The organism is Calidithermus terrae, from assembly GCF_003574345.1.
Taxonomy (GTDB): Bacteria; Deinococcota; Deinococci; order Deinococcales; family Thermaceae; genus Calidithermus; species Calidithermus chliarophilus.
Genome location: NZ_QXDL01000009.1, coordinates 1 through 40671, shown reverse-complemented (window position 1 = coordinate 40671; position 40671 = coordinate 1). Strand labels below are relative to the sequence as shown.

At 66.0% G+C, this 40671-nt stretch carries 42 protein-coding genes, 1 tRNA gene and 3 pseudogenes; 17 read left to right on the top strand and 29 right to left on the bottom strand.

Annotation, left to right across the window (positions count from 1 at the left end; translation table 11 throughout):
- The 6 genes from Mterra_RS02290 to Mterra_RS02265 form a co-directional block, all read right to left on the bottom strand.
- Positions 1-1041, bottom strand: a 1041-nt coding sequence (locus tag Mterra_RS02290) for a CCA tRNA nucleotidyltransferase (RefSeq protein WP_147372509.1), incomplete at its 3' end; no start/stop codon positions are given.
- A 324-nt stretch (positions 1042-1365) separates the two neighbouring features.
- Positions 1366-3195, bottom strand: coding sequence for an amylo-alpha-1,6-glucosidase (locus tag Mterra_RS02285; RefSeq protein WP_119313686.1), 1830 nt, complete (start codon positions 3193-3195; stop codon positions 1366-1368).
- Between the two features lie 91 nt (positions 3196-3286).
- Entirely contained in the window at positions 3287-4660 is a 1374-nt protein-coding gene (locus tag Mterra_RS02280) for a carbohydrate ABC transporter permease (protein ID WP_119313685.1), read from the bottom strand.
- A 25-nt stretch (positions 4661-4685) separates the two neighbouring features.
- Positions 4686-5777, bottom strand: a complete 1092-nt coding sequence (locus Mterra_RS02275; protein WP_119313684.1) for a carbohydrate ABC transporter permease — start codon at positions 5775-5777, stop codon at positions 4686-4688.
- A 62-nt stretch (positions 5778-5839) separates the two neighbouring features.
- Positions 5840-7075, bottom strand: coding sequence for an extracellular solute-binding protein (locus tag Mterra_RS02270; RefSeq protein WP_119313683.1), 1236 nt, complete (start codon positions 7073-7075; stop codon positions 5840-5842).
- Between the two features lie 24 nt (positions 7076-7099).
- On the bottom strand, positions 7100-8065 hold the full coding sequence (locus Mterra_RS02265) for a LacI family DNA-binding transcriptional regulator (protein WP_119313682.1): 966 nt from the start codon (positions 8063-8065) through the stop codon (positions 7100-7102).
- A gap of 205 nt (positions 8066-8270) precedes the next feature.
- Between Mterra_RS02265 and Mterra_RS02260 the strand changes: the two genes are divergently transcribed.
- On the top strand, positions 8271-9338 hold the full coding sequence (locus tag Mterra_RS02260; protein WP_119313681.1) for a glucose-1-phosphate thymidylyltransferase: 1068 nt from the start codon (positions 8271-8273) through the stop codon (positions 9336-9338).
- Positions 9339-9565: 227 nt separating this feature from the next.
- On the opposite strand, the gene Mterra_RS02255 is transcribed toward Mterra_RS02260, so the two are convergent.
- A complete protein-coding gene (locus Mterra_RS02255) occupies positions 9566-9946 on the bottom strand; it encodes a metallopeptidase family protein (protein WP_119313680.1) in 381 nt (126 codons plus the stop codon).
- Positions 9947-10074: 128 nt separating this feature from the next.
- On the opposite strand from Mterra_RS02255, the gene Mterra_RS02250 reads away from it, so the two are divergent.
- Together Mterra_RS02250 and Mterra_RS22130 are read left to right on the top strand one after the other, a co-directional pair.
- A complete protein-coding gene (locus Mterra_RS02250) occupies positions 10075-10323 on the top strand; it encodes a dodecin family protein (protein WP_027891173.1) in 249 nt (82 codons plus the stop codon).
- A gap of 37 nt (positions 10324-10360) precedes the next feature.
- Entirely contained in the window at positions 10361-10534 is a 174-nt protein-coding gene (locus Mterra_RS22130; protein ID WP_169730620.1) for a hypothetical protein, read from the top strand.
- A 5-nt stretch (positions 10535-10539) separates the two neighbouring features.
- Here the strand turns inward: Mterra_RS22130 and Mterra_RS22985 are convergent.
- Both Mterra_RS22985 and Mterra_RS02240 read right to left on the bottom strand, forming a co-directional pair.
- Positions 10540-10877 (bottom strand): annotated as a pseudogene (locus tag Mterra_RS22985) (magnesium chelatase subunit ChlI family protein); the annotation flags it as partial.
- Positions 10878-11154: 277 nt separating this feature from the next.
- Complete coding sequence (locus Mterra_RS02240; protein WP_119313679.1) at positions 11155-11307, bottom strand: type II toxin-antitoxin system VapB family antitoxin; 153 nt, start codon at positions 11305-11307, stop codon at positions 11155-11157.
- A 297-nt stretch (positions 11308-11604) separates the two neighbouring features.
- Here Mterra_RS02240 and Mterra_RS02235 point away from each other — a divergent pair, with 297 nt between their 5' ends.
- From Mterra_RS02235 to Mterra_RS02210, 6 genes are all read left to right on the top strand, one after another.
- Positions 11605-13143 carry a hypothetical protein gene (locus Mterra_RS02235; protein WP_147372508.1) on the top strand — a complete coding sequence of 513 codons (1539 nt, stop codon included), beginning with the start codon at positions 11605-11607 and terminating at the stop codon, positions 13141-13143.
- 9 nt (positions 13144-13152) lie between these two features.
- A complete protein-coding gene (locus tag Mterra_RS02230) occupies positions 13153-13596 on the top strand; it encodes a hypothetical protein (protein ID WP_119313677.1) in 444 nt (147 codons plus the stop codon).
- A 25-nt stretch (positions 13597-13621) separates the two neighbouring features.
- A complete protein-coding gene (locus Mterra_RS02225; protein ID WP_147372507.1) occupies positions 13622-14236 on the top strand; it encodes a hypothetical protein in 615 nt (204 codons plus the stop codon).
- Entirely contained in the window at positions 14233-14760 is a 528-nt protein-coding gene (locus Mterra_RS02220) for a hypothetical protein (RefSeq protein ID WP_147372506.1), read from the top strand. The genes Mterra_RS02225 and Mterra_RS02220 overlap by 4 nt, the downstream gene beginning before the upstream one ends.
- A 123-nt stretch (positions 14761-14883) precedes the next feature.
- On the top strand, positions 14884-15720 hold the full coding sequence (locus Mterra_RS02215; protein WP_147372505.1) for a hypothetical protein: 837 nt from the start codon (positions 14884-14886) through the stop codon (positions 15718-15720).
- Between the two features lie 26 nt (positions 15721-15746).
- Positions 15747-17186, top strand: a complete 1440-nt coding sequence (locus tag Mterra_RS02210) for a nitrilase-related carbon-nitrogen hydrolase (protein ID WP_119313673.1) — start codon at positions 15747-15749, stop codon at positions 17184-17186.
- Positions 17187-17376: 190 nt separating this feature from the next.
- Here the strand turns inward: Mterra_RS02210 and Mterra_RS02205 are convergent.
- From Mterra_RS02205 to Mterra_RS21720, 11 genes and pseudogenes are all read right to left on the bottom strand, one after another.
- Positions 17377-17835 (bottom strand): annotated as a pseudogene (locus tag Mterra_RS02205) (magnesium chelatase subunit ChlI family protein); the annotation flags it as partial.
- A gap of 534 nt (positions 17836-18369) precedes the next feature.
- Entirely contained in the window at positions 18370-19164 is a 795-nt protein-coding gene (locus Mterra_RS02200) for an ABC transporter permease (RefSeq protein WP_119313672.1), read from the bottom strand.
- Positions 19148-20104 carry an ABC transporter ATP-binding protein gene (locus Mterra_RS02195; RefSeq protein ID WP_119313671.1) on the bottom strand — a complete coding sequence of 319 codons (957 nt, stop codon included), beginning with the start codon at positions 20102-20104 and terminating at the stop codon, positions 19148-19150. The genes Mterra_RS02200 and Mterra_RS02195 overlap by 17 nt, the downstream gene beginning before the upstream one ends.
- Before the next feature lie 123 nt (positions 20105-20227).
- Positions 20228-20737 (bottom strand): GNAT family N-acetyltransferase, encoded by a 510-nt coding sequence (locus tag Mterra_RS22980; RefSeq protein ID WP_338025070.1) that lies wholly within the window; start codon positions 20735-20737, stop codon positions 20228-20230.
- A 2-nt stretch (positions 20738-20739) separates the two neighbouring features.
- Positions 20740-21426: an MFS transporter gene (locus Mterra_RS02185; RefSeq protein WP_119313670.1), complete on the bottom strand. Its 687-nt coding sequence runs from the start codon at positions 21424-21426 to the stop codon at positions 20740-20742.
- A gap of 33 nt (positions 21427-21459) precedes the next feature.
- Positions 21460-21633 carry an MFS transporter gene (locus Mterra_RS02180; protein ID WP_338025071.1) on the bottom strand — a complete coding sequence of 58 codons (174 nt, stop codon included), beginning with the start codon at positions 21631-21633 and terminating at the stop codon, positions 21460-21462.
- 12 nt (positions 21634-21645) lie between these two features.
- Positions 21646-22601: pseudogene (locus tag Mterra_RS02175) on the bottom strand (transposase).
- 15 nt (positions 22602-22616) lie between these two features.
- Entirely contained in the window at positions 22617-22868 is a 252-nt protein-coding gene (locus tag Mterra_RS22125; RefSeq protein ID WP_338025069.1) for a hypothetical protein, read from the bottom strand.
- A 185-nt stretch (positions 22869-23053) separates the two neighbouring features.
- Complete coding sequence (locus Mterra_RS22120; RefSeq protein WP_170159522.1) at positions 23054-23824, bottom strand: ABC transporter permease; 771 nt, start codon at positions 23822-23824, stop codon at positions 23054-23056.
- On the bottom strand, positions 23812-24762 hold the full coding sequence (locus Mterra_RS02165; protein WP_119313667.1) for an ABC transporter ATP-binding protein: 951 nt from the start codon (positions 24760-24762) through the stop codon (positions 23812-23814). Before Mterra_RS02165 ends, Mterra_RS22120 begins: the two co-directional genes overlap by 13 nt.
- A gap of 7 nt (positions 24763-24769) precedes the next feature.
- Complete coding sequence (locus Mterra_RS21720; RefSeq protein ID WP_147372503.1) at positions 24770-25750, bottom strand: CgnE/CgnB domain-containing protein; 981 nt, start codon at positions 25748-25750, stop codon at positions 24770-24772.
- A gap of 487 nt (positions 25751-26237) precedes the next feature.
- Here Mterra_RS21720 and Mterra_RS22115 point away from each other — a divergent pair, with 487 nt between their 5' ends.
- Entirely contained in the window at positions 26238-26378 is a 141-nt protein-coding gene (locus tag Mterra_RS22115; protein WP_170159521.1) for a hypothetical protein, read from the top strand.
- Here Mterra_RS22115 and Mterra_RS02155 read toward each other — a convergent pair.
- From Mterra_RS02155 to Mterra_RS02140, 4 genes are read right to left on the bottom strand one after another with little or no spacing between them, the layout of a single operon-like run.
- Positions 26359-27975 carry a hypothetical protein gene (locus Mterra_RS02155; protein WP_119313665.1) on the bottom strand — a complete coding sequence of 539 codons (1617 nt, stop codon included), beginning with the start codon at positions 27973-27975 and terminating at the stop codon, positions 26359-26361. The genes Mterra_RS22115 and Mterra_RS02155 overlap by 20 nt on opposite strands.
- A gap of 23 nt (positions 27976-27998) precedes the next feature.
- Complete coding sequence (locus Mterra_RS02150) at positions 27999-28433, bottom strand: PIN domain-containing protein (RefSeq protein ID WP_119313664.1); 435 nt, start codon at positions 28431-28433, stop codon at positions 27999-28001.
- Complete coding sequence (locus tag Mterra_RS02145; RefSeq protein WP_119313663.1) at positions 28433-28678, bottom strand: AbrB/MazE/SpoVT family DNA-binding domain-containing protein; 246 nt, start codon at positions 28676-28678, stop codon at positions 28433-28435. Before Mterra_RS02145 ends, Mterra_RS02150 begins: the two co-directional genes overlap by 1 nt.
- Positions 28679-28721: 43 nt before the next feature.
- Positions 28722-30215, bottom strand: a complete 1494-nt coding sequence (locus Mterra_RS02140) for a YifB family Mg chelatase-like AAA ATPase (protein WP_119313662.1) — start codon at positions 30213-30215, stop codon at positions 28722-28724.
- A gap of 102 nt (positions 30216-30317) precedes the next feature.
- Between Mterra_RS02140 and Mterra_RS02135 the strand changes: the two genes are divergently transcribed.
- The 5 genes from Mterra_RS02135 to Mterra_RS02115 all read left to right on the top strand — a co-directional run bounded on the left by Mterra_RS02135 (position 30318) and on the right by Mterra_RS02115 (position 34451).
- Positions 30318-30689 carry a helix-turn-helix domain-containing protein gene (locus tag Mterra_RS02135; RefSeq protein ID WP_119313661.1) on the top strand — a complete coding sequence of 124 codons (372 nt, stop codon included), beginning with the start codon at positions 30318-30320 and terminating at the stop codon, positions 30687-30689.
- Between the two features lie 43 nt (positions 30690-30732).
- Positions 30733-31800 (top strand): MFS transporter, encoded by a 1068-nt coding sequence (locus tag Mterra_RS02130; protein ID WP_119313660.1) that lies wholly within the window; start codon positions 30733-30735, stop codon positions 31798-31800.
- On the top strand, positions 31781-32443 hold the full coding sequence (locus Mterra_RS02125) for an HAD family hydrolase (protein ID WP_119313659.1): 663 nt from the start codon (positions 31781-31783) through the stop codon (positions 32441-32443). The genes Mterra_RS02130 and Mterra_RS02125 overlap by 20 nt, the downstream gene beginning before the upstream one ends.
- A gap of 150 nt (positions 32444-32593) precedes the next feature.
- Positions 32594-34009, top strand: a complete 1416-nt coding sequence (locus Mterra_RS02120) for an alpha/beta hydrolase (protein WP_170159520.1) — start codon at positions 32594-32596, stop codon at positions 34007-34009.
- A gap of 88 nt (positions 34010-34097) precedes the next feature.
- Positions 34098-34451 (top strand): phage holin family protein, encoded by a 354-nt coding sequence (locus Mterra_RS02115; protein ID WP_027891053.1) that lies wholly within the window; start codon positions 34098-34100, stop codon positions 34449-34451.
- A 421-nt stretch (positions 34452-34872) separates the two neighbouring features.
- On the opposite strand, the gene Mterra_RS02110 is transcribed toward Mterra_RS02115, so the two are convergent.
- From Mterra_RS02110 to Mterra_RS02095, 4 genes are all read right to left on the bottom strand, one after another.
- Complete coding sequence (locus Mterra_RS02110; RefSeq protein WP_119313657.1) at positions 34873-35310, bottom strand: CBS domain-containing protein; 438 nt, start codon at positions 35308-35310, stop codon at positions 34873-34875.
- Between the two features lie 117 nt (positions 35311-35427).
- Positions 35428-35946 (bottom strand): GNAT family N-acetyltransferase, encoded by a 519-nt coding sequence (locus Mterra_RS02105; protein WP_119313656.1) that lies wholly within the window; start codon positions 35944-35946, stop codon positions 35428-35430.
- Positions 35946-37103, bottom strand: a complete 1158-nt coding sequence (locus tag Mterra_RS02100; RefSeq protein ID WP_119313655.1) for an MFS transporter — start codon at positions 37101-37103, stop codon at positions 35946-35948. Before Mterra_RS02100 ends, Mterra_RS02105 begins: the two co-directional genes overlap by 1 nt.
- A gap of 238 nt (positions 37104-37341) precedes the next feature.
- Positions 37342-37418 (bottom strand) — tRNA-Arg (locus Mterra_RS02095).
- Between the two features lie 41 nt (positions 37419-37459).
- Between Mterra_RS02095 and Mterra_RS02090 the strand changes: the two genes are divergently transcribed.
- Together Mterra_RS02090 and Mterra_RS02085 are read left to right on the top strand one after the other, a co-directional pair.
- Positions 37460-39325, top strand: coding sequence for a peptidylprolyl isomerase (locus Mterra_RS02090; protein ID WP_119313654.1), 1866 nt, complete (start codon positions 37460-37462; stop codon positions 39323-39325).
- 106 nt (positions 39326-39431) lie between these two features.
- Entirely contained in the window at positions 39432-40118 is a 687-nt protein-coding gene (locus Mterra_RS02085) for a hypothetical protein (protein ID WP_119313653.1), read from the top strand.
- Between the two features lie 3 nt (positions 40119-40121).
- Here Mterra_RS02085 and Mterra_RS02080 read toward each other — a convergent pair whose 3' ends face one another.
- The gene (locus Mterra_RS02080; protein WP_119313652.1) at positions 40122-40520 is read right to left on the bottom strand and encodes a thiol-disulfide oxidoreductase DCC family protein; all 399 of its coding nucleotides are present in this window, start codon (positions 40518-40520) and stop codon (positions 40122-40124) included.
- Positions 40521-40671: the final 151 nt, after the last annotated feature.

Sequence of the window (40671 nt, the reverse complement as noted above, 5' to 3'; positions counted from 1 at the left end):
CTCGAGGGCGGTGAGGTGGGGGCCGGCTTTGGCCTGGAAGGCCCGGACTGCCTGGGGGGTGGGCTTGGTGAAGGCGGGGACCATGTGGAGCGCGGTGGTGACGACCAGCTCCTCGCGCAGGGCGCTGGGGAGCCGCAGGTCGCGGGCGATGCGGGGGATGAGCCTCGAGCCCACCTCCTCGTGGCGGTGGAAGCTGTACCAGCCCTCCTCCTTCCACTTCGCGGTGTCCTTCTTGCCGATGTCGTGCAGCAGGGCGTGCCAGCGGTAGGGGGGCGGGGCGCGGTCCACCACCTCCAGGACGTGGGTGAACACGTCGCCCTCGGGGTGCCAGCGGGGGTTTTGCAGCAGCAGGTGGGTGTCCTCGAACTCGGGGATGAGGCGCTGGAGGATCTCGAGGTCGTAGAGGTAGCGCAGGAAGCGGCTGGGGGTGGGGTCCTTGAAGGCCTTGTCGAGCTCGGCCGTCACGCGCTCGACCGCGACGTGGCTGAGCACCGCGGGCGCGGCCTCGCGGGCGGCCTCGAGGGTCTGGGCCTCGATGCTGAAGCCGTAGCGCGCGGCGAAGCGCCCGGCGCGGATCACCCGCAGGTAGTCCTCGCGGAAGCGCTGGCGTGGGTCGCCCACGGCCCGGATCAGCCCGGCCTCGTAGTCGCGCTGCCCGTCGAAGGGGTCCACCACCTCCCCCTTAGCGCTCATGGCGATGGCCCCGATGGTGAAGTCGCGCCGCGCCAGGTCCTCGTGGATGTCCCGGCCCCAGGCCACCTTGGCCCGGCGCCCGTAGGCCTCCACGTCGCGGCGGAAGGTGGTCACCTCGAAGGGGTGGTGCTCGATGAGCACCGTGACGGTGCCGTGCTCGAGGCCCGTGGGGACGGCCTCGAGGCCGTGCGCCTTCGCCAGCCGCAGCGTCTCCTCGGGCGGGGCCGAGGTGGCGAAGTCGAGGTCTTCGGGCTCGCGGCCGAACAGGATGTCGCGCACCGCGCCCCCGACGAGGTACAGGTCGGGCAGGAAGGAGAGCTGTTGCATCACTTCGCGGTAGTCCTTCATCGCCGGCGTCAACGGCTACAGAGTACCTGTCGGTGGTGGGTGGCCGGTAGCCGGGCGCGGGTCGCACGTCGCACGTCCTACGTCGTACGTCGTACGCAAGACGCAAGACGCAAAACGCAAGACGCAAAACGCGAGACGCGGGTCGTACGTCGTACGTCTTACGCCGAATGCAAGATGCGAAACGTGAGACGACTTGTTCCCCCCTTGGCAAGGGGGGCTGGGGGGGATATGCCCTCCCCGCACTCGGGGAGGGGTTCCTTTCACCACGAGCTACAAGCCATGAGCCTTTCGCTGGTGGCTGATAGCTGACGGCTTCCTGCTTCCTTACCGCGTGATCTCGAGCAGCCCCTGTACCGGGCGCTTGTCGCCGATCTCGAGCGCCAGGCGCAGCATGTAGACCACGGCGGCGGCGTCCCAGGCTTGGGGGCGGCAGGCGGCGGGGTAGGGGACGGGGGGTTCGCCCTCGTGCTTGGGGTAGCCGCCCACGAGTTCGGGCAGGCGCAGGTCGTGCTGGGTCATCGCCAGGCGGAAGAGGGCTTCGGAGACCTTGAGGGCTTCGTCGTAGAAGCCGTAGCGGGCCAGGCCCCCGGCGAAGAGGGCGGTGTCGTGGGGCCAGACCGAGCCGTTGTGGTAGGAGAGGGGGTTGTAGCGGGCCTCGCCGGCGCCCAGCGTGCGCAGGCCCCAGCCGCTCCACAGGGGCTCGGAGAAGAGCGTGCGCACGAGCCGGGGGGCGGTCTCCTCGGGCACGATGCCGCTCCACAGCAGGTGGCCGGGGTTGGAGGAGAGCACCTCGAGCGGCTTCTTGTCCCCGTCGAGGGCCATGGCGTAGGTGCCCAGCTCGGGCAGCCAGAACTTCTCGTGGAACACGCCCCTGAGCTCGGCCGCCCGGGCCTTCCAGCGCTCGGCCTCGGCCTCCTCGCCCAGCACCCCGTAGAACTGCGCGGCGGCGCGGTAGGCGGCGTAGGCGTAGCCCTGCACCTCGCTCACGCCGATGGGGCCCTGGGCCAGCCTGCCGTCGCGGTGGCTCTGCGAGTCGCCCGAGTCCTTCCACGACTGCACCGTGAGGCCCCGCTCGTTGGGGGAGAACTCGAGCAGCCCGTCGCCGTCAGGGTCGGCGTAGGTGGTCATCCACCGCAGGGCGGCCTCCCAGTTGGGCCGCAGCGTGCGCACCAGGTCGAAGTCGCCGCAGGTCAGCCAGTACTCGTGCAGCAGCATCACGAACAGCGGGGTGGCATCGACGGTGCCGTAGTAGCGGATGAAGGGCACCTTGCCGGTGCGCGAGAGCTCGCCCTGGCGCACCTCGTGCAGGATCTTGCCCGGCTCCTCGTCGCGGAAGGGGTCCACCACCTGCCCCTGGTGCTTGGCGAGGTAGGTCAGCACGCCGCGGGCCACGTCGGCGCCCCAGGGCAGCAGCATGTAGGCGGTGAGGAGGGCGTCGCGGCCGAAGGGGCAGACGAACCAGGGGATGCCGGCGGCCGGGTAGTAGCCCTCGGGCAGCGAGAACAGCAAAGCCCGCAGGTCGGAGATGGCCTGCTCGAGCACCCGCTGGCTGCGGCCGCTCTCGAGGTGCAGCGGGAAGCGGCGGGCCCACTCCTCGTAGCTCGGCAGCTCGACCCCGTGGGCGTGGAAGGGGCTGTCGAAGGCGCCCCGCACCTCCACGCGGGCCTGCTCCTTGGGCCCCAGGGCGAAGCGCCAGTTGCGGCCGGGGGAGTCGGGGGTGATGTCGAGGCGCGTGGCGACCTCCAGCCCGTCCTCGGCGGTGTAGGAGAAGCCGGTCACGGCGCGCTGCACGGTGTACCAGCCCCGCGCCTCGAAGAGGTCCATGAAGTCGGCGGCGGCCTCGAGGGCGATCTCGACGTCCTGGGGCTGCAGCGAGGTGTTCTCCAGCTCGAGGCGCTCGCGGAACCCCCCGCGCTCCAGCACCAGCTCGCGGCGCAGCCCCACCACCTGCGAGGGCCCCTCGATGCGGCTCCAGTGCTGCACCAGCCGGTCGGGGCGGGGGGTCTCGGAGACCAGCAGGCTGAACCCCGGCAGCTTCCACACGTAGCGCGAGAGGTAGCGGGTGTCGTGGCGGTAGAACCCCCGCTCCTCCCCGTCGGCCATGCCCTGCTCGGACAGTACGGCGTAGGTGTCGTCTTCTTTCAGTGGCAGCATGAAAAGACCTCATTCGTGGCGGATAGCCGGCAGCCCCTTGGCTTTACCGTTGACCATCGGCTATCCGTTACCGGCTATCGACCATCGCCCCTTAGCCCTTCAACGCGCTCGTCGAGACGCCCTCGACGAAGTAGCGCTGGAACACGACGAAGAGGATGATGATGGGGATCATCGAGAGGAAGGCGCTCGCCAGCATCATGCCCCAGTCGCCGGCCACGCCGTAGGCGCTGCGGAAGAAGGACAGGCCCAGCGGCAGGGTGTAGCTGCCCTGCTGCCCCGAAAGCACCACGGCGGCCTTGAAGAACTCGTTCCAGATGCCCTGGAAGGTCATGATGGTCAGGGCCCCAAGCGCGGGCGTGGCCATGGGCAGGATGATGCGGAAGAAGGTGGTGATGGGGTTGGCCCCGTCGATGAGCGCCGCCTCCTCGATCTCGCGCGGGACGGCCTCGAAGAACTGCTTCATCAGGAAGACCTTAGCCATGTCGATGCCGATCCACACGATCATGCCCCACAGGCTGCCCAGCAGGCTCAGGTCGCGCAGCACCAGGTAGTTGGAGATGAACATCGCCTGCTGCGGCACCGCCATCAGCAGGATGATCAGCGCGAAGAGCAGCCCCTTGCCGGGCAGGTACATGCGGGCGAGGGCGTAGCCGGCCAGCGAGGCGAAGAGCAGGTTGATCAGCACCGCCATCAGGCTGACGAAGAAGCTGTTGGCGGTCCAGCGCAGAAAGAAGCTCGAGCCCGTGTTGGGGTCGCGGGCCTCGCGGAAGACCCGCACGTAGTTCTTGAAGGTGTAGCCCAAAAAGCCCGGCGCGGCGGAGTCCCAGCTCGCCACCCGCCCGCGGCGCTCGAGGCGGTTGGGGTCGAGGGTGGCGGTGAGGAAGACCTGGCCGCGCGGGGCCTCCACGTCCAGCGGCAGGCGCGGCGCGGTGGGCCGCTCCTCCGAGGCGGTGGGGTCGCCCCGGGGGTAGCTGATGGTGAAGCGGTAGGTGACCACTTGCCCCTCCTGCTCCCCGACGCGGGCCGGGCGGCGGCTCACCTCCTCCACCGGCGAGACCTGCGCGTAATCGCTGGCCTGCACCTCGTCGAAGATGGCCCCCAGGCCCGCCCCGGCCCGGCGCTCGGGCACGGTCACGGTGGGGGTGGCGGGCTCGGTGCCCGCCGGCACGAAGTACGTCACCTCGAAGGGGATGAGCGCCCCGGGCGCGAAGCCGCCCAGCAGGGGGTTGCCCGCGCCCTGCTGGCCCAGCTTCCAGGCCGCGGCCCAGTTCTTGGGCAGGACCTGGGCGAAGGTGGCGCGGAAGGGCCACTCGAGGGGGTTGTCCTTGAGGCTGCCTAAAAAGGCCACGTAGAAGGGCCCGATGAAGAAGACCCCCAGCGCCAGCATGGTGCCGTAGACCCAGCCGGCGCGGGCCCAGCGCTGCCGCGCGAGGTAGCGTTCGTCGAACTTGCGCCGGGGTTCCATCGCTTGCGTCGCCACGGTGCACCCCCTAGTGGGCCTTCTCCGAGACCCCGAAAGTCCGCTGCAGGAAGACCACGACGAAGGTCAGGCCCGCCAGGATCAGCGCCGCCGCCGAGGCCTCGCCGATGCGCCCCTCGCCGCTGAAGACGCTGTTGTAGACGTAGTAGGCCATGACGATGATCGAGTTGAGGGGGGCCGAGTCGCCCATCAGGGCCACCTGGTCGAACATCTGCAAGGTGCCGATGAGCGAGAGGGTGATGACCAGGAAGGTCACCGGGCGCAGCATGGGCACCGTGACCCGGAAGAACTGCTGCAGCGGCGTCGCCCCGTCGATGGCCGCGGCCTCGTAGACGCTCTTGGGGATGTCCTGCAGCCCGGCCAGGAAGATGAGCATGAGGCTGGGGATGGTGGTGAAGATGTTGAGGATGACGATGCTCCACAGCGGGATGGGCAGGCCCAAGAAGGAGTCGGCGTTGGTGAGCCAGGTGAACTCCGGGGGCTGCTGCTCGCGCGGCACCACCAGCCCCATGGCGTTGAGCACCCAGGTCAGGCCGACGGCCACCACCAGCGAGATGGCGGCGAGGGCGGGGTCGGTGGGGGCGACGGGGAGGCCTCGAGCGCGCTCGAGGGCCACCTGCACCGCCTGGGCCAGCAGGAAGACGCCGGCCAGCGCCAGGATCACCGGCGCGTGGGCCGTCACCCAGCCGATGAAGGTGTTGAGGAAGCCGGTCTTCTGGAAGAACCAGATGGCGATGACGGTCACGGCGGCCGAGGAGAGCACGCTGGGGACGTAGTAGACCGTGCGGAAGAAGGCGATCCCGCGCAGGCGCTGGTTGAGCACCGCCGCCAGCGCCAGCGCCAGGAAGGTCTGGATGGTCGTCACGACCAGCATGAAGCCGATGGAGTGTTGCAGCGCCAGCAAAAACCGCTCTTCTCCGAAAAGTTTGACGAAGTTCTGTAGCCCGACGAAGTTGTAGCTCTCGTTGAGGGTGGTTTTATCGGTGAAGCTGAACCAGATGGTGCGGACGAAAGCGAAGATGAAAAAGATCAGCAGGTGCAGCAAAAACGGGGAAAGAAAAAGCAGCGCGTACAGCGCCTCACTCCGCTTGGAACTCTGCATGGCTCACCCCGCTTTGGCGCGAGGAGCAGGGCAGCACCCCTGCTCCTCGCGCCGGGCATGGCTTACTTCACCAATTTGTTGATCTCGGCCTGGGCGTCGGCGATGGCCTGGTCCACCGACTTCTTGCCGGTGATCACGGCCTGCAGCGCCTCGTTGATCGGCCGCATCCAGTCGCCGCCGTCGTAGGCGCCGAACTTGAAGGGCAGCACGTTCCCGCCCTGCTTGGTCGAGCCGTTGAAGACCACGCGGTTGAGCTCGCCGGTCTTGTCGGCGCGCTGGAAAATCGGGCTGCTGGCGAGGGCGCTGCGGCTGGGCAGGGCCAGGCCGCGGGTGAGGATCCAGTTCTGGGCCTCGGGGCTGGTGAGGGCCTTGAGCACCTTGGCCGCCGCCTGCTTGTTCTTCGAGGCCGCGTTCATGCTCCAGGACACGGTGTAGACGAAGTTGCCGCGCTGCTTGGTGACGGGGTCGAGCGGCAGGAAGGTGGTGCCGAACTTCATGTTGGGGGCCTTGTCCTTGAGGAAGCCGCCGATCCAGGCGCCCTCGATGGACACCGCGGCCTTCTCCTCGCCGATGCACTGGCCGGTCCAGCCGGCGCCGAGGTCTTGGGCGTAGCGGCCCGCGCCGTCCTTGACCAGGCTGGTGTACCACTGGAAGGCCCGCTTGAAGTTGGCGTCGAGCACGGTCTTGCCCTGGGCGTTGAAGGGCTTCCAGCCGGTGGCGTAGGCGAAGGCGCCGAAGCGGGCGAAGTCGGCCACCACGCACAGCCCGGCCACGTCCTTCAGCTTGGTCTGCACTTCCTTGAGCTTGGCCTTGAAGGTGTCCCAGGTGTCGGCCTGGTTGGGGTACTTGACCCCGGCCTCGTCGAAGAGGTCTTTGTTGAACTGCACCGCCAGGGTGTTGAAGTCCTTGGGCAGGCCGTAGATCTTGCCCTTGAAGCTGAAGGCGTTGAGCAGGCTGGGCACGAACACGCCGAGCTCCTTCTGCGTGAAGTAGGCGTTGAGCGGCTCGACCTTGCCCGAGGCGAACACCGGCTCCGACCAGAAGATATCGACGTAGAACAGGTCGCCCGCGGTGCCGGCGGCCAGGGCGTTGAGCAAAGCGGCCTTGTAGTCGCCCTCGATGCCCTGGTACTCCGCGCGGATGCCGTCCTTCTCCACCGCCGGGTTGACCACTTCCTTCAGCAGGCTCGAGATGATGGCGGTGTCGTTGCCCCCGAAGCCCTGCAGTTTGACCACGGTCTGGGCCAGGCCCGTGCCGAGCCCGGCGACTGCCAATGCTGCTAGCCACAACTTCTTCATGCCTTCCTCCTCGTATCCACGGAATTAGCGCCTGCGGGCCGTGGTGTCCCGGACAACCAACTGCACGCCGACCCGTACACCCCGCGGGGGTGCATGGGAGGTTGCCTCTTTCAGAAGGGCCACCGCCGCCTTGGCGATGGCCGGGATCTCCTGCCGTACGGTGGTGAGGGGGCGCTCGAGGTCGGGCAGGTCGTCGAAGCCGACCACCGAGACGTCGTGGGGGACGTCGAGGCCGAGGTCTTCCAGGGCGGCGATGGCCCCCAGCGCCATCTCGTCGGAGGCGGCGAACAGGCCGCTGAAGCGCAGCCCGCCCTCCCAGGCCCGCCGCACCGCCCGGTAGGCCGGCAGGGTGGTGAAGGCCCCGTTGAGCACCAGCTCGGGGCGGTAGGGCACGGCGTAGTCGGTGAGGGCCTGGCGGTAGCCCTCGAAGCGCTCGCGCCCCACCTGGCCCGCGGCGCCCAGGTGGGCGACGTCGCGGTGGCCGAGCTCGAGCAGGTGCTGGGTGGCGGCGTAGGCCCCGCCGGGGTCGTCGGGGGCGACCCAGAACATCCCGGGGTGCACCCCCACCAGCACGCTGTTGGGGTGCTTCTGCCGCATGCGCTCGAGGCGCGGGTCGTGGTCGTGGGCGCCCAGCACGATGTAGCCCGCCGCCGGCTGCAGGGGCTCGCCGCTGGGGCTCATGGGGACCTCGACGAGCTTGTAGCCCTCCTGCCACAGGGCCTCGTCCAGGGCCTCGAACAGCAGGATGAAGTAGGGGGAGTACTTCCAGACCCGGGGCGTGACCATCACCCCCACCGCCTCGGTGCGCCCGGCCAGTTCCCGCGCGGCCACCGAGGGCACGTACCCCAGCTTGTTGACGGCCTCCATCACCCGCTGGCGGGTGACGGGGTGCACCCCCGAGCGGGCGTTGAGGGCGCGGCTCACCGTGCCGGTGGAAACCCCGGCCAGGCGTGCCACGTCGTGGATGGTGGGTATACGCTTGCGGCTCATGGACCCTTGTAAGCGTTTACGAATCTATGCTTGGTACTTTATGCCTCCACCTCGCCCATGTCAAGGCTTCAGGAAGCGAAGCTCATGGGGAAGGGATTGGTTCGCGTGAGAATTGGGTGACGCACGTGTGAAAACGTTTACGAAATTCTGCCAACCCCTTCCAACCCGGCCCTCCGAAGGGGCTTGGTATCGTAGGGGCATGAGTATGAAAGGTCTCATTCTGGCCGCCGGGCGCGGCACTCGGTTGCGACCCTTGACCCACACCCGGCCCAAGCACCTCTTCCGCATTGCAGGAAAGCCCATCATTCACTACGCGCTCGAGAACCTCCGCGAGGCGGGGGTGAGCGAGGTGGGCATCGTGGTCTCGCCCTACAACAAGGAAGACTTCCAGCTCTCCCTCGCCGACTTCCCCGGCATTCGCCTGGAGTACATCGTGCAGGAGCAGGCCTTAGGCCTGGCCCACGCCGTGGGCTCGGCGCGGGAGTGGCTCGCGGGCAGCCCCTTCGTGCTCTACCTGGGCGACAACCTCTTCCAGCGCGGCATCACCGCCTTCACCCAGGCCTTCCAGCCGGGCGTGAGCGCGGTGATCGCCCTGGTCAAGGTGCCCGACCCCCGCCAGTTCGGGGTGGCGGTGCTCGACCCGCAGGGCCACGTGGTCAAACTGCTGGAGAAGCCCAAAGACCCCCCCTCCGACTTAGCCGTGGCCGGGGTGTACGTCTTCGGCCCGGAGATCATGGACATCATCGCCACCCTCGAGCCCAGCGCCCGCGGCGAGTACGAGATCACCGACGCCATCCAGGGCCTCATCGACCGGGGCCGGGAGGTGCTGGGCCGCGAGATCGAGGGCTGGTGGAAGGACACCGGCCGCCCCAGCGACCTCCTCGACGCCAACCGCCTGCTGCTCGTCGAGCAGCCCAGCCCCGTCCCCGTGCTCGAGGGCTACGTCAGCGACAGCCAGATCACCGGCAGAGTGGTGGTGGAGGAGGGCGCGGTGGTGCGCGACTCGACCATCCTCGGCCCCGCCCACATCGCCGCCGGGGCCCACGTCGAGAGCGCCTACATCGGCCCCTTCACCTCCGTGGGCCCGGGCGCTACGGTGCGCCGCGCCGAGGTGGAGTTCTCGATCCTCGAGGAGGACGCGCTGCTGGAGGACGTGCCCCTACGCCTGCACGAGTGCATTTTGGGCGTGGGCGCCAAGGTCGGCAGCCGCAACGGCCTGCCCCGGGCGCACAAGCTGGTGCTGGGGGATTTGTCGAGCGTGGAGTTGGGGTAGAGGGGTGCCGATAGCCGGGCGCGGGTCGTACGTGGGGTGCGGGTCGTACGTGGGGTGCGGGTCGTACGTCGTACGTCGTACGCGAGACGCCAAACGCCAGACGCCAGACGCCAAACGCCCTTTTCTTCACCCCCCTTAGCAAGGGGGGCAGGGGGGATACCCCCTCCCCACGGGAGGGGTTTCACCACGGGCCTTTCGCTGAGGGCTGACGGCTGAAAGCTTACCGCTTACCGCTTTCCCTGCCGGTACTGGCGCAGGTACTCGAGGTCCTCCGCCACCAGGTCGTCGCGGCCGGCGAGGAATTCCAGGTGGTGGCGCAGTTCGTGGATGAGGGTTTCCCAGATCTCGCCCTCCCAGTCGAAGCCGGGGTAGGCCACGGCGCGGAAGGAGCCGTAGTAGAGGGCGATGTGGCGGCCTAAGCCGTCGAAGCCGCCGAGCACGGTGGGGTAGCCGGGGCTTACGTACTCGCCCAGGCGGAACAGGCCCGGCTCGTCGGGGTCGGGCTTGAGGTGCTCGAGGACGTGCATTCCGTGCAGGCCGCGTTTGAACGCCTCAGGGATCTGGTCCCACAGGCGGTAGGCGGTGTCGAGGAACTCGTCGAAGGTCATCGCCCCCAGTGTGGGGCCGGATGATGAAGCGCGGGTAAAGCGGGGTCACAAAGCCGGCAGCGAGGGCGCGAGCGCGGGGCTTCGCGGCGGGTGTACAATGTTCTGGCTTCAGAAAAAGGAGGTCGGACATGGCGGTAGTGAAGGTCATCGAGATCATCGCCGAATCGCCCAAGAGCTGGGAGGACGCGGCCCAGCAGGCCCTCGAGGAAGCCTCCAAGACGGTGCGCGGCATCCGCAGCATCTGGGTGCAGGACCTGCAGGCCATCGTGGAGGACGGCGCCGTCGTGGCCTACCGCGCCAACTGCAAGCTCTCCTTCGTCGTCGAGAGCGAGGGCAAGAAGGCCCCGGCCCGAAGCAGCAACCGCAGCCGCAAATAGACCTGGCCCACCCCCCCCGACCGGCTACACTGGGGACGTGGAACCCCTCAAACTCGCCGGTCTGCTGCTGCTCGGGCTCTCGGCCGTCGAATTGCTGCTCTGGCGCGTGCTGGCGGCCAGTAACCCCAACCTTCACAAGCACTTCCCCGTGCTGGTGCTGGCCTCGGCCGTCGGGGGCGTCGTGGGCTTCGCGCTGTTCTGGCTGGGTTGAAGGGCTCAGGCCAGGCTGCGCCGGTAGGTCAGTGCCTCGGCGAGGTGGGCCTCCTGCACGCCCTCACAGCCGGCGAGGTCGGCGATGGTGCGGGCGACGCGCAGGATGCGGTCGTAGCTGCGGGCGGTGAGCGTGAGGCGCTTGGCCGCCGCGTGGAGCAGGGCTTCCGTGGGGACGAGAGGGTGACGTGCTGGCGCAGGGTGTGGCCCAGCAGCGAGCTGCTGGGCCGGCCCTGCCCATAGCGCATCTGCTCACGGGCCTCGAGCACCCGCTCCCGCACCACTGCGGTGGATTCCCCCTCGGGGGCCCGGGACAGCTCCTGCGGCGTCAGGCGCGGCACCTCTTCGCTTCCTAAGGGCAGCCAGGTCAGGGCTTGCAGGTCGGGACCAAGAAGTTGACGGTCTTTCCCGCTCCTTGCCCTAGATGGAAGCTCCAAAGCCACGGGTGCGATAAGCCCGATTTTGTGCACCTCCAGGGCCTTGCTCAGGGGTTGCTTGACCCGACCGGCCCCTCTGGGATGATTAAAACTCAATCCAGGACGAGGTATCTACATAAAATGCGGGTCACTAGCGGGACTCCTGCAGCGCGCGCAAGGTTTCCTGGGTGAGCTCGAGCTCCACCTACCCGGCGTGGACCCGGATGGCCCGGCGGCGCTGTTGGCGCACCAGCTTCTGCAAGGCTCGTTCGATGGCCTCGCGTTTGGTGTGCACCCCTAGAACCCGGCGGGCCTCTTCCAGCAGGGCTTCGTCGGTCTCGACGGTGATGCGGGGCACAGTGCTCCGAGCACACACCTGCCCGCGTGTATTTAAATGTGCTTCCAAGGAGTGAAAATGCCACCTGGCCATCCAGAACGCGTGTTCGTGTGCTATTGCAGCCCTTTGGCGTGGAAATTACCCCCAGGATGGGGGTTCATGTTGGCGAAGCACCACAGCTGTGGCCCGGCTCCTGGGGGTGGAGCGGTATTACCTCCTGGCCTTAAGGGGGCGCGGAAGTTGACACTATCCTCCTTTTAGGATATTCTCCAACAACCAATAGGCCGCACATTAGTTGCGCCCAGGATTGGGGGTTTCATGTTGAGCAAGCGCGGTTGGTTGTTGCTGGCGAGTGCAGGGCTGGTTCTGACCCTAGCTTCGTGCTCATCGGAGATTGTGCCAACGAAAAGAACGGCTCCTAAGGACTACCCCTTCACCCCTCCGGCTTACACGGGCCTGCCGGCAAAGCGCCCCGTTACTAAGGTGCTCACCGATTTTGCCCAGAAGACCATAAAGGACTTCTCGATAGACGGCAAGCTCACTATTGACACCCGCGCCGTGCCGCCGCTCCGCAAGCAGGGTGAATTGGGGGCGATGAGCGTGGACGAGGTAGATCAGGTTGAGCCGGGCACGGTGATCGTCAGCCCGCCTACCGACAAGGCCCCTTACGGGGTGCTGCGCAAGGTGGACTCGATAACGGAAAATCCCGACGGAACCGCCACCGTAGAGACCTCCCCGGCCACGCTGGCCGAGGCCATCGCAGGCTCTGACTTGAAGCCGGAGGACATACAGCAGACCAGCTACACCGTGCCGGTGAACGTCTCGGTTTTGGCCGTTCCCAAGGCGGGTGCACCGCAAAACCTGACCCTGCCGGATTACCTCACGCCCGAATCAGTCCAACAACTCGCTCCGCAGTGGGATTTCTTTCCCGTCGATGGGGGGCGCTGCGAGACCCCACCCCCTGCGGCGATGCCTCTAGGAATCGTCAACCGCAGCGCGTGCATTCAGCTAAAGCTTTGGATGACCGTGAATGTGGACATCGGCTGGTGGTTCATCTTCCCCTACCTCAAGGGTTTCGGCGCGTGGGCCAATGGCTGGGCAAGAGTGGAGACCTCCATCGCCTACAACGTGCAGGCCCCCGGTCTCAGCCAGACCGTGAATCTCCCCGGTGTTAGCCAGACTTTCCTCGACACTACTGGTGGGGTAGGAGTGTTCTGGATCGGCCCTATCCCAGTGGTTGTCACCCCTAAAGTGATCCTACAGGGTGGGCTCAGTGGCACTTTGAGCATCCAAGGGAACGCGGGCGTGGCGGTGAGCAGCAGCATACCCAACGTCTCTTTCAACCTTGGAACCGAGCAGAGCCCGGTGCAGTACGGCTTCTACTGTGGGAATACCGTTGCCAACGGTTACTGGGGGTGCAAGCCGGTGAACAACGTCGCCGAGAAGGTAGAGGCGCTGCGACAGCAGTTCACCGCCTGGAACCCCTACTCCAACCCTTTGGCCTTGTCGGGAACGGCCAGCATTACCACCACCCTCAGGTACAGGGCTAACCTGAGCGTACAGGCCGGGGTTTATCTCTACGGTACGGTGGGGCTAGCGGCGGCCCTCGAGCCCTATGCCGGACCAAAGATCACTGCTGGAGTCGAATATAACATTCAAGACCCCAACCAGCCCGTGACCCGCTTACAGGCGGGAATCTACGGCGGGCTGGATGGCAGAGTGATGGCAGGAGTCAACATCCTGGGGATTAGCCTGAGCGGAGACGTCATTCCCCAGGGCGCAATTGTCCCCGAAACCCCCCTGCTGCCCGAGTTTTCCAGGTGCTGGCGCGGAGTTGGGCTCACCCCTTGTCCCTAAGGAGGTGTTGTGAGAGCTGCGACCTTGATATTGCTAACCCTTAGCCTAAGCGCGTGCAGCTTGGTGTACCCGGCTTACCCCATCGAGGCCGAGGTGGTGGGCGGCACTTACTCCCGCTCCATTTTGGAGAGTGATGGCTACTGGGTGATCACCAAACCCTTCGACAGCTACAGCTTCTATTTCACCCTGCGCAAGACCGACACCGCTGACCCTGCTCTGGACAACCAGTGGTTCTGGCTCACCCCTGAGTCCTCGGGGTATGACGTCAGCCTCAACCAGCGGCAGGCGCGGTTCGGCGAAATGCTGGTGCTCAACGTTAAGAACAAGCCGGGCCAGCCACCCCCTCCCACAGGTCAGCGGGGCGTGGTGGTCTTGGTGAGTTTCACGGAAAAGGGGAAAGGAAAAACACGGTCCATACGCTTCGTGGTGAACGACCTCAGCGCGAGAAGGTAAGGTCGGCATGTTTAGGAGGAGAACGGTGAAAGCAGTGGGTTTAGCGGTGTTGGCGGGTTTGGCCTTGTTGGTGGCCGGTTGTGGCACGCAAAAGGCCACGGACTCGGTGGGCAAACGGGTGATGACAGCCTCGGATTCCCTCGACTATTTCAACGTCAAAGACATTGGAGAGGTAAAACCACTCCCTAAGGGCAAGCTTTACCTGACGGCACAGGACATCCGCGCCAGGGGCGATCTCAGCACCCAGTCGCTCCACGTCCTCTCGACCAACCCGAACGAGGGATATATCGAGGTCGGAGACTGGTACATACCAAGCGGTGTGTACCAAGGTTTGCAGGAGACCACCCCGTATAACGTGAGTGTGGAGGCGATGAACGTGCTCGAGGGGTCGGAGCTCCAGTTCCTGTTCAACGCCACCCCCGACGAGATGCGATCGGAGCTGGAAAAGGTCGGGTTGAGTGTGCGCGACGTGCGTGAGCTATCGGTGGACGGCGAGTTGAGCATTGACGACTTGAGAACGCTCGCGAGTATGGCCGACCAAAGGAGCGCGCCTGCAAGGCTAGCTGTGATGAGCGGCCGTAGCTTCCGCACCATTCTCGAGAGCCGGATCGCTGCGCGTCAGGGGAGGGATGTACGATGAGCTGGAAAATCCTTTACCCGCTGTTGTGCGGTTTGGTCTTGGCCTCGAGCCTGAGCCTGGTCTCCGCTAAACCTTCCCCCGGCCGCTCGACAAGCGACCCCTTTACCGTGCAGGGAGCTTCTCGCGCGTCGGATCCCAAAGCGGACTGCGTGGCCCAGATGGGCAGGGGATCAGCCACCGCTCGCAACACCGCCACCACCTCCAGCAACCGCCCCGTCGCCAACCTGTACTACCCCAGGTATCTCGCGGCCAAGGCGGTGCTGGTTTTCACAACCTTCGCAGGCGGTAGGCAACTCGTGGCCCAGTCGGACTATAAAGAGAGCTACAGCGGGAACATGGGTGCGCTCACTGCCGACACAACGTACACCTACAACTGCGCGGACTTTGCCAACCTTTACTCTGGTATTCTCGGATACGGCTTCCACAAAGCCCTTCCTGCGAACGACGACCCGACCCCCAACGGAGGCCGCACCGTCGTCTACTCGGATAACAACGGCGGTCAATACTCCTGGCAACCCTGGTAAGCAGGCATGGGCCGAGGCAGGGAATTTCCGCCTTGGCCCGTCGCTTTGACTGGGCTAAAGCACGCGGGGAGAACCGTGCGAGAAGCTCTACTGCTGTTAATAGCTGTCGCTGTCCTGGCCTCTGTGGGCCTTAAGTTTTTCGCCGCTGCCCCCCTTTCCGCTCAGCGGGCCGGGTGTTTTTCGGCGAACGAAGCCGGTTTCACTAACGGCGTGGCGCTCAGTCCCGCAGGGGACCGCTCCAGCCTCGACCTACGCCTCGCACTGGCTAAAGCTCCGGTGCCGACAATGAATTTTGACGCTTTCGTGTTCGTGAACGGGCGCTTGCAGCACATCGAGTCCAACATCGCTGTGGCCTGCGACCGGCCCGCGACGCGCTCGGTGCCCTTACGCATCAGCCTCCGGGATTCGGTGTCGGTGGTGTTCACCCGGCACATCGCGGACAAAACCGGTTCGGCCAGTGAGCTGGTGCGTAAAGGGGATTTGTCCCGGCTTGAGCCAAGGCTTCTTTCCGACGTAGTCACGGTCGCTAACGGGGAGGGACTCGGCGAGTGGGCCAGCCCCGCCGACAGCACACCCGCACACCCTGACAGGCCCACCCTCAGCCACATCTCGGCGGTAGGAGCAGCGATCAACACCTTCGGGGGGATCATCCGCACCAGCACCGAGAGGCAACCGGTCGAGGTGCTGATCTACAACGACACCGCCAGGGCCACGACGTACCATCTCGTCTGCTTACATAACGACACACAGCTCGCCTTCGTGGGCGGTCAATCTCTCATCACACTGCGGCTGCCAGCAAACCAATACGCAACCGTCAGGGCAATGCTCGAGGTGCCCGCCGAGGGTGAACTGGGCCTAGTCCACTGCTACTCGCTCTACTCCTACGGAGCTTCCGCCAAGCAGCCGGTAGAAGTGACCCCGATCTGGCCCGCCTTCACCCTTCGTGGGGCGATACGGTGAATAGCACCAGCCTGCTTAGGCCGTTTATGGAGGTTAAGCTCACCATAGCGGCTCCGCTGCCCCTGGCCTTGTCCGCTGGTCTTGGTGGCCTGGGCTACCTCAGCGTCACCGGGCCACTGCCTGCTTGGATTTCGCCGTTGGCCCTCCTGGCCGTCTTCGCCTTGGCCCACCGACAGGCCTCATGGCAGAACCGGGGCCTGGTTATGGCGAGCTACCTTTTCAGCATCAATCTGCTCGTTACCCGCTCCCTATTCGGCCTGTACAGCATAGAACCAGCGGCCATCGCCACGTTATACGCGCTGGTCATTCTATATATAACGGCGCTTTCCGCCGTTGCCACCGCCACCTTCCCCAGTACGCTCACCCCGTCGCGTATCCTGCTGTTTGCATCCTCGATGAGCTTATTCGACCGAGTGTGCTCCGACCCCGACCTGCTGCACAACCGCGCGGTTCCGTTCTCACACGGTTACTACCTCTTCTCTCCCGCGTTGTCTGGGCTTTACGCGCAACTAGGGATGTACGGGGCGAGCTTTGTAATCTATGCCGCCCTGCTGCTGGGCCTGTGGGCCTTTTACCACCACCGGGCTACCGGTGTGGCGGTGTTCGCCATCGGGGTAGCCCTCGCCATCGTGCTGAGCAGCGCGTTACCGCAGCCGCGGCTTGAGGGCTACCTCGAGGTCAACTTGGTGCAGCCAGGCATCGTTGGGGACGGCGAGCATTTTGTCACACGCAGCGAGGACTACTTGCGCCGCGAACTCTCCCCGCAACTCAGGGGTGGGGCGCTAAATGTGTTGCCTGAGAGCAGCCTGTTCAACTATGACTTCGACACCGACCACCTAGGGCTGCTCGCCCACGACAACTTGCTTATTGGGGGCACCATCCGCAGCCAGTCCTTGGTTTACAACTCCGTCGTTCTGTTACAAAAAGGGCGGGTTACCGCCCGCTATAACAAGATCTTCCTGGTACCAATAGAGGAGGACGCCCGGCTTCAGGCGGGCAATGAGCGGCAAACCAACACCCTCCGCTTCGGTGATGTGATTCTGGGCGTGGGTATTTGCTACGAGTCTTCCTTTGAGCGGATCGGCCTGAAAGCCGTCCATAATGGAGCGCAAGCCCTGCTGTTTCTTTCCAACACCCAAAGCCCTCCAGCCACCGCTCTACAGCTCAGGAGTGTGCAGGTACGTTCGGCGGAGACCGGGAGGGTCGCGCTGTTTGTCGGGATGGCGGGGAACACCTCGATGACAGATGCCAAAGGCAAAGTAGTGTGGCGAATGCCCTGGGCTAGCTCCGAACGCCGGGCAATATCCGTCCCGCTCTACTCCGGCCTCACCAACGCGGCGCACTTTTCAGCCCAATTGAGCTACATTTTGGTGGCAGTCACGTGCGCTACTTTGGTGAGCCTTCTGTGGAAAGGGCTGCACAGAAAAGCCGAGAGGGATCATCAAGGCAGGCGCGACTTTCTTTAAAACTCAAAACTTGCATTGCCCGAATATCCCGCATAAACACGTGCCACCTGCTCCTCCTAAGGCACGGAGTTCCTGCAAGAGCCTGCGCAAAGAAGTTCGGGGAAGAGGAGCCGAACCGCAGACCGCGCCGCAATAGCACGCCATACTGCTCCCATTCTAGTGAGGCAGGGATGCTTGTTTCATATGATCCTCACGCCAGACTCCTCCGGTAGGTCAGCGCCTCGGCCAGGTGGGCTTCTCCGATCCCCTCTGCCCCCGCCAGGTCGGCGATGGTGCGGGCCACCCGCAGGATGCGGTCGTAGCTCCTTGCGGTGAGGGCTAAGCGTTTGGTGGCCGCGTGTAAGAGGGCCTCACCGGAGGGGGAAAGGGGGGTGTGCTGGCGCAGGGCCCGGCCCAGCAGCTCGCTGTTGAGCTTCCCCTGGCGGGCCTTCATCCTTTCCCTTGCCGCCAGCACCCGTTCTCGCACCGCTGCGGTGGACTCGCCCTCGGGGGCTCGAGCCAGCTCCTCGGGGGTGAGGCGGGGCACTTCCACCACCAGGTCGAAGCGGTCGAGGAGGGGGCCGGAGATGCGGCCGGCGTAGCGCATTCGCTGGGCGGGGGTGCAGGCGCAGTTGCGCTCGGGGTCGCCGAACCACCCGCAGGGGCAGGCGTGTGCAGGGCAATCGGGGTATTCCCGCTCAGGTGGGGTACCTTCTGCCCCGCAAGAAGCCGGGGCCGTCGGGGAAAGAGGAAGTACGGGCTGCCCTGCTCGAGGAGCACCGTCGGACAGGGGCCAGCCCCCGCAGTCTGGCCCGGAAGTACGGGGTGAGCAACGGGACGGCCTGGCGGTGGGTATTCGGCCAGCGCGACCTTCTCAAGAGAGGCTCCTGACCCTCGTACCCCTAGCCCTGCCCCGATGCGCTATGGCAGAGGTTAGCGCCTCTGGTTCAGGGCAAAGGCAAGGGAGCTCCATCCCGCTAAGCGAAGTGTTACCTCGAGGAGGCTGTCTTCCTGGTACTGCAGGGAGGGCGGCCCTGGGGGGATACTCCTCCGGGTTGCCCACCGGGGAGGATGGCTGGCACTTACAAAACGGGGCAGCAGGGGGGTGTGAGTAGAGCTGCCGGGGAATGGTTGAGGGCTTTGCATATGCCAGTACGCCAACCTAGGCGGACGCGACCCCAGGCCGATCACAAACAACCCGCGCTCACCTCCGCCCCCGCCAGTCCAGCCGCAAGGGGACTAGCACCAGCGAGACCAAACAGTACAGGACCAGCACTGCGATCGTAACCAGGGTGCCAGGGTCCAGCTCCCCCACCAGCGACCCCCTGAGGGCCAGCGCCGAGTGGGTGGTGGGCCAGAGGTAGGCCAACAGCCGCAGCGGCTCCGGCAGTACCGAGGGGGGATAGTAGACCGGGGCGAAGAAGATGATCACGGTCTGGAGAATCTGGGTGAGCAGGCTGGCTACCTGAGCGGTGGGGCTGTAGAAGCCGATCACCGCACCGAAGCCGGCCATGGCGTAGGCCGAGAGCAAGAGAACCAGGACGCTCAGCCCGGTAAACGGCACGTGAAAAAACACCACGGCCAGAAACCCAATCAGGAGGGTGGCGGGCAGGCTCAAAAGCATTCCCCGGGTGGTAAGGGCGGCGACGAAAGCTCCTTTGGAGAGAGGCAGGGCGGCGTAGTAGTCGAAGGCCTGGAGTTCCTTCAGGTAGCCGATATGCTGGCCCAGCGAGAGCATCCCGGCGAAGCTCAGGCTCATCACCAGGCTACCTACGATCAGGTTCTCTGCGGCAGACGGGGCTTGGGGCCCGATCAGGAACCACAGGAAGGCCAGATAAGAGAGGCTGACGAAGCTGGCTTGCAGCAGGTACCAGAACCACTCCTCGCGCAGCACGAAGAGCTCGGCCCTGAGCAGCCAGAAGAAGTCGCGTAGGGTTTTGGCTGGGCCAGCGGGGAGGGGAAGCTCGGATGGAATGGTAGAGTCAGACCTCGACTTCACTTACACCTCCGGTTTTTTGAGCAGTCAGCAGCACATACACATCGTCCATGCTGGGGGTGACCAGGCGGAAATCGTCCAGAGCCTCCATCCCCACCTCCTCCAGCACCCGGCCCAAAAGCGCTTGGGCCTCCTCCGGCCTGGCGGTGAGCTCAAAGAAACCGGGCCTGGGGTTACGACAGTCGGGCAATGTCCTAAGCCGAGCCTCGGCCTGGAGGAGATAGGGCTCCTTGACCCGAACCTCCAGACGCACCCGCTCGCTCACCGTCCGCTTGAGTTCCCCTGGGGTGCCCAGGGCCACCAGACGCCCGTGGTTGATGAACGCCACCCGCTCCACGTAACGCTCGGCCTCGGCCAGGTTATGGCTGGTGAGCACCACCGTCACCCCCTGGCTGCGCAGCTCCTCCAAGAACTGCCACAGCCGCTGGCGGTTGGCCGGGTCCAGCTCGTTGGTGGGTTCGTCCAACACCACGCCTCGAAGCTTCCCCATAAACGCCGACAGCAGGGTGGGTAGGCGCACCTGTCCCCCGCTAAGCTGGGCCAGCCGCCGCTTGGCAATGGGCAGCAGGTCGAAGCGCTCCAGCAGGGCCTGAGCCTGTTGGTGGGCTTTTAACACCGAAAAGCCCCGCAGCACCCCGGCGTAGACCAGCACCTCTGCGACGCTGTAGTTGCGCAAGATAGGGGCCCGCTGGCCATAAAAGCTGACGTGGCGCGGCACTGCCCCAGGGTGGCGCACCACGTCGTGGCCCAGCAGCTCGATCTGCCCGGAGGTGGGCCTCAGGAGCCCGGTGATCTGGCGCACCAGGGTGGTCTTCCCGGCCCCATTGGGCCCGAAAACCCCCAGGATCTCCCCCTGGCGGATGTCGAGGGAGATCGCGTCGTTGGCCAGCACTCCCCGCGCCCCGTAGCGTTTGGTGAGCTTGCGGATGACGTAGAGGTTCACAAGCTACCCTCCTGCTCCAGGATCGGCTGGGGCCTGGGTGAAGATAAGGGGCGAGCCTGGAAGACGGGAACGGGATTGTGCACGTTTGGATTCATAGCTTCCAGCAAAACGTGTTGGGAGGTTTCAATTCACCCTATACCCCTCAGCCTGCAAGCGCCAAAGCTCGGCGTAAACGCCATTGTGGCGCAACAAAGCCTGATGCGAACCCTCCTCCACCAAACGTCCCTCCCGCAGCACCAGAATCCGGTCGGCCATCTGGACCGAGGCCAGCCGATGGGTAATAAGGAGCACCGTCTTGCCCTGGGCCAACTCCGCAAAGCGTCCGTAAAGGTGAGCCTCTTCTTTGGGGTCGAGGGAGGCGGTGGGCTCGTCGAGGCGGTTTTTCCAGTCAATGTGCTCTAGAAATACTAAACCTGCATCGCGATTTTGCTCTGTGGCTCTCACCACGTATAGCTTGCGGTCATCGCGACCAAGCCATCGCTTGATCAGATCCTCTACCTCGTTGGGGGAATACCCCAGGAATGGCTGGATGATGGCATACTCCACCACCTGCGGCTCAGCGTACCACCTCTGGATTGCAGTTGCATCGCTGAGGTCCACAGGCCTCAGTTGTACGCGCTCCTGACAAATCATAGTCACCCGGAGAGCTCCTCCTTTTCCTCTGCCTGTCTTTTGACCTTTGCAGCAAGGTACAAAACTGCCCCCATGCCGCAAACGGCGAGCGAAGTGATTTGCAAGGCCCCGGCAGCGCCCAGGGCGCTCGAGAGCGGCCCAACCAGCGCCAGTACCGGCAGCACCCCCAGGGCCAGGCTCACGTTCACCAGGCTGAAAACCCGCCCCAGAAACGGCTTGGGCACTGTCGCCTGCAACAGCGACTGGGTGGCCACCCCGGAGATGTCGAAGAGGATGCCGCTGAGGAAGAAAACCGCCAGGAGCATGGGAAACGTGGGGAAAGTCGCGCCTAGCAGCATAGGGGCGGCCAGCAGGGTGTTAAGCAAGACCACCAGCGGAAGGCTGGGAATGCCTTTCTTTAGAGCCCCCAGCATAGCCACCCCCACCACGCCCCCCAGGGTGAGGCTGGTATACAAGAGCCCCAGGCCCGCGGCCCCGATCTGGGCCACCTCCAGCGAGATGGGCACCATCACGATCTCCACCACCCGCCAGAACAGGGAGGTGAGCATGGAGAGCACCAAGATTATCACCACCGTTTGGCTGGTCACGGCAAAACGCATTCCCTCGGCGGCCTCGGCCCAGAGGGTGCTGCCCTGGCGGGGCGGGGCCGCGCCGAGGGCCGCGGGCAGACCGTGCGCGGCGTAGGCCACCGCGGCAAAGGTGAGGGCATCGAAGACGAAGAGTCAGACCGGGCCCACCAGGCCGTAGAGCAGGCCGGCCAGGGCCGGGCCCAGCGAGGCCGTTACCTTGCTCAAAACCACCCGCAGGGCGTTGGCCGAGACCAGGGCTTCCTTGGGCACCAATGAGGGCACCACCGCAGCCATGGCGGGGCTGACCATGCCCTCCACGGTCTGGATCAGGAACTGGACTTACGCGGCCTCCACCTGCACCGGTAACAGAGGGCTCAAATCCAGGCTCAGCTTACCTGCGATGAGTCTCCGTCGGCATTGGTAGAAACTCAACTTCAGCCGCTCTCGCTGACACTCGATGAGCCCATAGGCCACCAACCCCAAGGCCAGATGGGCCAGCAGCCTGGCCCTACGCCAGTGCCGATGCCCCGTCCACCCCAGTTCCTGCTGAAGCCCCCGGAAGATCTCCTCAATCGCTTGCCGCAACCGGTAGATCTCCCTCATCCCCACCCCCCACCATCCCTCCCGATCCGTTCCGTAAAACTTCCCCCCACGCTTGAGCACCCCCACGGCAAAGCTCAGGCCCCTCAACCTCCCCGCCTTGACCCAACGGGTCCCCCATGCCTCCTGAGCTGAACACCGTCCAGCACACAGTTAGACCTGAGCCTCGTGACAAAAGACCAGCCATGGGCATGGAGCCACTCCAAGACCTGCCTCGCCGCGTACCAAGCGTCAAACAGTACTCCTTCCGGCTGAAAACCCTGCTCCTCCGCCCAATCCAGCAGGGCCAGGTCCAGCTTGCTCTCCTCCCCGAAGTAGGGCAGGAAGGCCAAGGGAATCCGCCGCTTCCCGTCCGTCCACCCCAGCACCACCAGGGACAGCCCAAACACCCAAGCCCCCGTGGAGGTGTCCCGGGCCTTCTTCAGGCCCAGCTTGCCTGAGCGGTAGCGCTGGATGAGGACGTCATCAAGGATGAGGTAACCTCGGTTCAGCCCGCCCACCCCTTTGCAGAGCTCCAGGGAGAGTTCAAAGAACAAGGCCAAGGGTTGGTTCAGGGCCCGGTAGAGGGTGTCGTGGGCGAAGTCTTGGTCCTCAGCCATGGCCAGGGCGGAGGTATTGATGGGGCTTTGGGCTAAAGCTTCTAGAGCGCGCAAAACGGGGCGTGGTATCCTATCTTCGGGCCTTCTCTGTGACATGAAGGCCCATTTTATCTACTCATATCCTCGGTGCGTAAGTCCAGTCAGGAAGACCAGCGGGTAGACCAGCAGGGGCTCCAGGAGCACCAGGACCAGGCTGGCCGAGAGCAGCGCGCTCAAGAGGTAGCCCCCCACCAGGGCTCGGCGCCGATCCCAGCGGTCGGCCAGGGCGCCGGTGAAGGGCTGGAGCAGGAGCCTCGAGGCCACCCGCACCGCCCATACGCCAGCCAGCGAGGCCACCGACCCGGTGGCGGTGAAAACCGCCACACTCAGGGCCAGTACCGTGAACTGACTGCCCAGGCTCGAGAAAGCGGTGGCCCAGAGCAGCCGGACGTACAGGGGGTGCTCCAGCGCAGGGTAGTGTCGGTTTAACCAGGCACGGATGGGATTCGCTCTCAAGTTAGACCCCAGACTTGCATCCGCAAAAAACGCTACCCACCCATGCGGGCATCTCAGTACGTTCCTAGCGTGCCCTGTTGCCGCGCCCTCCGGATGGCGCGTTGAAAGAATCCAATCCCTAGCGCCAGGTAGGCCAGCGCGTTGATTCCAGCAAGAAGCAGGAGATCCCAGCCGGGGGCTTCGCTCCGCCCCAAAAGGAGGCGCAGGGCCGCGACTGAAGGCGTCATGGGTAGGAGGTAGCCCAGAGCATTCCAGGGCCAGGCCAATGCCTCAAAGCGCACTAGGAAAAGACCCAGGAAGAGGAACTGGAGGAGGCCCAGGAGCTGACCCACCCGCTTGTAGACCAGCGCTAGGCCTCCCAAAACTAGCCCCAGACCCAAGCTGCCAAAAGCCAGGGTTCCGAGGGGGAGGAGGGTCAGGGGAGGGAAGTTCAGCTGAGCCCCAGAGGTGAGGAGGATCGCCAGGACGATTGGAATGACCAGGAGGCCGATCTGGAGGAGGGAAAGGAGGGCCCGAACCAGTACCACACCCAACAGGCCCGGGCGGGTGAGGGCCAGTTGTTCCAAAAGCCCTGCCAGGGCCTCTTCGGCCAGATTAGAGGCGGTATGCGAGAGGAGGGAGAAGGCCAAGGACCAGGCGATAAGACTCACCACCAAAGCCTCCAGTCGCTCCCCAAAAAGGGCGGGACCAGCTAGGTAGCGAACCCCGGAAAAGAAAAGGGCAAAACCCACACCGGCCCCAAGCACACCCCCTAGAAGCTCCAGGGGGTAGCGGGTGAGCGCTCTCAGGAAGCGCCATAACTCTATGTAGACTACCCGAAGCACTGTCTTCTCCTTTCCCTGAGTACGCGCCAGAAGAGCCCCGCGAGGGAGAGGCTCTCTTGTTCCACCCGCTCGAGGGGCAGGGGATCTAAAATCCTGAGCACTTCCCAGAGGGTTTCCTCTCCCACCACCCGAACCACCTTCCCCTCTACCTCCGCCCCGAGGGCTTGGAGCTGAGCCAGGCGCGAGTCCCCTATCCCCAAAGTAAGTCCAAGTTCTATCCGATAGACGGCTCGAGGCGAGCCTTTCAGCACCTCTTGGGTCCTTCCCTCCAGGGCTACCTCGCCCTCCAGCAGGATGGCCACCCGATCCGCCACCGCCTCGGCCAGATCCAGTTGGTGGGTGGTGAGGAGGATGGCCTTGCCCTCTTCCTTGAGCCGCAGCAGCCAGGCGCGGATGGCCTCCTGAGCCTCGAGATCCACCCCCAGCGTGGGCTCGTCCAGGAAGAGGACAGGGGGGTCGTGCACCAGGGCGGCAGCCAGGGCTGTCCGCTGCTGCTGGCCCCGAGAAAGGGTACCCACAGTCTGATGGGCCTTCCCCTCGAGTCCCACCGTCTCCAACAGCTCCAGCCCCCGCCGCCGGGCTTCCTTGGGGTTGAGGCCGCGCAGGGTGCCGAAGTAGATGAGGTTCTCCAGGGCGGAAAGACGCCAATAGAGGTTGCGGCTGCCCTCCAGCACCGCTCCCATCCAGGTTCGTTTCCCTTCCACCTGCACCTCCACCCTCCCCCCGTCGGGTTCCACCAGGCCCGCCAGGATTTTGACCGCGGTGGTCTTCCCAGCGCCGTTGGGGCCCAAGAGGGTCAGGATCTCCCTGGGATACAGCCCCAGGCTGACCCCCTTCAAAGCCTCGAGCCATCCTTTCCCTTTGGGATAACGCTTGTGCAGGTCGTGGGCCTGGAGTATTGCCCTGGAAGGGTCGGGGGTTTGTATGTTTGGCTTCATAGGCGGCTCATGCGGTGCGGGCGGCTTCCATGCCGGGGCATATGAAGTCTATATGGGCCCCGGTGACTCCGTCGCCTACGGCAAAATGAATGCCGCGGGCACCCTCATTGAGAACAGAGTTAACCCTCCAATCAAGGCCATAAGCGTCCAAACCGGGATTGTTGCTTATCGCCATTTCCACCAACATAAGCTCGAGCTGAGGATTGGAGAGTTCTCTTATCTCATCCGTGAGGTCGGCTCCGTCTATAGAGCGCACCTCTTTTAGCTGTGAGTTTTCTATCTTGATCTTCAACGGAAATCTTTCTTCCCTGATAAGTCCGCCCAGCAACTGCCACGCCCTGACGGGTAGACAAGTGAGTTGATTGGGCATAATTCTGTGATGGGCAACCGCTACCCCTGGAACCTCTACTTCGCCGCTCACCACATATCCTGGATGGAAAAAATCTTCATTGTCCGGAATCATGGCTATTTCGAAGAACATACCTATCGCTTCCCACTCACCCGGTAGCAGGCCTGACTGTGTCCGGGGAAGCATAAGATCTAGCCTCTCCTTGAGGGTTACCTCCAGCTCACCGTATGCACCCTTGAATATAAGGCGCTGTACTTCACCCTTCTCCAGGATAGAAATCCACTTGGCATTTTCCTTTGTGGCCTGTACGAAATCTGAAGAGGTCAACAACTTGAGTGTGTAAATGGACGCCTCGAGAGAGGGATCAAAAGCAACTAGGGGTACAATCAACACTCGGCTACCTTTGAAAAAACGCTCGAGTCGAAAAAAAGAGAGCCCATCCCCTGTAGTAGGCAAAAGAACCACATTTTTGTATCGTTGTTTGGGGAGGTCTATAACCTCATCTAAAAGGGAAGCTCCTAGGTTGTGAGCTCTTAGCCAGGAAACGAAGTTTAGATCATCTGTGACAAAAAGGGGTTTGGACGAGCCAAAAACAGGCGCCAGGGATTGTTCTAATTTGACTTTCAATTCGCCTTCCATTACAACCTCCTGGGACTGCAGCCGCAACATAGCAATAGGAAAGACTAGTTTAGATCCCCGCCCCGCAAGGGCAGCTCACCAAAGGGACACGAGCAGAGGCTGGGTTGAGCGCAGATGACGAATTTACCCACGAGTAGGACACCGAATAGCTGTAGCCAAAAAAGCCTACTACAGGCTTGCCAGAGGACGCCTCGCCAAGGTTACTCAGTGGATCAGCGTAAGGCCTAGAGACCCTTTTGTGATGACCTTCCGACACAAATCTAAGCAAGCGTGGGGCTTTTAGCTTGAGCTGGATGGTCTTCTCCATCTCGATCACCTCCTAGAAACAAAATGTGTTGCGGCTGCAGCCCTTCTTTTTTATAGCACCCCCAGGTAACCAAACCCCCTCTCAGAATGGTTACGTTCTCAACTCATTTTGGTCACCTTTTCTCTCATTTTGGTTACCTTCTGACCGAGTTGGTTACCTTGCCCTTGCTAGGGTGAGGGTATGCGCAGGGGGAGATGGTTTTTGTTGTGGCTGATCCTGCTGGCCTTGGGTTGGAAGGAGTTGGGCTACGCCTGCAACCGCCCCGACTGCCTGCCCCCAGGGGTGGTGCGCTCCGGCGGGCCTAGCGGTACTGGGCGCTGAGCCGCTGCACCCAGGCCCAGACCGCCGGGTGGCGGGGGTCTTGCGGGGACAGGCGATGTAGGAGGGTCTCCCAGAGGAGGAGGTCATCCGGGATTCGCTGGACCAGGCGGTACAGTAGCTCGGGGTCGGGCTGTTGCAGGACGGCCTGTTTGAGTTGCTCTTCTATGCGGTGGCGCAGGAGCTCGATGCCAGGGGCCTGGCTTCTGGGTAGCAGCGGCCCCTGGTAGAGGGCCAGGGCTTGGTAAAGCTGGTTTTGTTCCAGGGCTTCCTGGAGCTTCAGGAAGTCGGCCTCGATGGGGCTGAGGAGCCGGTAGGGGCGGCTTGGGATATCGAAGCCCTGCTGGCGCAGCCGGCAGAGTTCGCTCCTGAGGGCCTGGGGGTTAGGTTCGGGGTAGAGTGCTCGGGCCAGGGACTCGCCTGTTATGCCTTCAGGATGAGCCAGCAGCAGGGTGAGAAGTTCCAGGCTGCGGGGCCTGAGGGCGGGGCAGCCCTGGAGCTGGGCTTTGCCCAGGGCTTGCAGGTAGGGGGTGGTCAGGCTGATGGAGGGTAGTTCTGCCGGCAGAAAGACGGCGCGGGCCTCGGGGCGGAGGGCCTGGGCCATCTGGCGATAGGGGGCGAGCAGGGGGGCTCCCACAAGGGCGCAGAGGTGGCTCCGGGCCATCAGGGCTTCCTCCGCCCCCTCGGCTTCCAGGGTGGGGAGGCTCTCTTCCAGAAGGGGGCGGGCCTCGGGCTCTGGGAAGCGGTAGAGCCCTTCGGCCAGCAGCAAAAGGGCCTGGGGCAGGGCTTGGCTGGAAGGCTGGGCTTTAGCCGCCCGCAGCCGGCGGGCCACGAGCGTCTGTTGGGAGGGGTGGCCTTTACAGAGCCGCACCAGCAGGGGCAGGTCGTAGGCCAGCAGGTGGGGGTTTGGGTTATGTTCCCAGAGGGTCTGCAGCAGTTCCGGTCTGGCCTCCCCCTGCATCCCCTGCATCCCCTGCAGCAGCAGGCTGAGCCAGAGGGCGTAGTAGCGCACCCCCGGGGACTGATGGGCAAGCAGCGGCGGGAGGGCCTGCGCCAGCGCAGCGAGGGGCTCCTCTCCGACATAAGCCAGTAGGGTGAGCTCCTCCAGGCGGTAGTAGGGCTGCCCAGGGGCCAGGAGGGCGGCCAGGCTGGCGTGGGCCAAGGCCTCCGCAAAGCGCCCCAGTCCCCGCAGGGTGCGGGCCAGGGCGAAGGCCAGGCGGGCCTGCTCCTCGGGTGGGGCGCCCTGGGCTTCCAGCTGGTGAAAGGCTTCCTGCAGGGCCAGAAGACCCTCGGCGGGCGGGAGCGAGAGGCCCAGGTGGTAGAGCGTCAGGGGAGTCTGGGCCACTTGGGCGGCGGCCAGGGCCAGGCGGCGGTAGGTGGCGTGGTCGCCTTGCCGGAAGGCGGCGAAGCCCAGGAGGGCCAGGCGTTCGGCGCTTTCTGTCTCCTCCCGCGGCTGCCAGGCCTCCAGCAGGGCCGTGGCCTCGGTGGGCTTTCCCAAGGACAGCAGGGCCAGCGCGGCGGTCTGGGGTTCACCCTGCTGCTGGGCCAGGGCCAGGGCCTCGGCGTAGCGGCCCTGATGGTAGAGGGCCAGGGCGTCCATGGGGGGAGTATAGCCCAAGGGAATTACGGGCCGGGCCGCACCTGCCGGATGAAACCCCCAGGGCTTAGCACCCGCAAGGGCAGGTCTCCCCGGCTCATCAGGGGGCCAAAGTGCCTTAGGTCGCCGGTGAGCAGGATCTGGGCCTGCGCGCGCAGGGCAGCTCGCAGCACCGGGCGGTCTTTCTCGGGTAGCGACTCGAACAGGGTTTTCAGGGGTTCATCGGAGGGAGGGTCGGTTTCCTCTGGCTCTGCCACCAGCTGTACCCGCTGCATCAGCAAGGGGAGCCGGGGTGCGGCCTGGGGGCGTTTGCGCTCGAGGTTGAACTCCGCTTCCATCCGGCACAGCGGGCTGGTGAACAGCTCGAGCCGCCCCCGCTCGGCCAAAAGCCAGATCAGCCGGAATACCTCGCCCCCCAACGCTGCCGAGAAGAGCACGTTGGCGTCTAGAAAAACCCGCACTATAGCCCCCAGGCCCGGCGGAAAGCAGCCAGCTCCTCCTCGCTCGCCTCAGCGGCCTGGGTGAACTCCCGGATACGCTCCTCGGTGTAGGCCTCCACAGGGAGCACCCGGGCCGGCTCCAGCACTACCCTTCCTTCCTCCACCCTGAGCAGCAGGGCATCCCCCGCTTTGAGGCCCAGGGCCTTCCGTATGGCGGCGGGCAGGGTCACCTGGCCCCTGGGTGAGAGTTGGGTGATGGTTTTCACGCAATTCAGAATAGCAGAAAATCAGATAAATACCTGTGAGCCCTCACCCCAGGCTCCGCCGGTAGGTGAGCGCCTCGGCCAGGTGGGCTTCCTGGATGGGTTCTGAGTTCGATAGGTCGGCGATGGTGCGGGCCACCCGCAGGATGCGGTCGTAGCTCCTTGCGGTGAGGGCTAAGCGTTTGGTGGCCGCTTGCAAGAGGGCCTCGGAAGAGGGGGAAAGCACCGTGTGTTGGCGCAGCGCTCTGCCGAAGAGTTCGCGGTTGAGCTTCCCCTGGCGGGCCTTCATCCTTTCCCTTGCCGCCAGCACCCGTTCTCGCACCGCTGCGGTGGACTCACCCTCAGGGGCTCGAGCCAGCTCCTCAGGGGTGAGGCGGGGCACTTCCACCACCAGGTCGAAGCGGTCGAGGAGGGGGCCCGAGATGCGGCCGGCGTAGCGCATTCGCTGGGCGGGGGTGCAGGCGCAGTTGCGCTCGGGGTCGCCGAACCACCCGCACGGGCACGGGTTCATCGCGGCCAGGAGCAGAAACCGGGCCGGGAAGGTGAAGCTGGCCCTGGCCCGCGAGACGGTCACGGTCCCGTCCTCGAGCGGCTGCCTGAGCACCTCCAGCGCGTCGCGCGAGAACTCGGGGAACTCGTCCATGAACAGCACGCCCCGGTGGGCCAGCGAGATCTCGCCCGGCTTGGGCACCGAGCCCCCGCCGATGAGCCCGACGTCGGAGATGGTGGCGTGGGGCGCGCGGTAGGGGGGCGTGCGGATGAGCCCCCCGCCCGCGAACTTGCCCGCCGCCGAGTGGATGCGGGTGACCTCGAGCGCCTCCTCCCGCCCCAGCAGGGGCAGCAGGCCGGGCATCCGCTTGGCGAGCATGGTCTTGCCCGAGCCCGGCGTGCCCACCATCAGCAGGTGGTGACCCCCGGCGGCGGCGATCTCGAGCGCCCGCTTGGCCTTGGCCTGCCCCTTCACGTCGAGCAGGTCGGGGACGGCCTCGAGCGCCTCCACGGCGTCGGGGGGCGGGGCCGGTTCCAGGGCGCGCTCCCCGGTGAGGAATTCGACCACCTGCCGCAGGCTCTGGGGGCCGTAGACCTCGACCCCCTCGATCAGGGCCGCCTCCCGGGCCGACGCGGCGGGCATGAGCAGCCTGAAGCCCTCGGCCAGCGCGCCCAGGGCCAGGTTGACCGCGCCGGGCACCGGGCGCAGCTCCCCGTCGAGCCCCACCTCCCCGGCCGCCGCGACGCCCTCGAGGCCGGCCTGCGGCACCACCCCCTGCGCGCACAGCAGACCCAAGGCGATGGGCAGGTCGTAGTGGCTGCCCTCCTTGCGCTGCTCGGCGGGGGCCAGGTTGACCACCACCCGTCCCTGCGGGTAGGGGAGTCCCGCGTTCTTCAGCGCCGCCCGCACCCGCTCGCGCGACTCTTCCACGGCCTTGTCGGGCAGGCCGACGACGGTGTAGCTGGGCATCCCCGCGGAGACGTCCACCTCGACGGTGACGGGAACGGCCTCGAGGCCGTAAAGGCTGTAGGTTCGCACTTGGGCAAGCATCCGACTCCAGAGTTTATCCGAAAGATGCCGTCCTGTCGTGTCGGGGGGGTGTTGACAGATGATGTCAAATAATGCAATTTTAATGGTGAATAGGAGGTTTTGATGGTAGATGACGAAGTGCTGACCCTCGAGGAAGCCGCGGCCCTGCTCAAGGTCAGCGAGACGCTGGTGTACCAGCTCGCGCGCTCGGGCAGCCTGCCGGGGCGCAAGGTGGGGCGGGAGTGGCGTTTCCTGCGCTCGGCGCTGCTGGAGTGGCTCAGGGCCCCGGCGAAGGAGGACGGCGTGAAGGAAGGCGTGGTGCAGCTCGACAAGTTCGGCGGGGAGTACAAGGTGGAGAACGGCCGGGAGCACGTGGCGCTGTGGCTGCCGCTGAGCCTGGAGGAGAAGGAGCGGCTGCTCGAAAAGGCGCTGCGCGAGGAGGTGAGCCTCAGCGCGATGGTGGCCGATTATCTGCGGGAGTGGCTCGAGAAGTAAGCGCGGTCCTTGATGGGGCGCGCGGGCTCAGTAAAATGGCGGGATGCGCCTTCGGCTGACCCTCGGGAGTGCCCTCTCCCTGCTCCTTTCGGGCATCATCGCCGCGAGCCCGGGCGGCCTGCTGCCGCAGTGGCAGGAGGTCTTCGACCCGGGCTCGAGGCTCTCGCTCTACTTCAACTTGTACCTGGGCGGGCTGCTGCTGGGCCTGACCCTGGCCCGCCTCACCCCCGTGCGGCACCCCTGGTTCCCGATGGCGATGGTGCTGGCGGGGCTGGGGCTTCTGGGCGTAGCCTCGGCGCAGAGCTTCGACGCCGTCCTCTGGGCGGCCCTCCCGCTGGGGCTGGGCGTGGGCGCGATCAACCTCAGCGGCAACAGCCTGCCCGGCGACCTCTACCCCGAGCGGCGCATGATCGTGCTGAGCCAGGTCAACGCGGCCTTCGGGGTGGGCGCCATCGCCACGCCCTTCCTGGTGAGCTTCTTCCCCTGGCGCGAGGTGCTTACGGCCTTCGCCGTGCTGGCCTTCCTGGGCGCGGCGCTGGTGTGGAAGGCCCCCGCCAGCCGGCCCCCGGCGGCGGATGGGGGGCACCCCGGGAACGGCTGGCTGTGGCTGCTGGTGCTCGCCATCGGGCTGTACGCGGGGCTCGAGCAGGGCTTCGCCACCTTCTCCGGGGCCTACCTGACCGAGCTGGGCTACCCCACGGCCCTGGCCGGGGCCCTGCTCTCGGCCTACTGGGTGGCCTTCACGGCGGGCCGGCTGCTCATGGCCTACTGGGTGGCCCGCGACCCCCTGCGCCACCTCACCTGGCTGGTCTGCGGGGCGGTGGGGGTGGCCTTGCTCTACTTCCTGCCGCCCCTGCCATTGCTCTTCCCCCTGGCGGGCTTCCTCATCGGGCCGGTGTTCACCACCTTGATGGCGTTGGGGCAGGGCCGGGCGGGCAACGCCGCGGTGGCCTACGCGCTCTACGCCGGGGCCAGCGGCAGCACCCTGGTGCCTGCGCTGTTCGCCCTGCTGCCCGTGGCGGGGATCCCCTGGGGCCTGCTGCTGGTGGGGCTGGCCCTGCTGGCCCTCACCCAGCGCCTGAGGAGGCTCGATGCGCGCACTGCTCTTTGACCTCGACGGCACCTTGGCCGACACCGACCGCCTGCACGAGCGGGCCTGGCTCGAGTCCCTCCGCCCCTACGGCATCGAGGGCGACCACGCCTTCTACCAGGAGCACATCAGCGGCGGCCTCAACCCCGAGATCGCGGCGCGGCTGCTGCCCCACCTCCCCGAGGCCGAGCGCGCCGCGCTGGTCGAGGCCAAGGAGCAGCGCTTCCGCGAGCTGGCGCAGGGCCTCGAGGGCCTGCCCGGGCTGCCCGAGCTGTGGCGGTGGGCCGGCGAGCGCGAGCTGGCGCGGGGGCTGGTGACCAACGCCCCGCGCCGCAACGTCGAATTCCTGTTGCGGGCCCTGTCCCTCGAGTTCGACCTCGTGGTGCTGGCCGAAGAACTGCCCACCGGCAAGCCCGACCCCCTGCCCTACCGCGCCGCCCTCGAGCGGCTGGGGCTGGCCCCCGCCGAGGCCCTGGCCTTCGAGGACTCCCCCTCCGGCGTGCGCTCGGCGGTGGGCGCGGGCATCCCCACGGTGGGCCTGACCACCGGCCACGACCCGAGGGGGCTCGAGGAGGCCGGGGCTTTCCTGCTGATCCGGGACTTCAGCGACGGGCGGCTGTGGGAGCGTCTGGAAGAACTCTTTGGCGGCGGGTCGAGCGATTAATTTAGACCCCCTTCATTTTCTTGCAGAGCTCGACTAGAATTCCTCTCTAAATAGCCGGCTGATGGATATACTCCATCCCACGTCGGGCCGGTGGCGGCGTGTGCGGTGCTGTGCCGCCTGAAAGGACTCACCATGCCGAACCGGAGGTGGTTGCCCCTGCTGTTCGTGATCCTGGCAACCGGAGCCCTCGCCCAAGACCCCGCCTTCGAGGCCGTCCCCTGCCCGAAAGGGGTCCGGGCTACCCGTTGCGGCTACGTGCGGGTTCCGGAGGACCGGGCCAACCCGGTCCGGACCATCCGGCTGTCCGTTTACGTGGTGGAGAACCGGTCCCCTGGAAAGGCGCCCGATCCGGTGTTTTTCCTGGCGGGCGGGCCGGGGGAGCATGCCGCGATGTCCACCGTCCTGGCGGGGTTGTTCGACGACCGCGACTTCGTGACCTTCGACCAGCGCGGGGTGGGGCGGTCGCAGCCTGCCCTGGACTGCACCGGAGAATCCGCAGGCTCGAGCCCGAGCCTCCCCGGCGAGAAGGAGGCGGAGGAGGCGTTGCGGGCCCTGGAGGCCTGCGGGCGGCGGCTGCGCGCGGCGGGCATCGACCTTTCCGCCTACAACGCCACCGAGAGCGCCGCCGACGTGGAGGACATCCGCCGGGCGCTGGGCTACGGGAAGATCAACCTGGTCGGGGGCTCCTACGGCACCCGGCTGGCGCTCGAGGTCATGCGCCGCTTCCCCGGTGCCCTGCGGGCGGTGGTGCTCGACGCGGTGATCCCGCCGCAGGTAGACCGCCCCGTCGAGACCGTCCGTGCCGTCGAGGAGGCTTTCCTGGGCGTGATGGCCGCCTGCCGTGCCGACGTGTGGTGCCAGGCGGCCTACCCCGACCTCGAGCAGGCCCACGCCGAGGTCTACGACCGGCTGAGCCGCCAGCCCCTCACCGTGCCCTATGGCCGTTCTACCGTCCAAATCGACGGCGACGGCTTCCAGTCGCTCGTCTTCCTCTCCCTCTATAGCTCCCTGACCATCGCCGAACTGCCGAGCCTGGTCTATGCCCTGCGCGAGGGCCAGACTGTGGCGCTGGCCCGTTCGACCGTCTGGCGGTTGCTTCAGAACATCTCTGGGGTCATCACCGTCGGGGCCTTCTTCGCCCACGAGTGCCGGGGCGAGATGGCCTACAGCAGCCTCGAGGGGCTGCGGGCGGCTTATGCCGAGTTCCCCCGCTGGCGGGGCTCACTGGGCAGGGGGCCCGGCGTATCGAGCGAGCGCGGCTTCGCCGTGTGCCGGGCCTGGGGCCTGACCCAGCCGAGCGGCGAGGAGAACAGCCCGGTGAAAAGCGACGTGCCTACCCTGCTGCTGGCGGGCCAGTTCGACCCGGTAACCCCCCCGCGCTGGCTCGAGCTGGCTGCCGAGGGACTGTCCAACGCCTACGCCCTCGAGTTGCCGGGCCAGGCGCACGGGGCAGGACTGGGCAGCGAGTGCGGGCACTCCGTCATAAGGGCTTTCCTGACCGACCCGTCTGCCCGGCCCGATGCCGCGTGTGCGGAGCGACTCAGGCTGTGGTTCAAGGTGCCTTAGGGCTGCCCGACGCCCGATACCCCTCCCCATCAGCCTTTACCCGACACCCGTTGCGCCCGCCCCACCACCCCGTATTACCCTAAGGTCCATGCGCAACCTCCTGATTCGCCTGATCGTCAACACGGTGGCCTTGTGGGTCGTCAGCTCGGTGTACGGCGGGGTGAGGTTCGCCCCGGGCAGCGGCCTGGGCGATTACCTGCTGGCGGGGCTGGTGCTGGGCCTGGTCAACACCTTCATCCGGCCCATCCTGCTGCTGCTGACGCTGCCCATCAACCTCCTGACGCTGGGGCTGTTCACGCTGGTGATCAACGCCGTGGTGCTGATGATCGTCGCGGCCTTCACCTCGCTCGACGTCGGGGGGTTCATCTCGGCCCTGGTGGGGGCGGTGCTCCTGACGGTCGTGAGCTACTTCCTCAACCTGGTCTTCGGGGACAAGCGGTAGGCTGCCATGACGCCGGGGGCCAACCGCCCGGCCCCCGGACTCTTCAGGCCGCTACCGGCCCCTCGATGCGGTTTTTCAGGGGTTTTATACCCGATTCGGTCCGTTCGTCACCGAACGGTGACGCCGCCCCGCCTTGGCGGGGCGGCCGGCCGAAGTTATCCGCGTAGCGGAGGGCGATACCGCCCCTTGGAAGGGAGACGCTTTCTTCGCCGACCGTCAGGGAGGGGTGGGCTCTAGGGTCCAAAAAGACAGCCTCCAGGGTTCTGGGTTGGATGATTATCTTTTTGAATCCGGTATTATACCGGCTTCACAAAGATACGCTTCAAATCCGTCATGAGGTACATCTTTGTGAAGCCCAGGGCACTCCCTTCGGCCGGGGTGGATAGCCTCCCATCGGGAGGCTATCCACCCAAACCGGGTATTAACGGGAGCCCGTGATGTAGGACTCGAGCTCGGCGATCATCAGCTCCTGCTCGCTCATGATGGCCTTGACCACGTCGCCGATGGAGATCAGGCCCACCAGGTTTCCCCCCTCGAGCACCGGCAGGTGGCGGATGCGCTTGCCGGTCATGAGCGCCATGCACTCGCCCACGGTGGTTTCGGGGCTGACCGTGATGACCTCGTCGGTCATGATCTCCCGCACCTTCGTCTCGCGCGAGACCCGGCCCACCAGCACCACCTTGCGGGCGTAGTCGCGCTCGGAGAAGATGCCCACCACCCGCTCGTCCTCCACCACCACCAGCGCCCCGATGTCGTACATCGCCATGCGCTCGAGCGCCTCGAACACGGTGGCGTCGGGGCTGATGGTGTGGACCCGGTTACCTTTGGCCAGGATGAGTTGCCGCACGCTCGAGGTCATACCCAAAACCTCCTCTGCCTGAGCGGGGCGGGCGACGGGAGGCCGTGGCCTCCGGGACGACGCGCGGTCTCAGGCTTTTGGTGCTTCCCAGTTTAGCAAAGCCGGGGGCGGTGGGGCTCAGGGCGGGGCGGTGACGACGTAGAGGCGGTCGGGGTGGGTGTAGCCCTCGAGCAGCAGGTCGCGCTCGTAGCGCATCCCCGCCTTCTCGGCCACGCGAACAGAGGCCGGGTTGTGCGGGTCGATCTGGGCGACCACGCGCCGCAGCCGTAGGGTGTGGATCGCGTAGGCCAGGAGCGCCGCGACCGCCTCGCTGGCGTAGCCCCGTCCCCACCTCGAGCGCGCCAGGCGGTAGCCCAGGGCCACCTCGGGCCTTCCCCCCAGGTCGGGGTGATGGGTGAGCCCGCAGTACCCGACCACCTCGCCGCTCTCCCGCTCGACCACCGCGTACGGGCCGAAGCCCCGCTGGCGGTAGCTCTCGAGGCACCCCGCCAGCCAGCCCTCGACCCAGGGCAGGTCGCGCACCCCGTGGTCGCTGAAGCGCATCGCCTCGGGGTCGCCGAAGACCGCGAGCAGGGCGGGCGCGTCGCGGGGCTCCAGGCGCCGCAGGAGCAGGCGGCGGGTCTCGAGGACGATCATCAGGCGTTGGGGCTGCGCGCCGCGGTGCCGCGGGGCCTCGCCTCCCGCACCGCCAGCGAGAGGGTGAGCGCGGGCACCAGCAGCAGGCCCAGCACCGCGAGGCTCGGGACGACCCCCACCCGCTCGATGATGGGGCCTACGACCCCGTACAGCAGCCCGGCGAAGCCCCAGGTGAAGCCCATCAGCAGCCCGGAGACGGTGGCCATCTGGGTGGGCTCGTGCTCCTGCGCCATCACCACCGCCACCGGGATCCCCGCGTTCATCAGGGCGCCGGTCACGGCCAGCAGCGGCACGTAGAGCAGGCTCTCGGGCGGGAGGGTGAGCAGCCCCACGTACAGCGGGATGGCGAAGGCCATGGTCCCCACCAGCACGTTGCGCCGCCCGAAGCGGTCGGAGAGGGTGCCGCCTAAGAAGGCCCCGGCGGTGGCCGAGAAGCTGTACACCGACAGCGCCAGCGCGGTCTGGGCGTCGGAGAGCCCGCGCTGGGCGAACCAGAAGGGGATGGTGGTGGAGAAGCTCATGAAGGTGATGCTGCGCAGCGTCGAGACCGCCCACAGCCGGGCCACCTGGCCGCGGAAGACCCGCGCCAGGTCGGCGAAGCTCGAGGGCTTGCCCTTCACGGCGGCGGGCGGGGCCTGCCGCAGCAGCAGCAAGGCCGGGACCAGCACGACGGGGATCAGCCAGGCCAGCGCCTGAAGCCCGCCCGCGTTGACCACCCCCAGCGAGACGATGGGCCCGAGCGAGAGGCCCAGGTAGCCGCCCGAGCCGAAGGTGCTCAGCCAGAAGCCCCGCCGCTCGGGGCTGGCGTACTGCCCCACCAGCGCCGCGCCGGCCGAGTGGAACAGCGCCGAGCCCAGCCCCGAGACGCCCAAAGCCACCGCCAGGGCCAAAGGGGTGGGGAAGAAGCCCATCAGGCCCCCGCCCAGCGCCACCAGCACCGGGCCCAGCGCGGCCAGCAGGCGGCGGTCGAAGCGGTCGGCGATGAGGCCCGCCACGGGCTGCAACAGGCTGCTGGTGAGGGAGTACACCGCCACCAGCACCGACACCGCCCCGTAGCTCACCCCGAAGGCGGCCTGCAGCTTGGGCAGCAGCGGGGTGAGGAAGGCCCCGAAGAGGTCGTTGGTGGCGTGCAGCCAGGAGAGCAGCAAGGGCAACATGCCGCCGAGCATACCCCCCGGTAGGGGAGGCGGATTGTCAACGAAGGACTATTCTAGGCTAGCGGCCCCGGGTGAAATTGGCACGGAGGAATTGCGCGTTCAAGCAGGCAATTCCTCGAGCTCGGGGGGCGGCGTCAGGCCCTGAGGGTTTGTGCTACAATCCCGGAGGTTGCGGTACTGCATGCGGCCTCGCTCGACCACGCTAATCCGGACCTAAGCAAGGGCGATTAAAAAGAAGTGGCGCGCCCGACAGGACTCGAACCTGTGACCTTTGGCTCCGGAGGCCAACGCTCTATCCAGCTGAGCTACGGGCGCACGCAGAAATGTAGGGTAGCACCGCTCAAGGAGGCAGTCAAGTGTTCGGAATCAGTAAAAGGGTCGTCGCCGTCATCTTCGGATTGCTCGTGGTGGCTTTCGCCATCGGGGCCATCCTGCTGTTCACCCCGCAGGGCCAGCAACAGGCCAAGGGCAAGGTCGAGCTCACCGTCAACGGCAAGCCGATCTACGAGACCGAGCTGGTGCGCTTCCGCTCCAGCGACCAGGTGCTCTCGGCGACCGCCGACCAGGAGGGCGTGCTCAAGGTCCTGGCCGAGCAGAACTTCTACAACAACCTCGTGCTCTACCAGGCCGTGACCCAGGACGCCTCGCGCATCCGCGTCTCCAGCAACGAGCTGCGCAAGGAGCTCGAGCGCATCAAGCAGCAACTGGGCATCACCAGCGACAAGCAGTGGCAGGAGACCCTGCAGCGCATCGGCTACACCGAGACCCAGGTGCGCAACGAGCTGCGCGACCAGATCCGCATCAACAAGCGCATCGAGCAGGTCCAGGGCGACATCGAGCCCACCGAGGAGCAGCTCAAGCTCTTCTACGAGCTCAACAAGAGCACCTACCGCAACGACGAGCGGGTCATCGCCCGCCAGATCGTCGTTGACGACAAGGCCACCGCCCAGAAGCTCTACGAGGAGGCCAAGGCCGGCGCCGACTTCGCCGAGCTTGCCAAGAAGAACTCGAAGGTGGGCGCCGACCAGGCGGGCGCGCTGGGCGCGGAGACCGGCAAGAGCGAGCCCAAGCCCGTGACCAAGGTGATCTTCCCGACCGCCGTGGGCGAGGCGGTGTTCAAGCTCAAGCAGGGCGGCATCACCCAGCCCGTCGAGTCGGCGGGCCGCTACTACATCGTCAAGGTCGAGCAGTACCTCCCGGCGGGCGAGTCCTCCTTCGAGGAGGTCAAGGACCGCGTGACCGAGGACGTGAAGAACCTGCTCAAGGAAGGGGCGCTCGAGCGCTACATCGAGGAGGTTCGGGCCAAGGCCAAGGTCGAGCCGGCCAAGGACTCCAGCGTCAAGCTCAGCGACCCCGTGGTGGCTAAGGTGGGCGACAGCGAGATCAAGCTCTCGCAGGTGCTGCAGCCGGCCTTCGCCAACCCGCAGTTCCCCAACTTCGTCGCGCAGGGCCTGGGCGACCTGGCCGTGCAGTTCTTCCTGCCGCAGACCCTCGACCAGCTCATCACCCGCGAGGTGGTGCTGGCCGAGGCCAAGAAGATGGGCCAGCCCTTCTTCGGCACCAAGGACTCCATCGTGCAGCAGGCCGAGAGCTACCAATCGCGCGGCGTCACCGCCACCGACGAGGAAGCCCGCAAGTACTACAACGAGAACAAGATCCTCTTCACCGAGCCCGCCACCGCCACCGTCACCGTCGTCAACTTCACCAAGGACCAGCAGGCCAAGGCCAAGGCCTTCCGCGCGGCGGCGCTCAAGGGCGGCAAGCTCGAAGACCTCGCCAAGGCCCAAGGCGGCAACGTGCAGGACTACGGCGTGGTGACCTCCGGCACCCTGCCCCCCGTCTCCAACAAGCTGGTCTTCGAGACCAAGGCCACCTTCCCCAAGAGCAACCTGGGCGAGGTGAGCGAGGTGGTCAAGCTCGAGGACGGCAGCTTCCAGGTTCTGCTGATCAAGGCCCGCACCCCCGAACGGGTCAAGCCCTTCGCCGAGGTGGCCCAGGAGGCCCGCGACAACGTGATCCGCACCAAGAAGGTCGAGGCGGGCAGCAAGTGGGTGGAGAGCCTGAAGAAGAACGCCAAGGTGGAGAACAAGCTGCAGGAGGTGCTCAAGCAGCTCACCCCGCCCCCCGCCAAGAAGGAGGAAAAGCCCGCCGACCCCAAGCAGCCCGGCGGCCAGACCACCCCTAAACCCGAAGAGAAGCCCGCCACGCCCGCCAAGCCCTGAGCGCTTCGTCCGGCGACCCTTCGGGCGGCCTTCGGGCCGCCCTTCTTCCGTCGCCCCCGGGGCGCTTCGTGCTTTCGGGCCTCTGGGCCCATGCTAGACTGATCTCATGGTGGACGCGGGGCTGGACCGGGCCTTCGAGAAGGTCCGGGCGATCCTCGAGGGCGACCTCGAGCACCCCGGCCTGACCCTCTACGACCTGCAAGAGCTCGTCGGCTTCCCCGGCCGCAGCGACGGCCCCCTCTCCTACAGCCTGCCCAAGGACAACGGGCTCGAGGGGGTCAACGCCGTGCGCTTCTTCTACTACCCCAAAGACCCCGAGGTCACCCTCATCGTCGAGGTGGAGGACAAGAGCCGCCGCCGCCACCTGCGCCACTTCAAGTGGAACGGCATCAGTTGGGTGGCCCCCCGCGGCTTCAAGGCCGACCTCACCGCCACCCGCGAGGTGGTGGGCGGGGTGGAGGAGATCGGCGGCGACTTCTTTTTGGGCTTCAGCCGCAACGAGGCCCGCGACCTCGCCGAGGCCATCCGCCGGGGCGAGGCGGTGGGGGCGAAGTACCTGCTGTGCCCCCGCGACAACACCCGCCTCTTCTACGCCCCCGGCGTCTCGGCCTCCGGGCTGCCCTGCCCCAAGTGCGGCAACACCACCCTGCTGTACAAAACCCTCACCTTCAGCGCCCCCGAAGACCGCATCGAGGCCCTCATCCGCGAGCAGCGGGCCCTGCGGGCGCAGCTCGAGGACCTCATGCTCTTCCTCAAGAGCCGCCTGGGCGGCCCTGAGCCCAAGGACAAATAAGCCCTACAAGAACCGCCGCCTCAGCTCGGGCGTGGGCACCATGCACTGCTCCCGCCGGCCGAAGATGCGGTAGCGGTGCCGGGCGACGAGCCGGTACACCCCGTCCCGCAGCGGCTTAGGGACGACCCGGAGGGCATAGGCCAAGCGCCAGACCCCGCCCAGCCGGCGGAGGATGTGCAAGGCCGCGTCGGACTCGAGGTACGCCCGCCCCCCCTCCAGCACCACCACGCTGTCGGCCAGGCCGCCCCGCTCGAGCAGCCCGTGCTTTCGCAACAGCGCCTGCCCCGCCTCCGACTGCTGCGCGGCGAAGCGGAACCGCCCGTGCGGGTCGCGCTCGAGGATGAACCGCACCGTGCCGTTGCAGAGGTTGCACACCCCGTCGAAGAGCACGACGGTCTCCATGGCTCGAGCTTAGCGCGGTTTAGGGCGAGGAAAAGTGGCTCGAGGGGGTTAGGGAGTAGGGGGTAGGGAGTCCGAGGCGTGTGGCTCGCGGCTCGTGGTTCAACCCCCCCCGGCCCTACCCGCGGGCGGGGAGGGTTTATCCCCCCAGCCC

Bases quoted from the DNA above. Each gene is read 5' to 3' on its own strand.
- Mterra_RS02110 (WP_119313657.1), bottom strand. From the start codon at position 35,310: ATGACCTCGAGCGTGCGGCAACTCATCCTGGCCAAAGGTAACCGGGTC.
- Mterra_RS02115 (WP_027891053.1), top strand. From the start codon at position 34,098: ATGCGCAACCTCCTGATTCGCCTGATCGTCAACACGGTGGCCTTGTGG.
- Mterra_RS02270 (WP_119313683.1), bottom strand. From the start codon at position 7,075: ATGAAGAAGTTGTGGCTAGCAGCATTGGCAGTCGCCGGGCTCGGCACG.
- Mterra_RS02275 (WP_119313684.1), bottom strand. From the start codon at position 5,777: ATGCAGAGTTCCAAGCGGAGTGAGGCGCTGTACGCGCTGCTTTTTCTT.
- Mterra_RS02210 (WP_119313673.1), top strand. From the start codon at position 15,747: ATGGAGGTTAAGCTCACCATAGCGGCTCCGCTGCCCCTGGCCTTGTCC.
- Mterra_RS02155 (WP_119313665.1), bottom strand. From the start codon at position 27,975: ATGGACGCCCTGGCCCTCTACCATCAGGGCCGCTACGCCGAGGCCCTG.
- Mterra_RS02255 (WP_119313680.1), bottom strand. From the start codon at position 9,946: ATGACCTTCGACGAGTTCCTCGACACCGCCTACCGCCTGTGGGACCAG.
- Mterra_RS22115 (WP_170159521.1), top strand. From the start codon at position 26,238: ATGCGCAGGGGGAGATGGTTTTTGTTGTGGCTGATCCTGCTGGCCTTG.
- Mterra_RS02285 (WP_119313686.1), bottom strand. From the start codon at position 3,195: ATGCTGCCACTGAAAGAAGACGACACCTACGCCGTACTGTCCGAGCAG.
- Mterra_RS02135 (WP_119313661.1), top strand. From the start codon at position 30,318: ATGGTAGATGACGAAGTGCTGACCCTCGAGGAAGCCGCGGCCCTGCTC.
- Mterra_RS02260 (WP_119313681.1), top strand. From the start codon at position 8,271: ATGAAAGGTCTCATTCTGGCCGCCGGGCGCGGCACTCGGTTGCGACCC.
- Mterra_RS02220 (WP_147372506.1), top strand. From the start codon at position 14,233: ATGAGCTGGAAAATCCTTTACCCGCTGTTGTGCGGTTTGGTCTTGGCC.
- Mterra_RS02085 (WP_119313653.1), top strand. From the start codon at position 39,432: ATGGTGGACGCGGGGCTGGACCGGGCCTTCGAGAAGGTCCGGGCGATC.
- Mterra_RS02130 (WP_119313660.1), top strand. From the start codon at position 30,733: ATGCGCCTTCGGCTGACCCTCGGGAGTGCCCTCTCCCTGCTCCTTTCG.
- Mterra_RS02265 (WP_119313682.1), bottom strand. From the start codon at position 8,065: ATGAGCCGCAAGCGTATACCCACCATCCACGACGTGGCACGCCTGGCC.
- Mterra_RS02280 (WP_119313685.1), bottom strand. From the start codon at position 4,660: ATGGAACCCCGGCGCAAGTTCGACGAACGCTACCTCGCGCGGCAGCGC.
- Mterra_RS02125 (WP_119313659.1), top strand. From the start codon at position 31,781: ATGCGCGCACTGCTCTTTGACCTCGACGGCACCTTGGCCGACACCGAC.
- Mterra_RS02105 (WP_119313656.1), bottom strand. From the start codon at position 35,946: ATGATCGTCCTCGAGACCCGCCGCCTGCTCCTGCGGCGCCTGGAGCCC.
- Mterra_RS02080 (WP_119313652.1), bottom strand. From the start codon at position 40,520: ATGGAGACCGTCGTGCTCTTCGACGGGGTGTGCAACCTCTGCAACGGC.
- Mterra_RS22980 (WP_338025070.1), bottom strand. From the start codon at position 20,737: ATGATTTGTCAGGAGCGCGTACAACTGAGGCCTGTGGACCTCAGCGAT.
- Mterra_RS02100 (WP_119313655.1), bottom strand. From the start codon at position 37,103: ATGTTGCCCTTGCTGCTCTCCTGGCTGCACGCCACCAACGACCTCTTC.
- Mterra_RS02235 (WP_147372508.1), top strand. From the start codon at position 11,605: ATGTTGAGCAAGCGCGGTTGGTTGTTGCTGGCGAGTGCAGGGCTGGTT.
- Mterra_RS02250 (WP_027891173.1), top strand. From the start codon at position 10,075: ATGGCGGTAGTGAAGGTCATCGAGATCATCGCCGAATCGCCCAAGAGC.
- Mterra_RS02165 (WP_119313667.1), bottom strand. From the start codon at position 24,762: ATGAAGCCAAACATACAAACCCCCGACCCTTCCAGGGCAATACTCCAG.
- Mterra_RS21720 (WP_147372503.1), bottom strand. From the start codon at position 25,750: ATGGAAGGCGAATTGAAAGTCAAATTAGAACAATCCCTGGCGCCTGTT.
- Mterra_RS02140 (WP_119313662.1), bottom strand. From the start codon at position 30,215: ATGCTTGCCCAAGTGCGAACCTACAGCCTTTACGGCCTCGAGGCCGTT.